The 55,371-nt window shown below is 35.7% G+C and carries 57 protein-coding genes, 3 pseudogenes, 1 CRISPR repeat array and 1 other annotated feature; of the genes and pseudogenes, 17 read left to right on the top strand and 43 right to left on the bottom strand.

Features of this window, described 5'->3' with window-relative positions:
- Positions 1-394: 394 nt before the first annotated feature.
- The 38 genes and pseudogenes from HMPREF9629_RS09285 to HMPREF9629_RS09465 form a co-directional block, all read right to left on the bottom strand.
- Positions 395-769, bottom strand: a complete 375-nt coding sequence (locus tag HMPREF9629_RS09285; protein WP_009526157.1) for a hypothetical protein — start codon at positions 767-769, stop codon at positions 395-397.
- Between the two features lie 87 nt (positions 770-856).
- On the bottom strand, positions 857-1,273 hold the full coding sequence (locus HMPREF9629_RS09290) for a sigma factor-like helix-turn-helix DNA-binding protein (protein ID WP_009526158.1): 417 nt from the start codon (positions 1,271-1,273) through the stop codon (positions 857-859).
- Positions 1,274-1,477: 204 nt separating this feature from the next.
- Positions 1,478-2,281: an ABC transporter ATP-binding protein gene (locus HMPREF9629_RS09295; RefSeq protein ID WP_242822046.1), complete on the bottom strand. Its 804-nt coding sequence runs from the start codon at positions 2,279-2,281 to the stop codon at positions 1,478-1,480.
- Positions 2,268-3,290 carry a FecCD family ABC transporter permease gene (locus tag HMPREF9629_RS09300; protein WP_009526160.1) on the bottom strand — a complete coding sequence of 341 codons (1,023 nt, stop codon included), beginning with the start codon at positions 3,288-3,290 and terminating at the stop codon, positions 2,268-2,270. The genes HMPREF9629_RS09295 and HMPREF9629_RS09300 overlap by 14 nt, the downstream gene beginning before the upstream one ends.
- A gap of 2 nt (positions 3,291-3,292) precedes the next feature.
- Complete coding sequence (locus HMPREF9629_RS09305) at positions 3,293-4,393, bottom strand: ABC transporter substrate-binding protein (protein ID WP_009526161.1); 1,101 nt, start codon at positions 4,391-4,393, stop codon at positions 3,293-3,295.
- A gap of 16 nt (positions 4,394-4,409) precedes the next feature.
- Positions 4,410-4,868, bottom strand: coding sequence for a MarR family winged helix-turn-helix transcriptional regulator (locus tag HMPREF9629_RS09310; RefSeq protein ID WP_005541984.1), 459 nt, complete (start codon positions 4,866-4,868; stop codon positions 4,410-4,412).
- Positions 4,865-5,845 (bottom strand): class I SAM-dependent methyltransferase, encoded by a 981-nt coding sequence (locus HMPREF9629_RS09315; RefSeq protein WP_009526162.1) that lies wholly within the window; start codon positions 5,843-5,845, stop codon positions 4,865-4,867. Before HMPREF9629_RS09315 ends, HMPREF9629_RS09310 begins: the two co-directional genes overlap by 4 nt.
- Positions 5,846-5,949: 104 nt before the next feature.
- Entirely contained in the window at positions 5,950-7,740 is a 1,791-nt protein-coding gene (locus tag HMPREF9629_RS09320; RefSeq protein WP_009526163.1) for a recombinase family protein, read from the bottom strand.
- 50 nt (positions 7,741-7,790) lie between these two features.
- A pseudogene (locus HMPREF9629_RS09325) lies at positions 7,791-9,158 on the bottom strand (DNA topoisomerase III); the annotation flags it as partial.
- Positions 9,159-9,248: 90 nt separating this feature from the next.
- Positions 9,249-10,109 (bottom strand): CD1107 family mobile element protein, encoded by an 861-nt coding sequence (locus HMPREF9629_RS09330; RefSeq protein WP_009526165.1) that lies wholly within the window; start codon positions 10,107-10,109, stop codon positions 9,249-9,251.
- Positions 10,087-10,323, bottom strand: coding sequence for a hypothetical protein (locus HMPREF9629_RS09335; RefSeq protein ID WP_007790404.1), 237 nt, complete (start codon positions 10,321-10,323; stop codon positions 10,087-10,089). Before HMPREF9629_RS09335 ends, HMPREF9629_RS09330 begins: the two co-directional genes overlap by 23 nt.
- 17 nt (positions 10,324-10,340) lie before the next feature.
- Complete coding sequence (locus HMPREF9629_RS09340; protein WP_009526166.1) at positions 10,341-12,497, bottom strand: C40 family peptidase; 2,157 nt, start codon at positions 12,495-12,497, stop codon at positions 10,341-10,343.
- Positions 12,498-12,501: 4 nt separating this feature from the next.
- Positions 12,502-14,952 (bottom strand): VirB4-like conjugal transfer ATPase, CD1110 family, encoded by a 2,451-nt coding sequence (locus tag HMPREF9629_RS09345; RefSeq protein WP_040012712.1) that lies wholly within the window; start codon positions 14,950-14,952, stop codon positions 12,502-12,504.
- The gene (locus HMPREF9629_RS09350; RefSeq protein WP_009526168.1) at positions 14,864-15,253 is read right to left on the bottom strand and encodes a PrgI family protein; all 390 of its coding nucleotides are present in this window, start codon (positions 15,251-15,253) and stop codon (positions 14,864-14,866) included. The genes HMPREF9629_RS09345 and HMPREF9629_RS09350 overlap by 89 nt, the downstream gene beginning before the upstream one ends.
- A 3-nt stretch (positions 15,254-15,256) precedes the next feature.
- A complete protein-coding gene (locus HMPREF9629_RS09355; RefSeq protein WP_009526169.1) occupies positions 15,257-15,529 on the bottom strand; it encodes a hypothetical protein in 273 nt (90 codons plus the stop codon).
- Positions 15,530-15,539: 10 nt separating this feature from the next.
- Positions 15,540-16,403: a VirB6/TrbL-like conjugal transfer protein, CD1112 family gene (locus tag HMPREF9629_RS09360; protein WP_004634419.1), complete on the bottom strand. Its 864-nt coding sequence runs from the start codon at positions 16,401-16,403 to the stop codon at positions 15,540-15,542.
- A 10-nt stretch (positions 16,404-16,413) separates the two neighbouring features.
- Positions 16,414-16,506, bottom strand: a pseudogene (locus HMPREF9629_RS12625) (Maff2 family mobile element protein); the annotation flags it as partial.
- A 90-nt stretch (positions 16,507-16,596) separates the two neighbouring features.
- Positions 16,597-18,207, bottom strand: a complete 1,611-nt coding sequence (locus HMPREF9629_RS09365) for a recombinase family protein (protein WP_002569232.1) — start codon at positions 18,205-18,207, stop codon at positions 16,597-16,599.
- A 111-nt stretch (positions 18,208-18,318) separates the two neighbouring features.
- Positions 18,319-18,507, bottom strand: coding sequence for a transposon-encoded TnpW family protein (locus HMPREF9629_RS09370; RefSeq protein WP_002569233.1), 189 nt, complete (start codon positions 18,505-18,507; stop codon positions 18,319-18,321).
- Positions 18,504-19,358: an ATP-binding protein gene (locus HMPREF9629_RS09375; RefSeq protein WP_002569234.1), complete on the bottom strand. Its 855-nt coding sequence runs from the start codon at positions 19,356-19,358 to the stop codon at positions 18,504-18,506. Before HMPREF9629_RS09375 ends, HMPREF9629_RS09370 begins: the two co-directional genes overlap by 4 nt.
- Positions 19,355-20,104: a phage replisome organizer N-terminal domain-containing protein gene (locus HMPREF9629_RS09380; RefSeq protein ID WP_002569235.1), complete on the bottom strand. Its 750-nt coding sequence runs from the start codon at positions 20,102-20,104 to the stop codon at positions 19,355-19,357. Before HMPREF9629_RS09380 ends, HMPREF9629_RS09375 begins: the two co-directional genes overlap by 4 nt.
- 387 nt (positions 20,105-20,491) lie before the next feature.
- Complete coding sequence (locus HMPREF9629_RS09390; protein ID WP_002578447.1) at positions 20,492-22,123, bottom strand: relaxase/mobilization nuclease domain-containing protein; 1,632 nt, start codon at positions 22,121-22,123, stop codon at positions 20,492-20,494.
- A complete protein-coding gene (locus tag HMPREF9629_RS09395) occupies positions 22,086-22,484 on the bottom strand; it encodes a plasmid mobilization protein (RefSeq protein ID WP_002569238.1) in 399 nt (132 codons plus the stop codon). Before HMPREF9629_RS09395 ends, HMPREF9629_RS09390 begins: the two co-directional genes overlap by 38 nt.
- Positions 22,485-22,850: 366 nt before the next feature.
- Entirely contained in the window at positions 22,851-22,991 is a 141-nt protein-coding gene (locus tag HMPREF9629_RS11820; protein WP_004604824.1) for a hypothetical protein, read from the bottom strand.
- 117 nt (positions 22,992-23,108) lie between these two features.
- Positions 23,109-23,312 carry a helix-turn-helix domain-containing protein gene (locus HMPREF9629_RS09400; RefSeq protein WP_003505336.1) on the bottom strand — a complete coding sequence of 68 codons (204 nt, stop codon included), beginning with the start codon at positions 23,310-23,312 and terminating at the stop codon, positions 23,109-23,111.
- The gene (locus tag HMPREF9629_RS11635) at positions 23,302-23,748 is read right to left on the bottom strand and encodes an RNA polymerase sigma factor (protein ID WP_003505338.1); all 447 of its coding nucleotides are present in this window, start codon (positions 23,746-23,748) and stop codon (positions 23,302-23,304) included. The genes HMPREF9629_RS09400 and HMPREF9629_RS11635 overlap by 11 nt, the downstream gene beginning before the upstream one ends.
- A 204-nt stretch (positions 23,749-23,952) precedes the next feature.
- Positions 23,953-24,720, bottom strand: a complete 768-nt coding sequence (locus HMPREF9629_RS09410; RefSeq protein WP_003505400.1) for a class I SAM-dependent methyltransferase — start codon at positions 24,718-24,720, stop codon at positions 23,953-23,955.
- Positions 24,721-24,933: 213 nt separating this feature from the next.
- The gene (locus HMPREF9629_RS09415) at positions 24,934-25,389 is read right to left on the bottom strand and encodes an XRE family transcriptional regulator (protein WP_003505401.1); all 456 of its coding nucleotides are present in this window, start codon (positions 25,387-25,389) and stop codon (positions 24,934-24,936) included.
- An 81-nt stretch (positions 25,390-25,470) separates the two neighbouring features.
- Positions 25,471-27,390: a tetracycline resistance ribosomal protection protein Tet(32) gene (gene tet(32), locus HMPREF9629_RS09420; protein ID WP_003505402.1), complete on the bottom strand. Its 1,920-nt coding sequence runs from the start codon at positions 27,388-27,390 to the stop codon at positions 25,471-25,473.
- Positions 27,391-27,751: 361 nt separating this feature from the next.
- Positions 27,752-28,273, bottom strand: coding sequence for an AAA family ATPase (locus HMPREF9629_RS09425; protein WP_003505403.1), 522 nt, complete (start codon positions 28,271-28,273; stop codon positions 27,752-27,754).
- 274 nt (positions 28,274-28,547) lie between these two features.
- A pseudogene (locus tag HMPREF9629_RS11645) lies at positions 28,548-28,676 on the bottom strand (Maff2 family mobile element protein); the annotation flags it as partial.
- A gap of 1 nt (position 28,677) precedes the next feature.
- Complete coding sequence (locus tag HMPREF9629_RS09435; protein WP_009526171.1) at positions 28,678-28,989, bottom strand: single-stranded DNA-binding protein; 312 nt, start codon at positions 28,987-28,989, stop codon at positions 28,678-28,680.
- Between the two features lie 175 nt (positions 28,990-29,164).
- On the bottom strand, positions 29,165-29,602 hold the full coding sequence (locus tag HMPREF9629_RS09440) for a hypothetical protein (RefSeq protein ID WP_006268878.1): 438 nt from the start codon (positions 29,600-29,602) through the stop codon (positions 29,165-29,167).
- A 63-nt stretch (positions 29,603-29,665) separates the two neighbouring features.
- Entirely contained in the window at positions 29,666-31,447 is a 1,782-nt protein-coding gene (locus HMPREF9629_RS09445; RefSeq protein ID WP_009526172.1) for a VirD4-like conjugal transfer protein, CD1115 family, read from the bottom strand.
- Positions 31,437-32,168, bottom strand: coding sequence for a phage antirepressor Ant (locus HMPREF9629_RS09450; protein WP_009526173.1), 732 nt, complete (start codon positions 32,166-32,168; stop codon positions 31,437-31,439). The genes HMPREF9629_RS09445 and HMPREF9629_RS09450 overlap by 11 nt, the downstream gene beginning before the upstream one ends.
- A complete protein-coding gene (locus HMPREF9629_RS09455; protein ID WP_009526174.1) occupies positions 32,165-32,650 on the bottom strand; it encodes a PcfB family protein in 486 nt (161 codons plus the stop codon). Before HMPREF9629_RS09455 ends, HMPREF9629_RS09450 begins: the two co-directional genes overlap by 4 nt.
- A gap of 2 nt (positions 32,651-32,652) precedes the next feature.
- Complete coding sequence (locus HMPREF9629_RS09460; RefSeq protein WP_009526175.1) at positions 32,653-33,681, bottom strand: DUF6017 domain-containing protein; 1,029 nt, start codon at positions 33,679-33,681, stop codon at positions 32,653-32,655.
- 89 nt (positions 33,682-33,770) lie between these two features.
- Entirely contained in the window at positions 33,771-34,055 is a 285-nt protein-coding gene (locus HMPREF9629_RS09465) for a CD1845 family protein (RefSeq protein ID WP_009526176.1), read from the bottom strand.
- A 165-nt stretch (positions 34,056-34,220) separates the two neighbouring features.
- Positions 34,221-34,655: direct repeats of the CRISPR family, unit length 30 nt; unit sequence ATTTACATTCCAGTATGGTTATTTTATAGT.
- A gap of 573 nt (positions 34,656-35,228) precedes the next feature.
- Here HMPREF9629_RS09465 and HMPREF9629_RS09470 point away from each other — a divergent pair.
- The 3 genes from HMPREF9629_RS09470 to glgA are packed head-to-tail and all read left to right on the top strand — an operon-like array spanning position 35,229 to position 38,899.
- Positions 35,229-36,380, top strand: coding sequence for a glucose-1-phosphate adenylyltransferase (locus HMPREF9629_RS09470; protein WP_009526177.1), 1,152 nt, complete (start codon positions 35,229-35,231; stop codon positions 36,378-36,380).
- Positions 36,367-37,488 carry a glucose-1-phosphate adenylyltransferase subunit GlgD gene (gene glgD, locus HMPREF9629_RS09475; protein ID WP_009526178.1) on the top strand — a complete coding sequence of 374 codons (1,122 nt, stop codon included), beginning with the start codon at positions 36,367-36,369 and terminating at the stop codon, positions 37,486-37,488. Before HMPREF9629_RS09470 ends, glgD begins: the two co-directional genes overlap by 14 nt.
- A gap of 1 nt (position 37,489) precedes the next feature.
- Entirely contained in the window at positions 37,490-38,899 is a 1,410-nt protein-coding gene (gene glgA / locus HMPREF9629_RS09480) for a glycogen synthase GlgA (RefSeq protein ID WP_009526179.1), read from the top strand.
- A 210-nt stretch (positions 38,900-39,109) separates the two neighbouring features.
- On the opposite strand, the gene HMPREF9629_RS09485 is transcribed toward glgA, so the two are convergent.
- The 5 genes from HMPREF9629_RS09485 to HMPREF9629_RS09505 form a co-directional block, all read right to left on the bottom strand.
- Positions 39,110-39,964: an AraC family transcriptional regulator gene (locus tag HMPREF9629_RS09485; protein ID WP_009526180.1), complete on the bottom strand. Its 855-nt coding sequence runs from the start codon at positions 39,962-39,964 to the stop codon at positions 39,110-39,112.
- Positions 39,965-40,338: 374 nt separating this feature from the next.
- The gene (locus HMPREF9629_RS09490; protein ID WP_009526181.1) at positions 40,339-40,851 is read right to left on the bottom strand and encodes a ferritin; all 513 of its coding nucleotides are present in this window, start codon (positions 40,849-40,851) and stop codon (positions 40,339-40,341) included.
- 291 nt (positions 40,852-41,142) lie between these two features.
- Positions 41,143-41,589, bottom strand: a complete 447-nt coding sequence (locus tag HMPREF9629_RS09495) for a type II secretion system protein (RefSeq protein WP_009526182.1) — start codon at positions 41,587-41,589, stop codon at positions 41,143-41,145.
- 147 nt (positions 41,590-41,736) lie between these two features.
- Complete coding sequence (locus HMPREF9629_RS09500) at positions 41,737-42,282, bottom strand: hypothetical protein (protein ID WP_009526183.1); 546 nt, start codon at positions 42,280-42,282, stop codon at positions 41,737-41,739.
- A gap of 242 nt (positions 42,283-42,524) precedes the next feature.
- Complete coding sequence (locus HMPREF9629_RS09505) at positions 42,525-43,031, bottom strand: tryptophan transporter (protein WP_009526184.1); 507 nt, start codon at positions 43,029-43,031, stop codon at positions 42,525-42,527.
- Positions 43,032-43,139: 108 nt separating this feature from the next.
- Positions 43,140-43,382: a binding site (T-box leader), on the bottom strand.
- A gap of 402 nt (positions 43,383-43,784) precedes the next feature.
- On the opposite strand from HMPREF9629_RS09505, the gene HMPREF9629_RS09510 reads away from it, so the two are divergent.
- From HMPREF9629_RS09510 to recA, 14 genes are all read left to right on the top strand, one after another.
- Positions 43,785-44,429, top strand: a complete 645-nt coding sequence (locus HMPREF9629_RS09510; protein WP_009526185.1) for a YczE/YyaS/YitT family protein — start codon at positions 43,785-43,787, stop codon at positions 44,427-44,429.
- Positions 44,430-44,458: 29 nt separating this feature from the next.
- Entirely contained in the window at positions 44,459-44,728 is a 270-nt protein-coding gene (locus HMPREF9629_RS09515; RefSeq protein ID WP_009526186.1) for an ACT domain-containing protein, read from the top strand.
- Between the two features lie 73 nt (positions 44,729-44,801).
- Positions 44,802-46,166: a PFL family protein gene (locus HMPREF9629_RS09520; RefSeq protein ID WP_009526187.1), complete on the top strand. Its 1,365-nt coding sequence runs from the start codon at positions 44,802-44,804 to the stop codon at positions 46,164-46,166.
- A gap of 14 nt (positions 46,167-46,180) precedes the next feature.
- Entirely contained in the window at positions 46,181-46,534 is a 354-nt protein-coding gene (locus HMPREF9629_RS09525; protein ID WP_009526188.1) for an arsenate reductase family protein, read from the top strand.
- Between the two features lie 35 nt (positions 46,535-46,569).
- Entirely contained in the window at positions 46,570-47,592 is a 1,023-nt protein-coding gene (gene plsX / locus HMPREF9629_RS09530) for a phosphate acyltransferase PlsX (RefSeq protein ID WP_009526189.1), read from the top strand.
- 50 nt (positions 47,593-47,642) lie between these two features.
- On the top strand, positions 47,643-48,200 hold the full coding sequence (locus HMPREF9629_RS09535) for a bifunctional adenosylcobinamide kinase/adenosylcobinamide-phosphate guanylyltransferase (RefSeq protein ID WP_009526190.1): 558 nt from the start codon (positions 47,643-47,645) through the stop codon (positions 48,198-48,200).
- A gap of 303 nt (positions 48,201-48,503) precedes the next feature.
- Complete coding sequence (locus HMPREF9629_RS09540) at positions 48,504-49,082, top strand: histidine phosphatase family protein (RefSeq protein WP_009526191.1); 579 nt, start codon at positions 48,504-48,506, stop codon at positions 49,080-49,082.
- Between the two features lie 15 nt (positions 49,083-49,097).
- Complete coding sequence (cobS, locus tag HMPREF9629_RS09545) at positions 49,098-49,874, top strand: adenosylcobinamide-GDP ribazoletransferase (RefSeq protein WP_009526192.1); 777 nt, start codon at positions 49,098-49,100, stop codon at positions 49,872-49,874.
- Between the two features lie 265 nt (positions 49,875-50,139).
- Positions 50,140-50,967: a Cof-type HAD-IIB family hydrolase gene (locus HMPREF9629_RS09550; protein WP_242822047.1), complete on the top strand. Its 828-nt coding sequence runs from the start codon at positions 50,140-50,142 to the stop codon at positions 50,965-50,967.
- Between the two features lie 95 nt (positions 50,968-51,062).
- Positions 51,063-51,482, top strand: coding sequence for a phosphoribosylanthranilate isomerase (locus HMPREF9629_RS09555; RefSeq protein ID WP_242822048.1), 420 nt, complete (start codon positions 51,063-51,065; stop codon positions 51,480-51,482).
- A gap of 120 nt (positions 51,483-51,602) precedes the next feature.
- Complete coding sequence (locus HMPREF9629_RS09560) at positions 51,603-52,073, top strand: tRNA (cytidine(34)-2'-O)-methyltransferase (protein WP_009526195.1); 471 nt, start codon at positions 51,603-51,605, stop codon at positions 52,071-52,073.
- A gap of 141 nt (positions 52,074-52,214) precedes the next feature.
- A complete protein-coding gene (gene rimO, locus HMPREF9629_RS09565; RefSeq protein WP_009526196.1) occupies positions 52,215-53,531 on the top strand; it encodes a 30S ribosomal protein S12 methylthiotransferase RimO in 1,317 nt (438 codons plus the stop codon).
- 2 nt (positions 53,532-53,533) lie between these two features.
- Positions 53,534-54,055 (top strand): CDP-diacylglycerol--glycerol-3-phosphate 3-phosphatidyltransferase, encoded by a 522-nt coding sequence (gene pgsA, locus HMPREF9629_RS09570; RefSeq protein WP_009526197.1) that lies wholly within the window; start codon positions 53,534-53,536, stop codon positions 54,053-54,055.
- A gap of 135 nt (positions 54,056-54,190) precedes the next feature.
- The gene (recA, locus tag HMPREF9629_RS09575) at positions 54,191-55,306 is read left to right on the top strand and encodes a recombinase RecA (RefSeq protein ID WP_009526198.1); all 1,116 of its coding nucleotides are present in this window, start codon (positions 54,191-54,193) and stop codon (positions 55,304-55,306) included.
- The last annotated feature ends 65 nt before the right edge of the window (positions 55,307-55,371 follow it).

Here is a 55,371-nt window from a genome sequence, read left to right on the forward strand (position 1 = left end):
TATGCAGCTTTTGCAATCACGCTATGCCCCTTTGACCTTGTAACGATATCTACATGGGTATGCAAACTTTTGATTTCCATTGTCTTTTTCTCCTTTATCTGTTTTTAGTTTTGGAATTTTACTATCCTAATGTTCAGGTGGTATCTTCGCTCCCTTTTTCAAAGGGCGCAAAGATACACCGTTTGACTACGGTGCTTTGCGTTCCTGCGGAAAGCTATTAGCTCCGCTAAGGAAACAAAAACGCTAAAGCATTTTTATTTGTTCAAGGGGGCTACTCCCCCTTAGACCCCTGTGAACTTTGCTTTTTGTAGATTTTCAAATCCACAAAAAAAGCAAAGTGTTAAAATGTTTCTCACTTTGCTCCATCTCAATCTCTAATACATTTCTGTTTTTCTTATTCTTCATCAGTCGGTTCTTCAAAATCATCATTTCCGTTTTCTTCTCCAAGATTTGAATTTTCTTCTAAGGAGATTTCTTTTTCTCTTAAATGAATTTCTGTAAGTTCTTTTAACTTTTCTCTATTTCGATTATCGGAAAGTACATAATCTAAAAAGGCATAGATTAAATCATTATCTGTATTTTCTTCTACTCCGGTTATCTGTTTTTCAAATTTCTCAAACACGCCTCCTTTTTCTACTTTTCGTTTCGTGTCCGCCTTTCTTTTTAGCTGTGATTTCTTTTGTCTTAGTTGCTTGATTTTGTTTTCCGCCTGTTCTTTTTTCTTAGTTTCTTTTTCCAACTGGCTCATTACATTTTCTAACTCTTTCATTTTTCATTCCTCCATTTCAATATTGTTGCGTTCCAAATAAAGAAAGGCTAAGCACCTTTTTTTAGATACTTAACCTTTCCCATCTCTTTAGAATTTATCTTCTAAAAGTTTTCTTAGTTTTTCTAAAATCTTGTCCCTCCTTTTTCCGATTGCTTGATAGCTTACTTTTTCTTTTTTACCAATCGACCTTAGACTTTCTTCTTTGTAGAAAATGGCTTCTATCAGCTCTCTTTCTTTTTTTGTGAGTGTAGCTAATGCCTTGTTTAATTCTTCAATCTGCATTTTGACCTCTACAATTTTTTCTAAGTCTACTCTTTCATCTATGATATTGTCTACAAAGTGTCCGTCATAATCCAGTGCTGAAAACGGTATTACATTGTTTTTCCAATCTTTCTTGATAAGGTATTTTTCATGCTCGGTTATCTTCCAATAGGCTTTGTAGACTTCCTCACTGACCTTAACTGCTTTCCCTTTGACATAAAGGTAGTAATCCTTTTTATCCATTGTGCTATCCTCCTTTTTCTGCTCTCTGTTTTTGCTTTTTGAGAATAAAAAAAGGAGGACTTCTACACTTTGGCGTAAAATGTCCTCTGAATACATAAATAAAAAAAATATCTATCGTATAAGATATATTTAATTGTTGTTTATCATCACTTAGAATGTTTTGAAATTATTTCTACTTTTCTAATCATATTTTTTCCTCAATAATCAAACAGTTAAATCAGATACTTCATCAATAAACACAAATGCAGTAAAATCTTTTTCTTTGTATGAAGCTACAATTTTTTTTGAAATGACCGAAAAATATTCTGAAATGCTTTTCTCATTTAGAATTTCAGTAATTTCACCCACTTGATAATCATCATCTCCTAAAAGTAAACACTTATCTGCAAAAAGAATTGCATAATTAGGATAATGTGTATTTATAATGCAAGATATTTTATATTCGCTTACATATTCTTTAATAATTTTCATAAGTCGTAATTGATTGCGAAAATCTAAATGTGATTCAGGTTCATCTAAAATTAAAAGTTTAGGAGAATTTACTAAAGCTCTTGCTATAAAAACGAGTTGTAATTGTCCTCCACTAAGTTCGTTACATGGTTTATCTCTTAATTCACTTATTCCCATACGAACAAGTACTTTTTCTACTTCTTCATAATCTTGAGTTTTTGGATTAGCGAAATAAGAATTATGTCCTATTTTCCCAAATAAAACCATTTCAAATACTGTATATGAAAAGGATGTTTTATGTGCTTGTGGAACATACCCCACTTGATTCAAAGATTTAAAATCTATTATTTTACCATTTATCGCAGAATACCCGTCCGTCCATTGAAGCAATCCAATGATACATTTTAGCAATGTAGTTTTTCCAATACCATTTTTCCCCATAACTGCCATAATTTCTCCCTCTCCAAGTTCAAAATTAATATGGTCAAAAATAAATTTTTCTTTGCTATAATAAAAACTTCCATCTTTGATTTCTAAAATAATATTACTCACCTCCACAAGACCTTCTGTATATTATTGCGAAGAAGGGAGCTCCTATAAGTGCTGTCAAAATACCAATTGGGATTTCAGAAGTTACAATGTTTCTTGCAATGGTATCAACCACAATCATAAAAGTTGCTCCTACTAAACAGGAAACAAGAAGTAACTTATCATGATTATTTCCTATAATTTTTCTACAAATATGAGGGATTACTAGTCCTACCCAACCAACAATGCCTGATACCGCTACACAAGCCGCTGTTATTAGGGTAGAGAATAAAATGATTAACCAACGAGTTTGTTTCGGATTTACCCCCAATGTATAAGCATCTTCATCGCCTAAAGAAAGCAAGTTGAGTTTCCATCTGAACATAAGCAAACCCAATAACCCTATAAATATAGGTAATGCAGAAATTAGTATTTCTCTATACGTTGTATTAGAAAAACTTCCCATTAACCAAAAAGTTATTGTTGGTAACTTGTCTTTAGTATCTGCAACATATTTCACCAATGAAGTTAAGGCATTAAAAATTGATGAAACAATAATTCCAGATAAAACCAAAGTCATATTATCACTTTTCTTTTTAGAACCAGATAAAAAAAACACTAAAATAATACTTAAAATTCCAAACAAGAATGGAAGCACTGTAATGACAACTATATTATTGTCAAAAAACAAAATTCCTAATGCCGCTCCGAGCCCAGCACCTGAACATACTCCTAGGATATCCGGACTTACAAGAGAGTTTTGAAAAGTTCCTTGCAAGGAAGAGCCGGAAATAGATAATCCAGCTCCAACAATTCCTGCAAGTATAACTCTTGGTAATCTTATGTTAATAATAATATGATCTACAACTTTTAGTTCTTCATTATAGCTATTGAATACTCTATTTTTTAATACAGTTAAGATATCTCCTAGTTGAATAGAGTATTTCCCCAACATCATTGAAAATATACAAACACACAACAGAAGTCCTATCAAACTTAAAATCACACTTTTCTCACTATGTTTTCCTGACTCCAACATAACTATTTATTCCCGCTTAAACCTAGTATTGCCTTAATATCTTGATCGGTCAATGAAATGCTATATACTCTCGTATAGTAGTCTTTAAATTCCTTAATAAAATCTTCATTAGTGAATTTCTCAGGGTATGCTTTCGATCCTAACCATAAAGGCATAAGTGGTGAATCCATACAAGGTGCTGCCCATGAATATGTTGTTTTTGGAATATCATAAATTTTCTTTTCTTGGAACGCCTTTATCATAGACCAATCTTGCCCCTCTATATTATTCTTCAAATATGCTCCAGCCGGTACTCCTTGAAAAACAAAAATCATATCTGGATTCCATGCCTGAATTTGTTCCATGTTTACTTCTGCTGTACCTTGAATTTCATTAGCAACATTAATTATTCCAGCTTTTTCGAAATAACTTTCAGCATAAGCATCAAAAGAACTTTTTCCTGCAACCATTAATTTTCCTTTAACATTTCTAAATATCCACAACGCCTTTACTTTTTCTGAATTTGATTGTGGTAGGATTTTTTTTGATAATTCCTCGGAATGTTGCCACTCATCAGACAGTAGACTTTTCTTTTCTATATCAAAAATTTCACACAATAGGTTATTCCATGCAATAGTTACATCTTTAGGGTCTGTTAATTTAGGAGAGAAAAAATTTATAATAGGGACACCTATGTTCTCAAGATTTTTCTTCTGCGCTTCTCCATAATATAAAATTATGTCAGGTTTAAGGGCTAAGAGCGATTCTTTATTAATAGAAAAATCTTCACCAACAAATTTAGTGTCAATATTTTTATATTTCGGAAACACTTTTTCCATAATACCATCATCAGATTGAATAAAGGCTTTCTCATTAAGTCCAACTATCATCTTTTGATCAGGTATTAACTTAATGACAACTGAGGTAATAGGAGGAGCGACAATTACCACTCTCTTTATATCTTTTGCTGGCGGAATCTTAACATCTGCTCCGCTTATATCCTGTATCACTCTTTCTTTAACTTCTTTATTGTTAACATCATTTTCAACAGATTGCTTACCGCAACCTGCAAAAACACATCCTAGTACTATAATTGCAAGCAAAATTATAATTTGTTTTTTCATTATCCTAACCTCCAATTTAAAAATGATTTTGAACTAATTGGTCTGCATAATTCAAAAATCTTAATATTGTGTTTAATTCTTCTTCTGAAAGATTTTTAATAAAATCAAATAAAGCCTTATCATGTTCATCATGATATTCTTCATGATATTTATAAGCTAGTTTCCCTTTTTGAGTTAAAAATAATTTTTGCCTTTTTTTATCCTCTGAATCCTGTTTTTTTTCAACTAAATTCCTTTTTTCTAGCTTCAATAAAGTTTTGTGAACTACTGCTCTAGTTATTCCAAAATTACGTGCGATTTCAGAACTGTATATTCCGGGATAATCGCCAATCATCTTTATAATATGAATTTCTCCTCTATAAAAAACCATATCATTACTTCCAAAATCTAAAATATTTGTCTTTCCATTAGAAATTTTCTCTGTAAGTTTAATAAATGAGTCTATAACTTCATTTTGTATAGATGTCAACTTCATATCTCACCATCCTTTCTACGTAATTCACCTGCAAACAATCCAACTTTTATTCGCTTTTCCAATGATAAATTCGCTTTTTGCATTGATTGCTCAATTTCAGATTTTTTTGGTGCTGGTTTCATCCCATTTATATATCCTTTAAGCCAATTTAATATATGCTCTTTATGATATTCTTCATTTTCAAAAAATGAACCAATTATCAATAAATATCCATTTAATACTAATGCATCAGATAGTTTGCAAATAAACTCCGTAATATCCATATTAACAAAATTGAAAATTCCTGAAGCAATAATTAAATCATAGCCATCACCTATAGCATCTACATTAAAATCACCTTCTAAAACAAAAATTTTGTCTTGCATATCATTTTTCTCAATTATCTTTTTACTTATGCAGGCAACCTCAGATGTTTCAAATACATAAGCTGTACTATTTGGAAAATTTCTAATAAACTCAATAGACAATACTCCACTACCACCTCCCAAATCTAAGACCTTATAATTTCTATATTTGTCAGAAAATAATTGTTTAATTTCCCTATTAAAGTCATCTACTCGACCGGTAACATACATTTCATCATGAACGATTTCAGCAAGTTCTGAAAAATCTAATTTATCATTTTGTCCTAACGAATTATCTTTTACCTTATCACCTATATTTGATATTGAACCCAACTTTTCTCTAAATAAAATTGCTTTTCCTATATACTTTGAGCTGTTTTTTGAAAGGTATAATTTGCTACATTTTGTATTGCAATATGTTAAATTATTTTTTTCTATATAACCGCACGATAATAATGCTGATAAAAAATATTTTGTATTTTCTTTGTCATAGTTTGTCGATTTTAGGAATTCTTCTAGTGTTGTTGGTTCATCTAAATAAGAAAAAATATCTAATTTAAGAGCTTCAAAAAGAAGTTCCGCTTCTCGATATTGCAAAATAGTTTTATAGTAAATATTTGGTTTTAACTCCATATTAAAACTCCTTATTCTTAAAAATTTTGTATACCTAGTATACTATAAATTTAATTGTATGTCAAGCATACAATTAAACCATTCTCTTTGTCTTATACCTATCCTTATATTCCCTCTGCTTCCATTCTATCCTTTACCTTTTTCATATACCTATAATTATACTCACGCTTCTTTTCTCTCTTTTTCCTTAGTTTTTCAAGTTCCTCAAGTTCTTCTTTTGTAGGCTCTTTTTTTGGCATTTCAAACTTACCAATAAAATTTAGGTATATTTCAATTTCCTGTGTCCTCTCACAATTTTTCCATTTCCCCTCGTGAACCACTATCTTATCTACAAATTCATTGATCATTTGAGTTGTAAGTTCACTAAAGTCAGTATATTTCTTTACAAGTGCAATAAACTTATCCGCTCTGATACTGTCTTCTTCAAAATCTCTTAATGTGTCTTTTGTTTGCTCTATTGATTTTTCTAATGCCGTTTGTTCTGTTTCAAAGTCTTTTAACATCATATCAAAATGCTTATTAGAGAGTTTTCCGCTTACATTATCTTCATATAGCTTTCGGATTAAACTATTTATTTCAGATATTCTTTTTTCTTCTTTTGCTAATCTTTTCTTTAATAGCTTTGAGGTTTTTTCCTGTTGCTCCTTTGATGCCCGATATACTTTTTTAATAAACTCTTCTTCATTCAATTTTACATATTCGCTTACTTCCCTTATGGTATCTAAAACTAATTTATTGATAACTTCACTTCGGATATAGTGTGATGAGCATTTTTCTTCAAAATTTCCCCTTGCCAAGTTATAGGTTGAGCAAATATATTCATCTTTTAGAGGACGCCTTTTATCTGTTTTTCTCCCTAACCAATCTCTCTTAAATCCTGCTTTTCCACGATGATTATACATTTTAGCTCCGCAATCTGCACAAAAAACAAGTCCGGTTAATGGATTTGCTATGCCTACGCTATCCGTTCTTCTAATTGTCTTTCTGAGTTTTTGAACTGTATTAAAGGTTTCTTCATCAATAATGGCTTCTTGTGTATTTTCAAAGATTACCCATTCGTCTTTGGACGTTTTCTTGCTTTTATGACTTTTATAGGACTCTTTGTAGGTGCGAAAGTTCACAGTATGTCCCATATACTCAGGTCTACTTAGAATATTGCTTATGGTTGTTCCTCTCCAAAGATATGGCTCTGTTGAGTTATAGTTAGATATATGGTTTCCCATTCCTCTTTGAGCAAGATAATACGATGGTCTTTCAACTTTTTCTTCTGTTAGAATCTTGGCTATTTGATACGGACCATTTCCCTCTAAACTCATCTGAAATATGCGTCTTACTACTTCAGCTGCTTCTTCATCAATAATCCATTTGCTTGGATTGTCTTTATCTTTACGATAGCCATATATAGCATGGTTTGATGTATGATGTCCTCCTTCCAATCCTCTTGACTTTAATACGCTCTTTATCTTTTTACTGGCATCTCTGATGTACCATTCATTCATAATATTTAGAAATGGTGCAAATTCGGCACTTTCTGTTTTATTGCTATCAACACTATTTGCGACAGCTATAAAGTGTACTCCCTTTTCTCTAAACATCACTTCGGTATAAAAGCCTACCTGAAGATAATCACGCCCGACACGACTCATATCCTTAACTATCACAGTATCTATGATGTTATTTTCTACTCCCTCAATGAGTTTCTTCCAAGCCGGTCTTTCAAATGAGCCTCCTGAATATCCGTCATCGGTAAAATGCAAGATATTGGTATAGCCATTTTTATTAGCATAATCTTCAAGCATTTTCTTTTGGTTTATAATCGAATTACTGTCCCCTACCATTTCATCATCACGAGAAAGTCTTTCGTAGAGGGCAGTTATCTTTTTGTTTGTAGCCATTGACTTTTCCCCCTTTTTATTTTTCTAATCTACACTTCATAGAATATAACCTCTGTAAAGTGTTTCGGAGGCTGAGTGTATTTTTCTTTAATCTCTTTATTTCCAATAGTAATAACATCTCCAATGCTTACATCAGGAAGCTCCAAGTCCTCATTCTTCTTAGATTTGTATTCTTTAAGGTATTTTGTAAAGCCCTCCTCTTTAATTACCTTTCCGGTACTTGTAAATTCAAAACCGTCAAATTCAGCTACAATTTTAGTAGTATTTTGGGTGAGTGGATAGCCTACACTTGCATGAAACTTATTGAAAATAAGTCGATATACTTTTGCTTCATTTTCAGGAAGTTTGGATATATCTTCACTGAGCGATGATACGGTCGGGATAATCGCATGATGATCCGTAACTTTTTTAGAGTTGAATACTACCTTGATACGCCCTGTATCAAAATCATTTTTTCCTAAGATATTGTTAACTGTGCTTGTAATCATATCTTCGGTTAAACATCTGCTGTCCGTTCTTGGATAAGTAATCAGCTTCTTTTCATACAGGCTTTGTGCATAGTCAAGTGTCTGTTTTGCACTATATCCGAAATACTTGTTGCACTCTCTTTGAAGTGTTGTCAAATCAAATGGCAAGTCAGGCTTAGTAACTTTTTCTTTCTGAATCACATCCGTAATTTCTATTCTGTTTTCGAGTAAATTTTTAAGCTGTTCTGCCACTTCCAAGCTGTCAATTCGTTCTGTCGAAAGAGTAAAGCCGTTAAGTTCAAGTTCTACCGTATAGTATTTTTCTTTCTTAAAGTTGGCTATTTCGTCATCTCTTTTAACAATCATGGAAAGGGTAGGTGTCTGAACTCTTCCAACACTGTAATTTTGCTTATACAGGCAGGAATAAAGCCTGCTGATATTCATTCCGACAAGCCAGTCTGCTACCATCCTTGCCTGTGCCGATTCAAAGAGATTGTCATAGTCTTTTCCGTCTTTTAGATTATCAAAGCCGTCTTTAATTGCAGAATCTTCCATTGATGAAATCCAAAGCCTTTTCATCTTCTTTTTGCAGTTTGCTTGAAGATATACAAGTCTGAAGATTGCTTCTCCCTCCCGTCCTGCATCACAGGCATTGATAACTGTATCAATCTCCTTATCATTCATCAGCTTTTTCAGGGTGTTAAACTGCTTTTTTGTCGCCTTTGCCACATCATACTGATATTCACTTGGAATAATCGGTAAATCCGCCATATTCCACTTGGTATACTTTTCATCATAAGAATCGGGATTTGCCATTTGAATTAAATGTCCCACGCACCAAGATACTTTATAGCCGTTTCCCTCATAGTATCCGTCCTTTTTATTCTTTGCCCCAATCACTTTGGTAATGGATAGTGCAACGCTCGGTTTTTCTGCTATCACTAACTTCATTTTTCGCTTTTCCTCCTTTTTCAATAAAGTAGGGCGAAAGATTTTACTCTCTCGCCCTGTGTTTTACAGCAAATAGTATCTTTTTTACTCCTAATCTTCTTCGCTGTCCTCTGTTTCATCTTCCATTTTCTGATTTTCAACTTCTTCATTTTCCATTTCTTCATTGACTTCCGCTTCCGAGAAAAAATCATCATCTTCCTCTAAGGCTTCCAGTTCCTTATCTTCTTTCTTCTTTGCTATCTTAAAATAATATCCTGCTCCCAATGCACCCAAAGTTACAAGAGCAAGCAGGATATATGTTCCGGTGCTGCTTTTTTCTTCCTTTTTTTCAGGCTTTACTTCTTCCGTTTTCTCTTGTTTTACAGGTTCTTCCTTGACTACTTCTTTCGGTTTTTCCTTTGCTTCAACCATATTGAGCAGATCATCTTCGGAAACTTCGGTAAGGAGCATTACATTTTCTCCCTGTTCATCGTGATTGATAATGAGGTGAAAGGTCTTACCGTTCTTCGTCTTAAAGGTAATAAACTGTCTGGCATCAGCGGAATATTTATCGGTTTCTTTATTGTCCTTATCGCTGTTATGATGAATCGGATAATCTTGGTTTGCATTATCCTTGTTTTCCGTAACGGAAGCCCTTGCTTTTGAGGGAGCGGAAGCCACTCCCTTATTTGTATTTGCCTTTTCACCATTTGAAGCTGCATTACTTTGCTTTAAGTTCTCCGGCTCTTTGGCATTTAACTTATTGGGATAGCGGACTTCTTTTTCTTCTTCCTTTTTAATAACTGTAATTTCCGGTTTTTTCGGTTCTTCTTTTAGTGTTTCCTGTGCTGCTTCTTTTTCATCAACCTGTGCATAGGCTACCGATGGGTAAGCTGCCATAATGACCATAACTGCAAGAAGCAAAACTGTCATTAGCCTTGTAAATACCTTATTTTTCATAACTGTTTTCATCTTTTTTCTCCTTTTTCGTTTCTGTTTGTTCCTTTTTAACCTTTGCCATTAAATCTGTAATTGTGATGTTGTTCTTCCTGCAAATGGCAACAATCTCCTCATTTTCAAGTTCTTCTTCACGAATCAATAAAGGCTCCAATTCTTCATCAATCAGAGCCTTCTTATCCCTTAACTTCTTTATCTTGTTTTTTACTGCTGTAAGTTCTTTTTTCACATTTTACCGTCCTTTCTTTATTTTACTCTGCCGAAGCCGTAGAAATGCTCTCTCCAGTAAGGTGTATTGATACTGACAAAGCGGATAGGATCACCGGCGTGTATCATCATACCGTTTCCTGCGTAAATGCCGACGTGAGATATTGGACTTCCACTGTTATAGGTGTTTTTGAAAAAGATTATATCTCCCGCCTTTGCTTCCGATGGAGATACAGGATTGCAGTAAGTTTTGTAAATTCCCCAAGCGGTCGTCCTTGGCATATTTTTTACTCCCGAATGGGTAAAGCTCCAACATACAAAGGACGAACAGTCGAAGTTATTCGGCCCGTTCGCCCCAAATACATATCTCTTTCCGATATGCTTTTCCGCTTCGTTAAACAATGCCTTCACCGTTACATCATCAAAGGCAATTCCCGGATTTGAAAAGTCGGGATTCTCTACAATCTCCGATAAATTTCCGTTTCCGCTTCCAAAGACAGTTTCCATATTTCCTTTAGATGCAAGCAGTGCTTCATAGTGAAGAACATTATCGGGATACTCTGCAAAGATTTCTCTTACAACACTGTCCATTTCTCTTTTCTTCAGCGTTACTATGAGCTTCTTATACTCATAGGCTTCTTCATGGCTTTCGGTATGCTCATTGCCATCTTCATCGGTATATGTTTCCGTAACTGTCCTGTATCTGATTTCAATTTCTTCCCGATAAGATAAATCATACATCTTTGTAAAAAGGTCATTGATGATGCTTTGAACTTCCTTTGAATCCTTAATTTCCCCACATCTTGAAGTGATGTAGGATAAAAGTTCATGGGTATTGTGTCCGATTTCTCCCTCTTTTTCTATGATGTATTCATCATAGCCGGGATAATTTTCTTCTACGGAACTGATTTCGTCTTGCAGCCCTTCCTCCAATCCTGAAAACTGCTGATTAACTTCCGTTAAGACATTTTGGTCGGAAAGATAGGTTGTAGTTAATACGCCGCTTGTAGAGTTCATCATTCCAGTCATAGATGTCCCTGCAAAGTTGGTAAAGAAAGTCAGTAAAATAATAAGACCTATGACAATCATCATAAGTCCCTTTGCTTTTCGTACGATCATTTCCTTTGAACTCTTTAAGGTGTTAATAACTCCTTCCTTAATCCTGTCCCTAAGCCTTGATTTATTCTGCTTTCTTATAGTATCTTTCATTTGCTTACGCTTTTGAAATCTCTTAAAGGTATCAGCTTTCTTGTACTCATCCGTTTTCTTTAATTCCTCTTTGGCTTCCCGAAACTCCAGCTTTGATTTACGCTTTCGTATCTTGTAATCTTTTTTGCTGAGATCATAGCTTTTCTTAGCCTTTTTCTTATTGGCATAATTTTTTATCCCATGAAGTAATTTTGAGTTTACATCTGCAATCTTTTCTCCTGTTTCCACGCCCTGATTTTCATCACTGCCATGGGAAAGATAATCCCTTACCGTTTCACTTCCTTTTGCAAGTCCTGATAGAGCAGACACCTTTGCGACCTTATTTTTCAGTGCCTTTTTTTGCTCTTTGGAAAGCCTGTTCTTTTTTTCTTTGTCATAGACAGTTTCTTTACCGGTATTTTTGCTTTCAGCCTTATCTTTAGCATTTTCTTCTTTTGAAGTATTATCCTTACTTCTTGTATAGAGCTTATCTGAATAGTTTTTCTTCTTATACTTTTCCTTTTGAGCCTTATGTTTTTTGGGAGAATTTCCTGTTATATCTTCCTTTATATGAAGATTATCTTCCACATCATAAGCTGATTCAAAATAATCGCTGTCCCTAAAATTATTGTCATACCTGTCAATGATCCCGTCATTATCAAGGTCTTTGCCTAAAGGATCGTAGATTCGTCCGTCTTTCACATCGGTATTATAGTCTGACTTTATTTCGGCATTTCCTTGACTGTTATTTATCTTAACAGATTTTCTATGCCTTGCATTTTTCTTGGAACTTCCCTGAGTAAGCTCATTCTTAGAAACTCTCTTGCTTATCTTTTCGTGTATCTTATGTTGAAACCTGTCTTTGTCATGGATAATCTTTCCTCTGTAATCATCACCATGTTTTAGCTTGCTGCTTTCATCAATACCGACACTTTCTTTCCCTAAAAGTCTTGCTTCCTCCTTTATTTTTTGTCTTTCGGCAAAATCTTTTTTCATCTTTTTACTCATAAGCCTACCTCACTTCTTCAGGTTTCGTTGTCATCTTCTTATATAAAATGGTGTCTTTTGGGAACTTGTCGATAAATGGAACTATGGTATTTCCAAAGAACAGCAGTCCCTCGCCCTCATTGGAGTTGGTAACATATTTAAGCTGAGGTTTTGAGATTTTAAGCTTTCTTGCAAGTATTTCTCTATCGCCGGATGCCTGATTAAGCATTAGTACAAAGTCCGTATTATCAAAGATATTTTCTATCTCCTTACTCATGAGTAGGTCTTTGACATTCTGCGTGATACCTGTCGGAATTCCTCCCCATTTTCTGAAACGCTTCCATATCTCTACTGAGTAGGAGGCGGTCTGCTCATCTTTTAAAAGCAGGTGGAACTCGTCTATATAGTATCTTGTTGCCTTATTTCCTCTGTTTAAAGATACCTTATTCCACACCTGATCCTGTATCACAAGCATGCCTATTTTCTTTAACTGACTTCCAAGCTCTTTAATGTCAAAACAAAGAAGTTTCTTATTCAAATCCACATTTGACCGATGGTTAAATACATTAAGAGAGCCTGTTACATAAATCTCCATCTCTGTTGCAAGTTTCTTACCGACCTTTTCTTCCTGATTTTTAAGCATATCGTATAAATCCTGAAGTATCGGCATATTTTCTTTTATAGGGTTGTCAAAATACTTCTCATAAATCTTAGGCAAGCACCTGTCTATTACCGACTTTTCTTCCGCTGTAAGTCCGCTACCGCCAACTACAAGTTCAAGCATACTCATTATGAAGTTTGCTTTATCTTTAAGCGGTGCATCTCCATCCCCATAGTTCATATTGATGTCAAGAGGATTGAGGTAATCCTTTGACTTACTGCTGACTTTAATGACTTCCCCGTCAAACTGTCTTACAAGATTTCCGTACTCTCCTTCGGGATCGCAGATAATGACATCATCATCAGTTACTATAATAGCATTAGCCATTTCTCTTTTCGCTGAAAATGACTTACCGCTACCCGGTGTACCAAGTATCAAACCGTTCGGATTTTTGAGCCTTTTCCTGTCTGCCATAATCAGGTTATGACTGAGGGCATTTAATCCGTAATACAAACTGTTGCTTGAGTTGATGAAAAGTTCTTCCGTTGTAAAGGGCATAAAGACTGCCGTAGATGAGGAAGTAAGTCCTCTGTTAATCTCAAGCTTATTTACTCCAAGAGGAAGTACGCTGACAAGTCCTTGCTCCTGTGCATGATCAAGTCTTTTTAATTTGCAGTTATGCTTATTGGCAATGGAGCTTATCTGTGCAATAGAGTTTTCAAGTTTTTGTATTGTCCTTGCAAAATTCATAAAGACAATGGTTACAACAAACATTCTCTCATCTCTTGTCTGCAAGTCTTTTAACAGGCTTTTTACATCTTCCCCATAGGTGATTAAGTCTGACGGTAAGATGTCCATATCATAACCCGATCTTACCGCCTTTTTATTTTCCTCAATTCGCATCTTATCAATATCGGTATTTTTCCTTTTTACCATCTTAATGGCTTCGCTCTGTTCTATCGCCCTGATATGAAACGAGATATTGATGTTATCATCAATGTCTAAAAACTCTGAAAGCATACGGTCTGAAAGCTCACTTGCAAGGATTTGAAAATGGCTTGTTGCTCCGATGAATTTGCCGAACTTAAAATATCTGCTTGGTGTAAAGTTAAATTCATCAGGTGTAATATATGTCTTTGTACTTTCTTTTCTTTGCAAGTCATTATATGAAAAGTAAAATGTCTTACTTGGATTTAATATATCGTGAAGAATCTTTAACCTTTCTTCGCCGGTAAGACTTTCTGCCCTTACTCCCATATTTTTAAGATTGGATAAGATGTCTATCTCCAGTCTTTCAAGTTTTGAGATTGCCTGCTCCATATTGTCTGCATCTACTGTAAATGTTACATACTTTGATTTTTTCAGTCCGTTATTTCCCTTTACTATCTGGCTTTTTAGCATTTCTCTAAACTCTAATCGTATATCGTCAAAGCCGTCCTTTTTATCCGGTATTTGTATTGCCGATTGCATTTCTTCATTCCTTCCAAGCTGATTGATATATGAAAGCTCTATACTTACACTCGGATCAAAGGAGTTTAGAAAGTTTGCAAACTGGTTAAAAATCAAGTCCCTATCTTCATCTAAGGCAAGCTGGTAGTTAATGTCCTCAAAGACGATACTTTTATTAAAGTACCTTTCATCTGTTTGGCATATACCGCTTTTTAACATTCTGAGATAGGGAATGGTATCTTCTACGGTATAGCGTTTTTGCTCTTTTTTTAAGATTATGTCAAAGACTGATGTTTTCTTATTACCATTATTTGTCTTGTCTTTTTTCATCTTTACTTTATCTTGCTTTAGTTCCTGTTTCCCCCTTTTTAGTGCCTTTTTGTTTCTTTCTAACTTTATCTGCTGAATTTTTCTTTTGCTGTTCAAGGTAAACCTCCTTTCTCACACGCTTCATAGGCTGGTAAAACTTGTGCAAATAGATATGCTTAAAATACTTTTCAAAGGGCAGTCCGTCCTTTTCAAAAAGAGTTGCGAAAAATATAGGAAGCGTTGATACAATAAGAAGTATGACCGCTATATCATTTGGTACAAATTTCCTTGTAAAGATATATACGGGGATTCCTATCAGTCCTGCAACGCTGAATCCTATGAGCTGTCTTTTGGTAAGATTAAAAGCAACTTTTGTTTTAACTTTATTTAAATCTTTTGGAATGGGTACATACGCCATAAGCTACCTCCCATCTTCCTTTATTCTCAAAAGTTCCTCTATATGTCCATATACACTTGAAACTTCATCCCTTACTTCTTCGATTTCTCTTTCCATCTCATTATTTTTCTCACTTTGAAACATCAAAATGGAATTGCTGTCTCTTTTGACAGTATCAATCTTTTTCTCCAGTCTGCTTAGTTTTCTCCTGTTTAGTGCAGTAAAAGCTACTGCAAATCCTGCAAGGAAAACTTCCACAAATAAAAAGAGTCTTTCTTTATTTTCTGTTGTTTTCATCTTATCCTCCTTAATGCGAGTTCATCACGCTTTTTGCAAGTGTTCCGCTCTTTAACATCATCAGTCCCAGTAATACGGCATATCCGAGTACCATAAATATGCTCGTGTGTATGTCCGTAAAGTTTATCGTTTTAACCAATACTGCATAAATTCCAAGACAAACCATTAGAATCAATCCCTGAAGCCCTAAAGCAAACAGTCCTTTGATGTAGTTTGTTCCTATCTGCCCCCATTCTTTGTTTCCCATCGTCGCAAAAGGAATGGCTGAAACAGATGAGTACACATAGATTTCAAACATTCTTCCATAAACTACAAGCATAATCACGATGGATATTGCCTGTATTGCAACTTTTACAAGTGAGATTTCAAACAGAATCATTAAAAGCTCACCCAGTCCTTTATCCTTTAGGGCATCCACCATCTGAACAATCTGATCTCCGGAAACGGTGGCAGAGGTGTTGATTACCCCTGCCGCCTTGTTTACCATACTTTGTGCCACATCAAAGACCGCCATTGAAAACTCAAAGGCATGAGATACTAACCATACAGCAATCCACATCTTGATGATGTATTTGAAAAACTCAAAGGTATCCGTATCGTGCATATTGTTCTTTTGCATGACCATATTGATAAGCTCGATACAAAGGACTGCCGTTATTATTAGCCCTGCTATGGGAATAATAACGGAGTCATTAATATTTTTAATAAAGCTGAATACTTCTCCGTTCCACCCCATAGGTGTCTTTCCTACATCTGCTGCAACACTGTTTACCTGATTGTTTATGTCAAGAAACATGGACTCTAAGTTTGCCTTGATACCTCCGAGCAGAAGTTCTCTGAAAAATTCTTCTATCTTATCGAAAATACCAAACATAGATTTCTCCTTACTTCAAAAGATTTGCAAGTAGCGGAATAAGCTTTAAGCCGATAAGGACAATACCTCCTCCAGCCATAAGCTGCTTTATACCCTGTGATTTTACTGATGTGCGATAAAGAAGTAATAGAAGTGTAAAAAATTTTGCCGTTCCTATCCGGCACTTGCGCATTGTGTCGGATAGGTCGGGCGGTTATTCGGGCAAGTCCACCTTGCCAACAAAAGAATAATAAATCTCAATGTCCTGTCTGCGGGTCTTGTTCTCGTCATAGCTGCACTCATGCACAACGATTTTCTCTACAAACTCCCGCAGCAGAGTAGGGGTAAGTTCTTCAAAGCTGGTATGCCGCCGGACAACATTCATAAACTTTTCTGCGTTCACGGTGGCTTCCTGTGCTTTGGAAAGCTCCGCTTGAATAGCAGCGGCTCTTTCTTTCAGCTCCCGTTGCTCTGCTTCATAGTCTGCCGACAGCTCTGTGAAACGCTCGTCTGATATGCGCCCGGTCACGCTGTCCTCATACAGCCGCTTGAAGATAGCGGATAACTCGGCTATGCGTTTCTCGGAGGCTTCCAGTTCCTTTTTCTTGGCGGCGTTCCTGCGTTTGCCCCCGTCCTCGTTCTGCTCAATCAAGAGTTTCATAAACCGGGCTTCATGCTTTGCCGCATAGCTGGTCACTTTCCGCAGATTGGAGAGTACACCAGCGGTCAAGAGGTCGGTGCGGATAAAGTGCGCCGTACAGTCATGGGTGCGTTTCTTGTAGTTGCCGCAGATATAACAGTCCTGCTTGCGCTTGTCCGTCTGGTATCGCTGCTGATACATCACGCTGCCGCAGTCCGCACAGAACAGTATGCCGGAGAACAAACCCACTTCATCATAGCGGTTTGGGCGTTTGCGCTGTTTGCGAAGCTCCTGCACCCGTTCCCATGTTTGGGTGTCTATGATAGGCTCGTGGTGGTTCTCGAAAATCACTTGCTTTTCCGGGGGATTTTCTACACTGTGCTTGACTTTGTAAGAAAGTTTTTCTGTCTTGAAATTTACCAGACAGCCTGTGTATTCCCGGTTTTCAAGGATATGCACTACGGTATTGGTCGCCCACTTGCACTCATAGCCGGGGTGGTAGCGGCGGGTGCTGCCCGTCCTGCGGTATTCAAGCGTTCCCGGCGTGGGGATTTGCTGCTCTGTGAGCATACGGGCTATCTTGGTCGGACCATTCCCGGCAAGACAGAGGTTGTATATCTGCTTGACTACGGGTGCAGCTTCCTCGTCAATAATGAAATTTTCATCCTCGTCCATGAGGTAGCCATACACAGGCTTGCTTGTGATGGGCTTGCCATTCATGCCTTTTGAGCGTTTTACTGCTTTGATTTTCTTGCTCGTATCTCTCACCAGCCATTCGTTAAAGATATTCCGCAGCGGGGCAAAGTCATTGTCGCCCTGTGCGCTGTCCACTCCGTCATTGATAGCGATGAAGCGGACACCTTTCTGTGGGAAAATCATTTCCGTGTACATTCCCACTTGCAGGTAGTTTCGCCCTAACCTCGACATATCCTTTACGATAACTGTCCCGACTTTTCCGGCTTCAATGTCCGCAAGCATGGCTTGAAAACCGGGTCTTTGAAAGTTCGCACCAGAATAACCGTCGTCCGTGTACCAGCGCAGATTGGAAAAGCCGTTCTGCTTTGCATAGGTTTCAAGGATACGCTTCTGATTGGAAATGGAATTGCTTTCGCCTTGCAGCTCGTCCTCATGGGATAGTCTTGGGTAAAGGGCGGTAATTGGTTGTTGGTTGGTCTGTCTTAACATAAAATCCTCCGTTTCCGACAGCCAGCCCCACTATTCCGTACCTTGATTGTACCACATGGGGCGGCTGTCTGTATAGCGGCAAAAGCGTCAAATCTGCTTCTTTATGGTCGGTCAAATCGCCGTTTTTTGTGTAGCAGCTTCCGCTTCCAGCACTTTCATCATCTTGTCGGCTGCGGTGTCGGTTGCGCCCTGCTTGAAGAAGCCGGAAACGGTAAGGACGGAGTTGCCCATGCGGATTTCCGTCACACAGTCCGGGCGGCGGTCTGTTTTGGTGGTGCTTGTCTGTTTCGTTTCTGTCATAGGCTCTCCTTTCGCTGCTTCATCAGTTGCTTTAAGCGTTCCAGCTTTTCCTGTGCGGTTTCCTTTCGGAAGTTGCTGCCCGTGAAGCGGACGGGGGCGCACATGGAAGTCAGCCTGTCATAGATACGGGCGTGGGGCGTGTCCTGCGGGTGCTGCAATTCCTCCAGCGTGAGGTTGGTCGTGGCGATCAGCGGCTTGCCGCTTCGGTAACGGCTGTCAATCACGCTGTAAACCTGTTCCAGCCCGTATTCTGTTCCTCGCTCCATACCGAAATCATCAAGTATCAGCAGAGGGTAGCTGCAAAGGCGGGAAATATATTCGTTCCTGCCCTCAAAGCTGGCGGCAAGGTCACCCAGTATCGTTGCAAAGTTTGTCATGCAGACGGCAACCTCTTTTTCCATAAGGGCGTTGGCGATACAGGCGGCAAGGTAGCTTTTTCCCGTCCCCACGCCGCCCCAAAACAGGTAGCCGATATTTTCAGCCTGCATGGTTTCCCAGCTCTCCACATAAAAGCGGGCGGTTTCGGTCTGCGGGTTTCTGCCGTTGTCATGCTCAAATGTCCAGTTCCGCATAGCAGGGTCGGTAAAGCCCCGGCGTTTCAAGTCCTCCACTTTTTCAAGGTGCTTCTGTCGGCTTTCGGCGGCTTGCTGCTTTTCACGGGCTGCCCGCTGGCAGTCGCACTCTGCCGGGTGGCGGTCACGCCCGAAACAAGTCTTTCCCTCTGCAAAATAGGCTTCTTTGGGCGTATGGCACTTACCGCAGTATAAAAGCCCGTCCTCGCCTGTGTAGTCCTCCGCTTCGGCGGTAGTGGCTGTAATGTCCGTAATCATAGCTTCAATTCCGTTTTTCATAAGCTCTCGCCCTCCTTGCATGAATAATCGGGTATGCCCTGTTTCGGGGCAGCCTTGCCTTTGGCAGCGTCCTCCTGCGCCCACTTGTAAATGGTGGCTGCATGGCTGTGGTACTGTTTCCCGGTGGAAGCGATATGGCAGGAAAGCCGGTCAATATAATACTCCCACTTGTCGGGCAACTCTGTTTTTAGCCCGGAAAGCTCTGTATCGGTCAGTATCACATTGTTGTATCTGCCATAAGCGGCGGGGGCGGGGTGTCCCGTTTCTCCCTCTCTCTCTTTTTCTATCTCTATCTCTTTCTCTAACTCTATCTCTATCTCTGGTGGACGAATGTCGGACAAATGTCCGCCTTTTGTCCGGGGCGGTAAAAGTGCCTTGTTTTCCAGTCTTGCAGCCCGTTTCCGCTCGGCTTCGGTAGAGGACTGTCCTATCATCAGCTCAATGTCGGTCATATAGAAAGCCCCGCTGTCAAGCTGCTCCACAAGCCCCAACTGCCGGAAAATCTCTAAAGCCCTCTCAACCGTCCCTATCTGGTGGCGGGTCAGTGTCGCTATCATCTGCGCTGTGTAGGGGATATGCTCGTCAAGCTGCAATTTCCCGCCGTTTTTCAGCGATTTTAAGTACAGCTTCAAGAGGATATTGGAGTATAAAATCCCGTCTTTCATATCTTCCAGCAGCACAATGGAGTCGCTGTCAAAAAAGTTCTCTTTCAGCTTGAGGTAGTAATACTTGCGGTTATCTGCCATTGTCCCTGTCCTCCTTTTTCCGGCGTTTGGAGTAGTAGTGGGGGCAGAGTATGATAACCGCCCGGAAGCTCTGCTTGCAGCTATGGGTACAGCCCCGGCAGAGGTCATTGTATGTGATACGATCGCAGGTGGAATTCCCGACTTTCACTTGCCGCAGGAAAAAAGACCATTCCAGCCGCCGTTTCTTGCTCATTCTTGGCATGGGTGCGCTCCTTTCTGCCGTTTCCGCTGGTGTGGCGGTATCGGCGGTAATTCTGTATCATCTCGGTATCATTTTCGGGTTTTTTCTGCCCTATAAGCCCGTTAAAAAATCCTTTGGTATTTGCGGATAGGGTACGGGGCAGCCCCCTTGTTCTGTATAGGTTCGGGTACATTTTGGGGCGGTTTTTATCGTTCCTGTTCCTGCCTTTTCACAGGCTTGCGCTCCCGGTGTAAAATCTGGTCGATATTGCCCTTGACAGTCTGTAAGCGGCGGTATTCCTCCCGTTTTGCCCGGTAATCGTTGTAGCCGCTGTTTTTCTCTTGGATAAGGGTTTCAATCTCTGCTTGCAGGGCTTTATAGCTCGGCAGCTTGGAAATGCCGTTTTCCCTGAAATAGCGGGCGGCTGCGTCTGCTATGATAAAGTCGCTTTCGTACTTCTGACGGTAGGCTGCTTTTGCTTTGGCGTTTTTCTGCTGTTTCAGCCCGTCCCGGACAGGGCGGGTCTTGGAATAGGCAAGCACCTGCCGTTGCAGCTCCTTTTTCCCGTTCAGCGTCTTTTCCATCTGCTTCAGCTCTGTAAGGCTTTCCCGCATGGCGGTATAGGCGGCAGAACAGGCTTCGTCCAGTTCCTCCGGGGAAGAAAAGCCGTACTGCTGATAGGCGGTAACGGTAGCTGCCATTTGCTTTAGGTTGTGCTTTGCCGCCCAGCGGTCATAGCCCACGCCCTTGCCCTCGGCTCGCTTGGCTTCCCGGTCAACCATGCGCTGCAAGGTGTTGTCTGCCGGGGTGGTTTTTGTGGTTTTTTCCCCTTGTGACAGCTTTTTAACCGCGGCAGGGTATTCGAGTATGGCTTTGCTCTGTTCGGCGGCTCTGTGGGCGTTCTGCGTAAGCAGGACAAGGACAGCAGCCTTGTCAAAATCGTCCCCCAGCTTCCGGGCTGTGATAGGCTTTGTCCTGTCCGGCGTGAGGTAGGAAAGCCGCCCCCGGCTCTCCTTGACGGTCACACCCTCCCGCAGCAAAAGGGAAGAAAATTCGTCAAAGCTGCCAGCTTGGGAAAGTGCCTGCCGTATCGTCCGGCGCAGCTTCGCCTTGTCCGTTTCAAACTTGGTGGGCTTGGTCGGCTGTCCTGCGGCTTCTCTGACAGCGTTCTCTTTATCAAGGGCAAGCTGTCCTTTCTTTGCCGCCCAGTATTCCCGTTCGGTTATCCGTTCCTTGCTGCCGCTTAGGAGGTCGATTTGGTAAAGCCCCTCCCGGTGGCACATCTCCATGACTTCACTCTTGAAATATTCCATAGCGGCGTTGGTGCAGCGGTGCTTGCAGCCCTCCCGTGTGTCGGCTGGTCTGTCCATGTAGGGCAGAAGCGGGACTTCATAAATCCGCAGGGAGTTGATGACGATATGCACATGGATATTGCCGCTGTGGTTATGCCCGTCCGGGTGGGTGCAGACTAAGGCTTGGTGTCCGGGGAAATGCTCTTTACAGAACTGCTCGCCCAGCTCCTGCGCCCGGTCTACGGTCAAGCCGTTGTCTGTCCCGTCCCGTGGGTCAAAGCTGATGATATAGTGGTGGCTTTTCACATCTTCCCGTTTTTGGTTTTTCTCATAGCGGAGATTAGCCCGCATACAGGCAACAGCGAAATCCTCGCCCCCACAGTTGAGGGAAGAAATGCGGTAATCCTCCCTCGGTATCAGCCGCCCGTTTTCATCAAGGGTGGGCTTCATGGTAAACTCGTCATGCTCAAATGTGAGATAGGCTTCCGCTGCGCCATAGTCCGCATTTTTAGAGCTGATATGTTTGAATGTTGCCAACAGCGTCACCCACTTTCTGCAAGACTTCAAACTTTAGGGCAGCAAGGTCGGAAACCGCCGCCCGTACCTCCCCGGCAAGCTGCGGGTAGGGGCTGTGCCACTCGTTCAGCGTCCGGGCTATCTGGTTTAAGTTGCCGCCGATCCTGCCGTATTCGGCGGTCAGCTTCCCGACAGCGGCAAGCAACTCGTCATTGACGGGGGAAACGGTTATGATGGGGCGTATGGCTGCCCCGGTTATGGCTTGCCGGATAAACTCGGCTTGGCTCATGTTGTAAGCAGAAAGCCTTTCCGCAAACTCGGCGTATTCTTCCTCGGTCATGCGTGTCTTGACTACCCGGCTGCGGTGCGGCGTGTTATATCGTTTTCGCATGGTAAAACCTCCTTCGGCTGTGCGTGGTGTCCTCTCACTAATAGGAGAAAAACAGGGTGTAAAGCGGAACTGTTTTTGAAAAATCCGAAAAATTATTTTGAGGGATTTTCCAGCGGCGTAAGCCGCATAAGCAGGGTTTGGGGAAGGCACTCCCCAACAAGATTCCCGCAGGGGCAAAATGAGCGATAAGCGAATTTTGGTACTGCGGTAGAATCTTGCTCTGAAAAACTCCGGCGTTCCCCGGCTTCCGTACTTTCCGCTAACAAGACGTTTCAAAAGGGCTTTGCTACCCGCTATTCCGGCATATCTTGAAAATTTTCCTTTCACTACCTACAACACCACGCAAAGCAAAATGGACGGAGATTTTTAGAATTTCCCCTTATTCCCTACAACACCACGCAAGCCGAAAAAGGCGGACAATGGCAGTATTTTTTTCTTTGATACCCTCCACGGATAAGTAAGGGATTTTGCCAACTGCGGCGGCAATTTTCCCTTTTGTTTTTTCATACTGGGGATTTTCAAAAATGCCAAACAGGAACGAAAAAAAGCAGCAAATCTGTTGAATAGATTTACTGCTTTCTGGTTGCCGGCGAAGCGGCGGTTATTCAGTTGTAGGCGGTAGGGCTATCTCCCAAAGCGGAACTTGAAAATAGCTGTGAGAAGCGTCTGGGTGATGTAGTCCTCTGTATCTTGGTCTACCCGTCCATTCACACGGGCGGCACATTGTATGCGGCGGCGGTAATACTGCAATACAGTTCCCACCGCTTCCGGCTCCCCGCTGGTGGCTTGGACGATTGTTTCATAGGGGAGAAGCCTATTATTTCTCATATGCCATTCCCTCCATTTCCGCTTGGAGCTGCCGTAGGACTTTTCGGATATGGTAGCCCGCTGTGCTGCGGCTGCGCCCGTACTGTCTGCCAATTTCGTGCTGTGGAATACGCTTGAAAAAGGACAGGTAAATCATTTCCCGCTCCCGTTCGTCCAGCCGTGACAGGGCTTCCGCAAGTAAGCCGCTGCTGAAAATGACCGTATCGCCGCAAAGGGTAAGTATGTATTCCTCGTCCGGCTCCGGGGCTTGGAAATATTCATCTGTCGTGCCTAAAGGGTAGTGCTTTTCGTCTGTGAGGTATTCAAGGGATATTTCTCTTTTGTGCTTCCTGCTCCGTGTCCTCGCTGCGTTGATCGTTGCATTTCGGATAACGACTTTGCAAAAGGCATGGAAAGTGTACTCGATATGTTCCCGATATTCTTCTGTACAGGTCATGGAAAATCCCCCTTTCCTCCCAAAAGGGCTGTGGCTGGTTAGTAGTTGCTTTTTATGATAGTAAGGGGCGGCAGCACTTTAGGCTGTCGCTCCTTGACTGCCTAACTGCAAAACCGGGCGGGGCTGTCAACGGCGGGCGAAGCCCGTTCATCTTGACCGTTGACTGGCTCGGCCAGGTTTGCTATTTATCCGGCAAACTTGAATTTATTTTAAGCTATCACGTTTTACCTTTTTAAGCCTTACTATCATTACCATAGGAATTTCTTTGTTGTTTTTGAAACATTCTTCATAAAATCCATCAATGACAAATCCAGCTCTAAAACAAAGGTTAAAAATATCTTGTATGGAACGATGATAATAAATCTGCTCCTCCGGTTGCCCTTCAATCGCTATACCATAGTAACTGTGCGGTGTCATATATTTTTCAGTCAACGTGATAAAACAAGGGTGTTGCGTTGCAAAGACAAAAATTCCGCTTTCCTCCAACAGTTCATAAACAGCCATAAGAAGTGGTTCAATATCCGTAATATCCATAATTGCCATATTAGAAACTGCTTTCGTAAAGGCTCGATTTCTTTTTAATTCTAATATACTTTCTCTATTGGTCGCATCCGCTACACAAAATTCAATTTGTTTTGCATATTGTGATTGCCGTCTTTTAGCCAATTCTATCATTTTTTTGCTGTAATCAAAAGCGACAATCGAAGCGCCTCTTTGTGCAAGATACGAAGAATAATTTCCATTGCCACACGCAATATCCAAAATGTAATCCGCAGGATTAGGAGATAGAAGTTCCGTTACTTTGGGACGCACTACCTCTCTGTGAAATTCATTAGATTTGTCACCCATTGCATTATCCCAAAATTGTGCGTTTTTCTCCCAGATTTTTTTACTTTCCTCTGTTCCCATGTTCTCTCCCACTCCCAAAATTTGCCTTTTTGCTTCCATTAAATCTTCCTTACTATATTCCATTGTTACCCTCCATAACTTCTGATTGTTGCCGTCTTGACTATTATGTATCTTTTCTTTCCAAAATGGTATAGGCTTTTATTTTTATAATGCTGCAAAACTTTTCTTCTGTAAGGTATTCAAAGGATATTTCCCTTTGCCGCCGCTATTGGAAAGCCAAAAGCAGCGGCTTTTTTACGCGATATGACCGAAAAGTCTAGAAAGCAGGATATGTCATCATTTGTCATTTCTTCTCAATGTAATAACTGCATGGCATATCAAGCCAAATACAAGAGAAAAACAGCCACCGCCAAATAGTGATGCTCCCCACCCTGCACCCGACATTGTCATAAAACCGCCAACAAAGAAAATACCAATGCCAAGAAATATCCCGACACCATAAAAAAGTCCAATTGCCATATCATACTTATTAAATTGTCGTTTCTCTTTTTTTTCACATGTTTCCATTTTTGTTATTACCTCCTTCGCAAAATCGTCCATGTGGACTCCAAAAAGAAAACAAATTTTTTTCAACGTATTTAAATCGGGTTCATTAACATCTCTCTCCCAATTCGATAGCGCCTGCCGGGTAACATTCAATTCCCCAGCCAGTTCTTCCTGTGTCATTCCCGATTGTGTTCGCAGATGACGTATTTGCTTTCCTGTTGTAATATCCGTCTGTTTCTGGTTCAAAATGGTTCCTCCTCTCTGATGCTGATTTTATCAATGATATTTCGGAATAGCCAGCAATGAACGCTTGCATTGCGCAAGACGTTACATTATCTTCTGAAACATATGCCGGATCTTGTCTAAACGGCTGTTCGGGCGGCGTGGCTGAAATACAGGCTCGCCGGAAGTTTCCTGATACCCTTTTAATTCTGTAATGCAGACACTTCTTCCATTTGTATAAAAATTCAGATCATTCCTATATTCACCGATACAACGGGCAGGGATTTCACCCTTAAAAATAACTTCATCTTTTTCAAGTCTGGTTGATTCAATGATTGCGCAATACTTTGGTGCATCATTATAAGCCCGTGAAAGATATTCCTGCGGTGCAAAAAGGGTAAAGGAAAGGTATGGTTCCAACAGTTGTGTCCCTGCTTTTTTCAATGCCTGCTCCAACACGACAGGCGCAAGAAAACGAAAATCAGCGGGGGTGCTGACCGGGCTGTAATAAACTCCATAATCAAAACAAATTTGGCAGTCTGTCACTCCCCAGCCATATAAGCCCTGCTCCATTCCATAACGCACACCCTCCATGACGGCATTTTGAAAACTTTGGTTTAAATAGCCGAGAGATACCTCGCTTTTATATTGTGTTCCGCTTCCAACAGGAAGCGGTGTTACAGTCAAACCAATAGATGCCCAAAACGGATTCGGCGGCACTTCAATATGAATCGTGCAGCTCGCTTTTTTTTGCGGTCTTTCCAGATAAATAACCGAAGGCTCTTTCATAGCCACGCCCACATGATATTTTTCTTCTAATAGCGAACAAATAACTTCTAACTGTACTTTTCCCAAAAAAGATAACATAATCTCATGGGTAACAGTATCAATGTCAAAATGCAAAAGAGGGTCTGTATCAGCAATCTCTGCGAGGGCATTTAACAGGGCTTCCCTTTGCTCCGGCTTTTGCGGCTCTACCGTTGTCCGAAGTAATGGCATGGGATTATCAATCCGTGTTTTGTGAGGCAGGAGTTTTTCATTTCCCAGGATATCGTTCAGTTTCAAAGTATCATCAGCTAAAATAACAATTTCTCCCGGACAGGCATGGTCAGCCGGGACGATTTCACCATTTGACGGAATACACATTTCTGTAATCTTTATTTTTTCCTTTTTTGACAGCAGCAGGGTATCCCGTAAATGGAGCGTCCCATGATACAGGCGTAAATAAGAAAGCCGTTTTTTCCGCTCTGTATACTCAACCTTAAAAACATATCCACATAATTCAGACTGAATATCGTCCGTTTCTGTAATGAAAGTTTCTATAATCGCTTCAATCAGTTTTTCTGTTCCTAAATTGTCTTTTGCACTCCCATGATAAACAGGAAACAAAGAGCAGCATCTGGTTCTTTTGCACTTTTCATATTGTAATTCCTGTATATCCAAAGAATCCTCTGCAACATATCGTTCTAATAGTTCATCGCTTCCGGAAATAATCATATCCCATTTGTCTAAATCAGAAATATCGGTCATGGTTATCTTTGGCGACAGGGAAACCTCCTGCATGACAATCATATCACTGGTAAGTTTATCTTTAATGCTTTGGTAAACACACTGCAGGTCGATCCCATTTTGGTCTATCTTATTTATAAAGATAATTGTCGGAATGTCCATTTTCTGAAGCGCATGGAATAATATACGGGTTTGTGCCTGTACGCCGTCTTTTGCTGAAATGACTAAAACAGCTCCGTCAAGGACAGATAAAGAGCGGTATGCTTCGGTTAAAAAATCCATATGACCGGGAGTGTCCACGATATTGATTTTATAATCATTCCAATAAAAAGAAGTAACCGCTGTCTGAATGGTAATTCCCCGTTGCCGTTCCAAAATCATAGTGTCTGTTCTTGTGGTCCCTTTATCCACGTTTCCCTGTTCCGCAATCGCTCCACTGGTGTATAGCAGACTTTCTGTCAATGTAGTTTTTCCTGCGTCTACATGGGCCAGAATGCCGATATTGATTATTTTCATGTGATTGTCCTCCCTTTACAGCCCCAAAGGGCATAAAAATCCCCAGCAGTAAAATACTTTTACCACTGGGGATTCTAATTTGCGGACATACACATATACAGCATACACCTATTTGTGATTGCTGTTTTTTGAATATGTCAAAATTGATAAGGCAAAAGTATTCTTAAATTGGGTACAAAAAACCAAGCCCCCACAAAAGGAGCTATCATAATTCTTTGTTCCCACTATTTGATTATAGTTTTATTTAAGAATACCTTGCCGCATATTTTTTACTCCTTTTCTGGAATGAAGCTATTATATCACATCAGTTTTAGGAAAGAAAGTACTTAAAAGAAATTTTTCTTCCCCTTATATGTAACAATCATACCGGCTTCCTGGTGTTCAGAATGGTTTCTGCTGTCTGCTGTGGTGTTTGATTGGAATTGTCCAGCCAAAAGCCGATCCGTGGTGTTGTCTGCATAAATGTATCGTATAAGGTTTCAACCGTAAAGCCGGAATAGCCTGTTTTCTCCCTGTATCGTTCCCTTTCTTTTATTGTTTCCACATCTGGACAAAGAACGACAACCTCAACAGGGTATTTATGCAGATAATTTATCATTCGGTTTAATTCATCACCGTAGTAGTTATCTTGGATCACTACAGAAAAGCCGTTGTCAAAGTATGACCTTGCCGCATCAGCAGTCAATTTGTATCGAAGGTACAGCTGGCGGACTGCTTCCGCTGATGGGGTAGCTGACATATTTTCTCTGCCTGAAATAATCATTTTTCGGAACACATCACCACGAAGATGGACGCATTTTTCTATTGATTTTGCCAGTAAATCGGAAACTGTAGATTTTCCAGAAGCCATTAAGCCTGTAATGAGATAAATTTTTTGTTTCATTTCACTTCCTCCGGCACAAAAAATATGTACATGTAACTAATTCAACACATTTATAATTTGAATAGGGACATTATAGCATTTACTAAATACAAATTCAATGTATACGGAAAGAAAGATATAAGGAGTGGGAGGGATTCCGCCGTAGTCGGCATTGTAGGAAAATCCAAAAGTTTAGATTTTCCCACAATGCTTATCTTTTGGTCTTTGGTTCGGAATAGTGTAGTGCTGGCGGTCTATCTCTTGTTTTCGGTTGCTTGCTTCCTTACCGTACATGAGCATTTGCTCCGGGATTATCTGAACCATATCCTTCCATCAGGTTGATAACTCCCCACGCTCCAAGTCCTGCCCCTACTGCTGTTACCAAGATTTTTAATACATTTACCGCCTGTGTAAAAAATTCCATTTTATTCTTCCTCCCTATTTTCTTTCTTCTCAATTTTGTTGTATGACTTTACTACAAAGTTTTTGTAAGTCTTACCGTCTTTTTCACGCTCTTTGAAATATCCAAAGATATGAATGAGATCGCCTTTTTCAAAGTCTTTTGCTGTTTCTGCCTTCTCGCCATAGGCTGCACAGTTGATATATTCCTTGCCTTTCCCGTACTTTTTTACAAGAGTAAAGTTTGTAACTTCTACTGTTTCCTCATCTTTTTCAAAACTTGAGAACGTAGGCTCTGCAACCAAGTTGGCATTGATGTTAATCATTTCCTGCTTCATGTTTTTTATTTCTCCTTTTTCTTTTCAATAAAAAAAGCGACTGAAAGTTTTATTTTCCAATCGCTTCATAACGCTACTGTTAAGTTTTCTTATGTTTTATTAAGTGGGATTTCTTATCCTTATCATCTTTCCTCCTGCTTTTTACATGAAAAAAGCAGCAAATCTATTTTTAGACTTACTGCTTATCATCACTGTTATTTACTTGTTTTTCTTCTTTTATCTTTTCTATCTTCTTCGTGTCTACAAAGTGAGTAGCATACCATTTTTCAATATCTTCAGAACCACTTTTGCTAAACCGTAGTTTAATAACCGGCTTTTTCCCTTGCCCGTTCTTTTTCTTAACCGCCCATTTCTTATATACACAAAACGACGGCTTTAGATTTCCTTTCTTTGCATATACCCTCATTTCATGCAGTATTGTAGACAATTTTTTAAGATTGACCTTGCATACTTTTTCCAAATACAAAACTTTTCCATTTCTCCAAAGTTCATAGTCGGTCTTTGAAAGTATTTCCAAATCCATAAGCACATCTACTGCTGTTGCATATCCTTTTCTTTTTAATTGGTGATACATAGATGAATGAACTTTTCCTATCAGTTCTTTATCGTTCAATAAGGTTTCCTCCTTGTGTATTTCTCTTTGATTATTATACCAAATGCAAATAATATCTAACAGCTATAACTTCATAATAACCGTATTCTTATTTAGTTTAGCCTTGCCCCTTCTTTTCATATAGCTTTCTATATCAAACAGGTTCTTTTTATCATAATCCTCAAGTAGCTTATAGTTCTTGTGCTTTGTAATATCAAATTTATCCGATAGGAAAGGGCGAACACCACGAAGTTGAAAGATACATTTACTGCCGTCCATTACTGTTATTTCATCTTGGCTCATCAGTTCCTTACCGGTCTTTTGGTAATTCAGTCCAAAACTCTTTTGATTGCTCCTTGTTTCAGAAGTGTTATATAGGTCTATGGTTTCTTTACCAAGTGTTTCAGATAGCTCTTTAAGTGTTGTTTTCTCTTTGCCACCTAAGAATAGGGTACTATCACAGTTACCTACAATCGTGTCGGCGTTATCCTTGTAGATTGCCTTTAACTGAGATTGTGCCTGTAAAATGATACTTGCGGATATTTCTCTGGAACGAATGGTTGCAATGAGCTTTTCAAACTTTGGAATTAAGCCGATATTTGCAAACTCATCCAAAAGACACCTTACATGAACAGGTAATCTTCCGCCGTAAACATCATCCGCCTTATCACAGAGCAGATTAAATAATTGCGAGTACATAATGGACACTACAAAGTTAAAAGTATCATCGGTATCGGAGATAATAACAAAGAGGGCAGTCTTTCTATCACCAAGAGTATCCAGTTCCAATTCATCTTCTTGCATCAAGTCCCTAAGTTCCTGAATGTCAAATGGAGCAAGCCTTGCACCGCAAGAAATTAAAATAGATTTCGCTGTTTTTCCGGCTGCCAATTTGTACTTCTTATATTGCTTGACTGCAAAATGTGTAGGCTCTTTCTTCTCAAGTGCTTCAAAGAGTCTGTCAATGGGATTCATATAGGTTTCATCATCTTCCCTTACTTCCGAAGCGTCTATCATATCAAGGAGAGTTGCAAAGTTCTTTTCTTCTCTTGGTGCTTCATAGAAGATATATCCTATAAGGGCTGTATAGTAGAGTTTCTCGGCTTTTACCCAAAAATCCTCACCTGCCTTTTCTCCCTCACCTTTGGTATTTGCAATGATAGTCTGAACAAGTTTTAATATATCTTTCTCAGAACGAATATAGGCAAATGGATTGTATTTCATGCTCTTTTTGAAGTTGATGGTATTTAAAATTTTTATCTCATATCCGTTATCTTCAAGCATTTTGCCACACTCAAGGACTATCGTTCCTTTCGGATCGGTTACGCAATATGACGAGTGCATTTGCATAAGGTTCGGTTTGACATAAAACCTCGTCTTACCACTTCCACTACCTCCTATGACAAGTACATTTTTATTTCTTGCATACTTTGGATTAGCAGGTCTGCCATTCATTGTCAGTCGTTCTGTTTGTGTTAGCAAGATGTTGTTTTGAAACTTCTCGTCCATATATGGCTCGATGTCTTTTTTATTTCCCCATCTTGCAGAGCCGTACTCTTTTCCTTGTCTAAACTTCTTGGCGTTTTTACCTTTGGTATAGACAATAAATTTAATTAAGGCTGCTACTCCAACTCCTACCAGTATATCAATAAGATGTATGCTTGGGATAAAACTCATCGTATTAAGCTCAAGTATTCCTTGAAATATCCTGTCTATCACATCTCCTCCAACATAGCTTCTTACATGATTTGAAAAGATGTTTCCTAAATAGAAAAATGCAAGATATGGAATATTCTGCTTTAGAAACTTTACCTTATCCTGCACCTTAAATACGTCTTTAATGTCTTTTAATATTTTATCTATCACGAGTCTTTTCACCTCCAATCAAGAGTAAAAGAAAGTGTCTTCCTTTAGGTGTTACAAAGGTTTGAATGCCCACTGCATCATTATCGTTTCTACACCATTCCTTTACTTCAAAATATCCCTTATTGTTCTTAGCATAGGGTAGAAGTCTATTTTTCTTATCCCGATAAATAAGTTCCTTCTCTATGAGGAATTGAATAAATACCTTTTGTGGAATATGAAGCTCTTTTGCTGTATTTCTGAAATTAGTAAGCAGATGGTTATTCACCAGTTCATCAAAATACTTAGCTTTCGGCTCTAAATCCTCTATGATTTTTTCTTTTTCAGCAATCAGGTTGTTGGCAAGGAGTACCGCATTTGCCAATATTTCTTTATTGCTCATATTTTCTTGATTTTTGATATATCTGCCATTCTTACGAATACTCGGCAATACCTCTGTGGTTACCCATCTCTTAAATTCTTTTGCCTGTGGTAGCTTGGAAGATAGGATCAGAGAGTATAATCCTGACTCGTTGATAGATACCATACTTCTTCTTTGCCTGCCGTCGTGAAACACGACATCAGCTTTATCATCTATATCCACATGTCTTACCAAAGCATCTCTCGTGTTTGAATAGCCCAGTTTTTCGGCTACTTCTTTTCCGATAAAAAAAAACTCACCGTCTTTTTCCATTACAGTGAGTTTCCCAAATTCCATATTTTCAAATGTTATCAAGCTGCTCATAGGCTCTGCTCCTTTTGCTTATTCTTAACTTTATCCTTAGAAACAGTATTTTTTGCCATCTCCTTAAACTTCTCAATATTTTTGTGAATGGACTCTTTCCTCTCAGCCTTTCTTTCTGATGTTGCAAGAGCATTTTTAAAGGCTTTCTCCATCATTTTCATATCTTTGGCTTGGAAAAATACGGAGTATTTGCCTGTTTCCTTATCTTTCATCACTGAAAACTTAACACCATATTTGTTAAGCTCTTTTTTCAGTTCCTTAAGCTCCGCTTCTTCTACCGGTATTTCTTCAAGCTGTCCTTTTTTCGCCATATCTTTGAGCTTGACTTCATTTCCGTTTACTTTAACGAGTTTTTCAAGTCCTCCCAGTTTCTCTGCTTCTTTCATCAGTTTTTTCAATAGCGTTAAAAGAAGTTTTCCGGTTACTTTGGCAGCCTTAATCTCAAGGCTTAGTGTCTTTCTTGCAATTTCTTCGTTAATCACATTCAATATCCTCCTCTCATATCATAGCTTACAAGGGCAGAGTAATGTGCATCTATCCCACTTGGTGCATTATATGCTGCTGTTAGGACAAATGCTCTGATATTCCTAATCTTGTATTCATTTTCCTTAATAACATCTGACAGATACTCCAAATGCTCTGATTTAAGTTTTCTAAATCTTTCTTTTACTATATGTGCAGGAAGCTTCGTTTGATTGATTGTAACAAACTCTCTATCATCAAGTATCATAATATCTGCCAGTATCTTTAATATCTCATCAAAGTCTTTAACTATAAATTTATTGCCCAACTCAAGATGTTCATAATAGCCTGTCTGTGTTCTTAACTCATCTAAGCAGTTCTGATATATATTTTTGTTTTCTATTTCCGCCTCTCCGTCCATCCTTTTTCTTGGTTCTGAATACTCGGCATCTATGACGGAATGATGGGTGGAATTATATGATGAAATATCTGTAGTAATCTTTGATGAATTATTTGTAGTAATCTCTGGTAATGGTTGGGGCATATTGCCATTTTGCAACAGTGGATTTTGCTCTGTTGCACTGGTGCAATCTGCACTTGTGCATTGGTAGATTTTGCACTTTTCCATTGGTGCATTTTGCCCTAATGCATTAGGCATAGCTTTTTCTAAAGCTTGTAATTCTTCTTTTTTCTTTTTGTTCTCAATTTCAGCATAAAGTTCCTCCAGCTTTTCAGTATTTATGGTGTACCATTTTGTTTTATCTCTTGGATCTTTATTGTAGTTTCCTACGAGTAGAAAACCTGCCTTTTCCAACTTCGCAAAGGTTCTTTTTACAGTATCGAAACTCATATAGTCAAAATCTTTTTCCTGCCATGCTCTTATTGAGTTATATGTCCAATATCTTCCGTCATAGAAGTTATTGCCGGATTTCTTATTTATTTCTATCCAATAGTTTATTTGCTGTAAGATAAGAGCTTCATTTAAACCTATCTCTCTTGCCAATGTCTTATTTGCAACGATAGGTTGTTCATCAAATAAATACATACTCATCTAAAAGCTCTCCTTTCCATGATATTTTTCCACTAAAAAAGACGATAGTTTTTATCTATCGCTCTTGGTAACCATTTTTATGAAATTTTTTATATTGATTTTATGGCTTCATTGATTCCTTGTATAAAAGCTATAATTACAGCTCCTATCATCGGTATTCCGTAAGGACTTAACAAAAATCCAATGATAAGTGCTTCTATTGCTGCTCTTGTGTTGTGTAGCATAAAGAACGAGCCTATGGCAACAAATACACACATCAGCATTAGCAAATACAATATCGCTGTTCCTATACTAAGCAAGAATGTTAGAAATGCGGTCAAAATGCTTAACAGCAGGCTGATTGGGAACAAGATTATTTTTATTATCCATCTCATTGATTCACCACCGCCTTTGCTAATGGAATAACTGACACAATGGCTTGAAATATTTTTCTACATATCATAAAAGCCTCCTTTTCGATATTTTGTTTGATTTTAAAAATAGGGATACAGTGCTGAAAGCTCCTATTTATCAAGCTTTTTCCTCTGTATCCCTATTATATCTCAAGCCCAGTATGGTTATTTTATAGTTGGTTCTCTTGAAATGCACTACAATACATCTATAATAAATTTACATTCCAGTATGGTTATTTTATAGTTCATAGATTCATACCAAGCCTTGTAGTCCATATTTGCATTTACATTCCAGTATGGTTATTTTATAGTTTAAGCTTAAAGCAGGATTTATAGCAATACAAGGTATATTTACATTCCAGTATGGTTATTTTATAGTATTTCCCTTTTTTCAATCATAATTTTTAATAAGGTATATTTACATTCCAGTATGGTTATTTTATAGTAACCATTCTCAGATACTTCATATGTTTTTGTAACATAACATTTACATTCCAGTATGGTTATTTTATAGTATAATGTTCCTGGTAGCGTAACTGGATTAAATTATAGATTTACATTCCAGTATGGTTATTTTATAGTGATTATATAGTGTTTATTTTTATAAAATTATAAGATTTAAATTTTATATGTATTATTATATCAATATTATTTTATTCTGTCTATCTCCTATTTATTTTTATTTATTACACATCGATAAAGATAATTGATTATTATATAAACATGAATTTATTGGGATAATAGTAACAAACTTATAAAATTTCTAATTGAAAAAGAAATTAAAATTTTATTTGAAATGAGATTTAGGAAACTTATGGTGAATGAGGAATTAAAAAATAAACTAATTATTTTTTTATCTAAGTTTTGTAAATTATATTGTTAGACTGAAATTATAGAATTTATGCAAGATATCATAGGTTATAATAATTTTTTATTAAAATAATGCTTTAATAAAAATGTTTTTTTTGGTACAATTATACATAATATAAAAATAAAATAATTTTATTTTTCAATTTCTTGATTATTTGTATTTTTATACTGAAAAACTAATCTGTTCCCACATTTTTATTACGTCACAATTATTATTTCACCATTAAATCAAAAGAATAAAAGGTAAATTTAAAAGACATTATAAAATTTTTTAGGGAGGTTCTTATGAATAAAAAAGAAATTATAGCAATGATTTTGGCAGGCGGTCAAGGCAGCAGGCTGAAAATGTTTACTGAAAATCTTGCAAAACCGGCCGTTCCCTTCGGTGGAAAATATAGGGTGATAGACTTTGTCATATCCAACTGTGCTAATTCAAACATTGATGCTGTGGGCATACTTACACAATATAAGCCTTTTGAGTTACATAATCATATAGGGATAGGGACATCTTGGGGACTTAACAGACGTGATGGCGGTGCATATATATTACCTCCTTATATGAGTGAAAAGGAACAGAACTTTTATAAAGGTACTGCTCATGCAATTGAGCAGAATATTGAATTTATAAATTCTTTTAATCCTGAGTATCTTCTTGTTTTATCAGGAGACCATATATATAAGATGAATTATCAAAAAATGCTCAACTTCCACAAAGAACATGATGCAGATGTTACTATTGCAGTAATAGAAGTACCTTGGGAAGAAGCACCTCGATTCGGTATAATGAATACAAATCCTGATGGAAGTATCTATGAGTTTGAAGAAAAACCGGAAAACCCTAAGAGCAATTTGGCATCAATGGGAATTTATATATTTAATTGGAAGCTTTTAAAAGAAGAGTTTGAAAAAGCATCTATTGAAAACAGAAATAAAACCGATTTCGGACAAGACATCATCCCATCCCTGTTAGCAGAGGGAAAGAAATTGTTTTCCTATAAATTTAAAGGATACTGGAAAGATGTAGGAACATTATCATCATATTGGGAATCAAATATGGACTTATTGGATAAGGATAATGAATTGAAATTGTTTGACAGCGACTGGCAAATACGCTCTCACAATCATTCATTACCTCCGATGTTTATAGCAAAAGATGCCATAGTAAAAAATTCTATGATAGCTGACGGAGCAAAGATAAAAGGAACAGTTAAAAACTCCATAATATTTTCTGAAGTTGAAGTTGAAGAGGGAGCTGTTGTGGAGGACAGTGTTATAATGAGTTCTACAGTTATAAAAAAAGGTGCTGTTGTAAAAAAAGCGATAATAGGAGAAAATGTTATTATACACGAAAATGCGAAAGCTTTGAATGAAAATGGTGAATTATATTCTTTAGGAAACAATATAGAAGTAAGAGGTGAGAATAATGCTGAAAAATAATGTAATGGCAATAATAGACCTGAATGAAGACCATATAAGAATGAGAGAACTCACAAAAAACAGACCTATCGCATCTCTTCCAATAGCAGGAAGATATAGAATGATAGACTTCATATTGTCAAATATAACCAATTCACATATATTCAATGTCGGAATATTCGCACAAAGAAAAACAAGATCCTTAAATGACCATTTAGGGGACGGCTTTCCTTGGGATTTGGACAGAATACAAGATGGTCTATATATTTTTTCAAATCAATATGAGCTTAATGAAAAGCAAGTTGCCGGAAATATACACAGCATATATGATAATATAGATTTTTTTAAACGTTCAAGACAAGAGTATATATTGATAACAAACCCTTTTATGATATATACAATCGACTTTAATGATGTATTTGAATCTCATTTGAACTCAGGAGCGGACATAACATCTTTATATAAAGATGTGAATAACGCACATGTAAGCTTTTATGATAACTATGTTTATAGCATAAACAACTTAAAAATAAGCAGTATCGGAAAAAATATGTGCTCCAAAAAAGAGCAAAATATATCTATGGATACATTTTTGATGAAAAAAGATTATTTCATAGACATGATTTATGAGAGCATTGAAACAGGCGAACATATGTATTTAATAGATGCTATAAACAAACATATTTTGCAAGATAATACAAATCTTTATAAATTTAACGGTTATTTGAAGTGTGTAAGAGACATCAGAAGTTATAGAGAGTTTAATGCAGATATTTTAAACGAAGACATATCTAATGAAATATTTAAAAGTCCAAACGGTTCAATATATACAAAAATAAAAGATGAAGCACCGACTTATTTTTCAGAGGAGTCAAAAGTGGAAAACAGCATAATAGCATCAGGTTGTATAATAGACGGAACAGTTAAAAATTCTATAATATTCAGAAAAGTAAACGTGGCAAAAGGTGCTGTTGTAGAAAACAGTATAATTATGCAAAATTGCACAATACAAGAAGATACCTATATAAACAATGTAATAAGTGATAAAAATACAACAATCACAAATGGTAAAAAATTAATAGGCGATTTCAATATGCCGATAATTGTAAAAAAAGGAGAGATAATCTAAGATGAAAGTGCTTTTTTGTGCATCTGAATGCTATCCATTTATGAAAGTGGGCGGTCTTGGTGATGTTATATATTCATTGCCTAAATCTCTTGTTAGAGAAGGAGTGGAATGTTCCGTAATAATTCCTTTATATAAAAAAATAAGACAAGAACATCCAGACTTGGAAGTAGTGGACGAATTTTATATATCTCTCGGTTATAGACATCAATATGTTGGACTTCTCAGAAAAAGATTGGATGATATAGATTATTATTTTATAGATAATGAGCAATATTTTGGAAGAGATACAGCTTATGGACATTTTGATGATGGTGAAAGATTTACGTTTTTCTCAAAAGCAATAATTGAAACTATAGCAAGACATTTCAGACATTATGATATTTTACATGCGCATGATTGGCAAACAGCGATGACGGCTCCTCTGCTTAGAGAATATCAGATGCCTCTTAAATCTGTATTTACTATACATAATTTAAGATTTCAAGGGATATTCCAATTCAATATGGTGTTTGATATGCTTGGCTTACCGCCATATTATGCCTCAGAAGATAAAATGGCATTTTACGGTAATGCCAACTATTTAAAAGCTGGAATAGTGTTTGCAGACAAAGTTACAACAGTAAGTCCGACATATTTGGAAGAAATTAAAAACGAATATTATGGTGAAGGCTTGGACGGACTTATAAGACAATATGAATGGAAAATGCAAGGAATATTAAACGGTATAGATTACGAAACATATAATCCTATGAAAGATAAATATCTGTCATTTGATTATAATGCAAAAAATGTTTCAGGAAAATACAACAATAAAATAGCGTTCCAAAAAGAAATGCAACTTCCACAAAACAATAATATTCCAATAGTCGGTATGGTATCAAGACTTACAGACCAAAAAGGTCTTGATCTTATCAATAACGTGCTTGATGAAATATTGCAAATGGATTTACAATTAATAATACTCGGTACAGGCTCTGCTATGTATGAAGATAATTTCAGAGCGCACGAATATTCTCATCATGACAAGATGAGAGCTATAATAAAATATGATGATTCTTTTGCATCCAAAATATATGCAGCAAGTGATATATATCTTATGCCTTCTCAATTTGAACCTTGCGGTTTATCGCAGATGATAGCTATGCGTTACGGTTCATTACCATTAGTTAGAGAAACGGGCGGACTTAATGACAGTGTAAGACCTTACAACCAATTTACAGGAGAAGGAACAGGGTTTACATTCAGCACATATAATGCACATGATATGCTGTTTACTCTACAAAAAGCTGTAGGCTTGTATTATGATAATAAAGATGCCTTCAACAAATTGATAGAACAGGCTATGGCGGAAGATTTCAGCTGGACATCATCAAGCAAACAATATATACAAATGTATGAGTCTATTTTATAATAGCTATTAAAATGTTGATAAAATTTGTTTAATATGAATATTTAGCGGAATTATTGATATTTTACTAAGTTTATAAATACTATTTTTCTATAGTTATATTGATTTTTAGTATAAAATTAAAATCAGCTTATTGCCGATTGCTACGATACTTGTAATTTTCAAATATGTAGAGCAATCAGTGATAAGCTGATTTGTTATTGATTTATAAATTTATATTTTTTCTATAGGTACCCACAATTCCATTTCATAATTTTCGCTACCCATATTTTCCTTAGGATATACTTCAAAATCCGGTGTACCCGCATGGCGATAGCCTTGCATAGGAAAAAAATCTTGAAGTATGTACTTCCAAGCGTCATGAATAATTTCAGGCATTTTACCTTTCATAGATACTATTGCGTATTCTGCAGGAGGAACATCTAAAATTTCCAATCCCAAAGACTTTTCCTTTTCTGTATCGTTTACGTAAAATCCTGCCATATACTTGAAATTTATATCCATTTTAAAGCTTTCGTGCTCATAGCAAGCACCGTAGCACATTCTGTTTCCAAGTGATATCAAAGTATTTATATCTGTCTTCTTGAACAAGTCTTCCCATATTTCGTTAAACATGGTAGTTTTGCTTGCCGATTTTGAAACTCCTGCCACTTTAAAGCCTTCTTTTCTTTCGATTCTTGTTTTCATACTTTCTCCTCCTTTTATTGTTAACGACAATCTTATAGGAGAAAAAATTTTAAAAGGCTTACCGCATCTTACATCGCTTGGTGTATAGCCGTGAAATTTTTTGAATGCAAATGTGAAAGAATCTGATGATTCGTATCCGTATTCAAGTGCTATATCTATGATTTTATCTGATGTATCTCTAAGTTTGACAGCGGATTTTGTCAATTTTCTGTACCGGATATACTCACTTAGCGTATAACCTGTAAGCATAGAAAATATCCTTGCAAACATAGAATACGAATAGCCTGATAAGGTAGATATTTTTTTGTCGTCAATTATTTTTTCATTTAATGTGCTTTCTATATAGTCTACAGTGTCATTAAACAGATGTATGGTGTCCATATTTCTCCTCCTATTGACATTATTATACAAAAAAAAAGAAGGTTGTACTCTATATTTTGCATACAGCTTTTATAGGATTTTATCCTTTTGTTTATATTGATGTTTTTTATGTTTATACTTAGAATCTTATAGAATAATTGAAAAACATAATAATTAATTTTTCTAATTAACTATTTATATTAATCTTATATAATTATATAAGTTATCTATAATTTTATTAAAAATAGTATTATATATGATTATTGCCTGATGAAACAGGCGTATAATAACAAATGTACTTGATTAGGGGATGTTTACTTTGATATCAGCAAGTTCCCTTAACCAAGCACATTCGAATATATTTTTTATATTTTAGTGTTTAATAGGTTTTAGTATTAATTTATAACAGGTGCTACAAATACTCTTGTAGCTAATTGTTGGTCAAAAAGCATAGTGGCATGAGGATCGGAGTTTATAAATTTCAATGTGTCAATATGTTTTACAAAAGTTTCTTCTTCCTCAACCTGCTCATTTACAAAAAATCTTAGGAATGCTTGGCTTGCAAAGTCTTTTTCATCACTTGCAACAGACATTATCTCGTTTATCCAGTTAGTTACTTTTCTCTCATGTGCCAACGCTGTTTCAAAAACTTCAAGTATTGATTTAAAATCTGCCTTAGGTTTTGGTATTTCTTTTAAATTTACTTTTTCACCGAGCCTGTGAAGATAATCTATCATAAGATAAGCATGAGCTGTTTCTTCTTGCACTTGTATATGGAAAAAATTTTCTATACCTGCGAAGTTGTACTCATTGCCGATATACATCTCCATAGCTTGATATATATAGGCAGACTCAAACTCTTTGTTTATTTGCTCGTTAATCATATCTACAACTTTTTTTGAAATCATAATATACTCCTCCTATTTTTTTATATTGTTGAATACAGATATCCTTTAAAAAAATGACTATATATACACAATCAATATTACCTGCTAATTAAATAAGATACATAGTAAAAAATACTATAACTAAGATAAGTATTTGTATCATTTTAAATAGTTTTTCATGTAAAATTTTTATTTGTATATAAGTGTTTGTTGTTTAATAGGATAATAGTATTCATAAATAAATTACAGTTTAATTATACATGTTTCTGCTAAAAATGGCAAATAAGTTTACAATAAAAAGTATATGTATATCTACTTGTTTTCTTCTGTCAATTTTACTCTTCCGCTTATAGCTGCGACTGTCAGTTTGTAATATTTTTTGCCTGTATTCGTGCTACTTGACAAGTCTATTGTTATACCTTTATCACTTTCAGCTCCTTGGAAAATAATTTTTCCTTCATTGGTAGGAAATGTTTCTATTTTAATTTTATCGGAAAATTTCACAGTTTTTTTGTCTTTATCTATATTTATAGTATAAGAATTGTCTTCTTTATTTATCTGTATAAAAATTTTATTATTGCTATTTCCTTTTTGCAGGCTGAGTTGTTTTATATATCTTATATCACTCACAAGCCTATGTAGTTGTTGCTCCTGCTGACTTGTAATAAATACATTTCCATACACGAAAAAACCGGAAACTATGAGCACGAGTGTCAAAGATATGATGATTTCAAAGAGTGTAAAGCCTTTATTTTTCATATTTCTCCTGATATAGTAATCAATATATTTTTAGATGATTATTTATTTCATATTATATGTGGCTTTTTAAAAGTCTTTTAGTATTAATAGTGATGTAACACTAAAGCATAAAAAGTGAGTTTTAAAATAAGTATAAAATATTGCATTTTAATTAATTATTTTCTCATCTATAATGCTTTGCTTGTATTCGTTATATATGGCATCAATTTGTCCTGATTTTAGCTTTTCAACATCTTCTTCTTTTGAAAAATCAGGAAGTTTAAGTACATAGTTGTAATAGATTTCTTTATTGTCTTCTTTTTTATATGATAATCTAAACTCTATTATACTGTTGTTTAATTCTATTTCACTTGTCGTCAAACCTTGTAATTCTTTTTTTAATTCGTAATCTATATCACGACTTAAATTTCTGATTTTTATGCCGGTAAATGTAGAGAGATTATCTCCAATTTGCTCGGTATTTCCTTTATCATAATGTTTTTTCAAATCATATAAGGCTTCTTTAAATATATCGTATATCAAAAAATCGACTATCTGTTCCTTGGAATTTGAATATATATCATTTGCCTTATCAGTTATAGCCATATATCTTGAATTTACCACGTTTTTATTCATTATAAACACGCTAAGTACGAGTATATTGAGCATTACCATAATGATTATAACATTTATAAGTACCGTAGCTTTTCTCATAATATTCCTCATCAATTACAAAAAACACCTACCATCTTCAGATAGGTGTAATATTAATATTCAATAGAATAATAGATATTTTATTAATTCAAAAGTCCATAAACAGTTTAAAATTACTTAGGCTATTTTTCTATCATAATATTGAATTTTAGTGTGATTTAGTATTGTATTAATATCTATACTTAAAATAAATTTAATTAATATAAAAACTCTTTGATAAAAATAAGCGTGTTAAATAATTTTTAATGAGTTATTGCACGCTTAGTTGCAATAGTTATAGCCTTATATACAAATAGTCCCATAAATATGTTGGCTATGCAAGTAGGTATAACCACGCTCATCATCAATATGGAAAAGCCGACAGGTAAGCCTACCAAAAAATATGCTGTACTCAGAAATACGCTTCCACTTACAAATGTACCTAAACCTACCAATATAGCTGATTTTATCGTATCATTTTTGAAATTCTTCATAATTTCTATAAGTGCATATACAAACAATGCTGTTATAATTTTATCTATAAAATTAGGTATTTGACCACCTGGAAATGTAGTAGTAAGAGCAGTTATTATTCCGCCTCCCAAACCTGAAACTATCACGTTTTGTATATCAGGATTTAGGATAATTGCCATTATCATAAATATAAGCAGTAAATCAAATTTCATACCGGCTATACCCGGAATAGTTGCGTGAAATATAAATCCCATAGCCAACATCAATGCAGTTATTATATAATTTTTAATCTTCATTTTTTATTCTCCTTTAACTTATAAAATATCTTTTAATTACACCTTGTTATAAATCCTTATCGGAATTGAGATATTTACGGAATAAAAAAACTCGCTACTTCACATATGTGAAAGAGCGAGTGTTAATCACGGTGCCATCTTCCTTAGGATAATAAAAAATCCCATCTCAATCAGATACAGGTTCAAAAACCGATATCCTTACCCTGTAACGTGAGTACACGTCTAAAGCTACTTTTATTCGCCTCAGCATCTTATGAGTCCATTCATTTAAATTATTCTTACCCATTCACACCAAGTAGGGCTCTCTGTAAAGAAATCATATAAACTACTACTCTCAATCAATGATTTTATAATATGATAAATTATTAAATAAAAAAAGTCAAGTATATTTTTAGAAAATAAAAATATATTTTATGATATTTTTTCATATAAAGTCTATTTAAAAAATATCTGTGTTTAATTTAGATAATATTATAGAGCTATTTATCGTTCATTTTATCTATAATTTATATCGATTTGAAGAATTTGGTGTTTATTATAAATCTATGATGTGGTACAATAATATGAATTTAAAAAATTTTATGCAGTATTATATTTTTATAAAAAAGATAATATTAATTTTTTTGTACTGAAGTTTGTAGAGTTTGAAAAATTATGAATATAAGTAATTTATTCTATGTAAATACACGATTTTATGGCAAATTTTGAAAAATTAAAGTTTATTTTTAACGATTTATAAAATTTGAGGAATTTATGCAGATTTTTAAGATAAAGTTTTTTTATTTAAGGTTTATTATGTTAATTACAGGTTGCTTGCTGATAGGCTACGGCATATCTGTTTTTAAATTTGTAAACTGGGGAGTGGATTCTTATGGAACTATGGTTATAGCTTTGAGCGATATATTTAAAGCTTCATACGGAAATACACTTTTGACATGCAATATAATCTTGTTTGCAATATCTGTTTTGATGTGCAGACCATGTATTAAGATGATTGGCATAGGAACTCTGATAAATATGAGTATGATAGGTTATGTAATAGATTTTTTGGATTTTTTATATTTGAGATTTTTTCCTTTGCAGTTGTCTATTTATGTTAAGTTTATTTGGTCGGTAAGTGCATTTTTTATATTTTCAATAGGTGTAGCCTTATATATCAAAGCAAATTTGGGAATAGCACCATATGAACTTATGAATATGTCAATAATAAAACATTTCAATGAAAAATTCAGCTTTCACCAAGTAAGAGTTTTTCAAGATTTACTCATGCTTGCAGGAGGCTTTGCCTTAGGCTCTGTAATAGGTATAAATACTGTTATACTAAGTTTTTTTACAGGTGTTGTTGTACATTTTTTTAGCAAAATATGCGAGAAACATATTATAAAAGATAGATGGTAGTTTTTTTATTAGTTGAAAGGAGAAATTTTATGAACGCTGTAGTAACTGTTGTAGGTAAAGATATGGTAGGTATAATTCATAAAGTATCAGGAAAATTATTGGAGCATAATCTTAACATATTAGATATAAATCAAAGTGTAGTTGGAGATTATTTTACGATGATAATGCTTATAGATATTACCAATATAGGAGAAAACTTTGAAAAATTATGCAGTGAGTTTGATGAAATAGGTAAAGAAATCGGTCAAAAGATAATAATTCAACACGAAAATCTGTTTAACGCAATGCATACTATATAATTTTTTCTAATATTCATATTATTTAAGAAAATCGTTGATACAGCTATAAGTTTTTTGTAGAAAGGAATTTAATATGCAGTTTTTAAATAGAGATAATATATTGGAAACCATAAATATGCTCAGTGATGAAAAGCTTGATATAAGAACTGTTACAATGGGCATATCACTACTTGATTGCATAGATGAGGACTCAAAAAAATCAAGACAGAAAATCTATGATAAAATATCATTTAAAGCGGAAAAATTGGTGTCAGAGTCAGAAAAAATAGGAAAAAAATATCGTGTACCTATAATAAATAAAAGAATATCAGTTACTCCTATATCTATAATAGCCGGCGCTACAAGAGATACCGATTATACAGATTTTGCGGTTATACTTGATAAAGCTGCAAAAAATGTAGGTGTAAATTTTGTTGGAGGTTTTTCGGCTCTTGTGCAAAAAGGTATGACAAGAGCTGACGAAATACTTATAAAATCAATACCGAATGCTCTTTCATCAACTGATATAGTATGTTCGAGTGTAAATGTAGCCAGCACAAAAGCAGGCATAAACATGGATGCCATAAAAATGTTGGGAGAAGTTATAAAAGAGCTTTCATTTAGGACTAAGGATAAAGGAAGTATAGGCTGTGCAAAGCTTGTTGTCTTTGCAAATTCGGTTGATGACAATCCTTTTATGGCAGGTGCTTTTCATGGTATAAGCATGGGAGATACTGTAATAAATGTAGGTATAAGTGGACCTGGTGTAGTAAAATCGGCATTGGAAAAAATAAAAGGCAAGAGTATACAAGCAGTATGCGAAGAAATTAAAAAGACTTCATTTAAGATGACGAGAATGGGCGAGCTTATAGGAAGAGAAGTTGCCGAAAACTTAGGTTATCCTTTTTCAAGCGTAGATTTATCGCTTGCGCCTACTGCGGACATTGGCGACAGTGTTGCAAGAATATTGGAAGAAATAGGAATAGATGAGGCAGGTGGACATGGGACAACATTTGCACTTGCACTTTTAAACGATTCGGTTAAAAAAGGAGGTATAATGGCATCATCAAACGTAGGCGGATTAAGTGGTGCATTTATCCCTGTGAGCGAAGATGAGGGTATGATTAATGCTGTTGCAAACGGAAGTATGTCGTTTGATAAACTGGAAGCTATGACATCAGTATGCTCTGTAGGGCTTGATATGATAGCTATAGACGGAGATACTCCTGCAAGTACAATATCAGCTATAATGGCTGATGAATGTGCAATAGGAGTTATAAACGGAAAGACTACAGCCACAAGGTTAGTGCCGGTATATGGTAAACATGTAGGGGAGACGGTAGAATTTGGAGATTTATTAGGCTATGCACCTATAATAGATATAGGTAAAACATCAAGTGAAAGATTGATAAATCGTGCAGGATTTATGCCTGCGCCTGTTCACAGCTTTAAGAATTAAACAGGAGAAAAAACATGCTATTATTTATACAATATCCGAAATGCACAACTTGTCAAAAAGCAAAAAAATTTTTAGATGATAATAAAATAAAATATATAGATAGAAACATAGTTACAGACAATCCTACAAAAGAAGATTTGGAAAAATTTATAAAAATCGGAAATTTGGATATAAAAAAATTGTTCAATACAAGCGGTATGAAATACAGAGAGTTAGGCTTGAAAGATAAGCTGAAAACTATGAGTGATGATGAAAAATTGGAAATATTGGCAACAGATGGTATGCTTGTAAAAAGACCGCTTTTAGTTGGAGATGATTTTGTTCTTACGGGATTTAAGCAAGAGCAGTGGACTGACACATTAAATTAAAATTATAGGTATAAATAAAAGGATTGGTACAAAATATGAGAATAGCCATAGATACTATGGGAGGAGATTTTGCTCCGCAAGCTCAAATTAACGGAGCATTGGAATCTATAAAAGAGCTTGGCGTGGATGTAGTGCTGCTTGGAGATGAAAATATAATAAACGACTTTTTAAAAACAAAGACATATGATAAAACAAAAGTTTCAGTGGTGCATTGTAGCGAAAATATAACTAATGATGACAAACCTGTAATCTCTATAAAAAAGAAAAAGAATTCACCTATGGTGCTTGGCTGTAATATGCTTGTTGAAGGTAAGGCGGATGCGTTGGTATCATCAGGTAGTACAGGTGCATTACTTACAAGCGGTATGCTCATCACAGGAAGAATAGAAGGAATACAACGCCCTGCACTTACAACTGTTTACCCAAAAGCAAATGGTGCCACTGTTTTGCTTGACGTAGGAGCAAATGCACAATGCAAACCGGAACATATAAATCAATTTGCATTTATGGGATACGCATATGCAAAAGCTGTACTGAATTTAGAAAATCCGAGAGTGGGTTTAATAAACATAGGAACTGAAGAAAAAAAGGGTTCACAAACATATATCGACGCATATCAGATGCTTAAAGACAACAAATTTATAAATTTCATAGGAAATGTTGAGGCAAGAGATATACCGAGTACAGAGGCAGATGTGCTTGTGTGTGACGGTTTTACAGGAAATATAGTGTTAAAACTTTCAGAAGGTCTTGTCATTCATATGATGAAGCTCATAAAAAACAGCTTTATGTCATCTTTGAAGTCAAAAATAGGTGCTTTACTCGTAAAATCATCTTTGAAAAATATGAAAAAATCACTTGACTATGAAGAATATGGAGGAGCTATACTGCTTGGAACAAACGGAACAGTTATAAAAGCACATGGCTCATCAAATGAAAAAGCTTTTAAAAATGCAATAAAACAGGCAAAAAAAATCTATGATGCCGACTTGGTAAAGTCAATAAAACAATTCGCTGCAGAAAATAAAGCTAAAAACGAAGACAAAACGGAAGAATAAATTAGTGCATAGATTTATTTTAAAATATTATATTGTTAAATGAGGGCTATATGTCAAGAATTATAACCGTACTTGGTGGAATTTCAAGCGGTAAGTCAAATTTTGCACAAAATTTAGCCTATGATATGGGTAAAAAAAGAGCATATATAGCGACTGCTGAAATAACAGATGACGATATGAATTTGAAAGTACAAAAGCACATAGCAAGCAGAGGCAATGATTGGCTTACATTTGAAAATTTTGCAGACATAGACAATTTGATAATAAATCAATTTGACAATTATGATACAGCTTTGCTTGACTGTGTTACAAATATGATTAACAATCTTATGTATCATAGCAAAATAGATTTTGAAACTTGCGACAATGATATATTTGAAAAATTTTGTGCAGATGCAAAAAACTATGTGCAAAGAATACTGAATTCTATGAAAAGTTCAAAATGCAAATTCGTTATAATAACTAACGAAATTGGACTTTGTGTAATACCTGCAAACAGATACACAAGGCGATTTGTACAATTACACGGAGAAATCAATCAGATATTTACTCAAATATCTGATGAAGTGTATTTTGTAGTATCAGGTACTTGTATGAAAATAAAATAACTATACTAAAACCTAATAGAATTATGCCTATATTTAATAATGCACAATATACTCATACTAAAAGTTAATAAAATAATGGATATTTTATTTTTAAGAATTTGTTGGCTAACTAAAATTAAGTGTATTTAAAATAAATAAAGTATATAAATATATCTATTAATCAAAAGAATATCAGTATCAATATATGGTAAAAATATAAAAGTATAATATCATAGCACTTATATAAAATTAGTGCTTTAAATAGGTTTTGGTATTATTTTAAACAATTCGAAAAATTGAATTTTTTTTTGAAAGGGCTGAAATATGAAAGAAATATATCTTATAAGACACGCTGAAACGGTTATGAATAAAGAGATGAGATTTTCCGGCATACTTGATTGCGAGCTAAGCGAGCAAGGCTACGAGCAACTCAAACAGTTAAAACAAAAGATGCAAGAGTATGATATACAGCAATGTTACTGCTCACCTCTTAAAAGAGCCTACCTTACAGCCAAGTCTTTTTTTGATAATCCGGTAAAAGTTGAAAATTTGCATGAGATGAATTTTGGCGATATAGACGGTATGAAGTTTAAGGATGTGGAAAAAAATTTTCCCTCTTTGGCAAGAGATATGCTCAGTGAAAAGCGTGAATTTGAATTTCCCAATGGAGAAAGCAGAGAACAACTAAGAAAGAGAGCTACGCAGGCATTTAATGATATACTTGCAAAAGATACAAATGATTCTATAGCTATAGTATCACATTCTTGCGTTATAAGAGCGATTATATCTCAAGAGATGGTCGGAGACTATTCTTTTTCTTGGAAAATACAAATAGGAAATTGCAGTATAACGAAACTTCAAAAATATTCAAACAACACTATATTAAATTTTTTAAACAGATAAAAAAGAGAAAACATTATGGAAAGATTAAAAGGCGCTATAAGTTTTTTGACAATATTACCCATTCGAAGCAACATTGAGGACGAAAAAGAATTTTCTAAGATTATGGCTTTTTTTCCCATAGTTGCTTTAATTTTGGGTATCATTTATTGCAGTATATCCAATTTGGTCTATAATTTTGCAGACAGTCTATTTTTTTCGTCTGTAATTTATGTGCTTAGCAGTATAATTTTTACAGGAGGACTTCATTATGACGGTCTTGCTGATGCTTGTGACGGGCTGTTTTCCGGCAGAGAAAAAGATAAGATTTTAGAAATTATGCAAGATTCTCGGATAGGAACTTTTGGAGTTTTGGGGATAATAGTAAATGTGCTTTTAAAATTAGGCATAGTGTATATTTTTATTCAATATGATATTTTAAATTTTGCCATATTTTCTGTTATTTTTTCAAGAACTATGCAGATAATATATGCTTATTTCGGGAATTATCCGAAAAAAAACGGCATGGGGAATTTTTTTGTAGGCAAGATTGGAAGAGGCACTTTAAGGCTGGCTGTTACCTTGGATATAATAATAGTTTTAATATTGTCTTTATTTATTAGCGGATATGGATTCAGTTTTGTGCTGATTACCTTTATTATAAGCTTTATCATATCTTTTGCGATAATGCTTGGAATAAAACATATGATATATAAAAAAATAGGTGGTATAACAGGCGATATATTGGGATTTATAGCCGAAATATCGGAAAATATATTTATGCTTGTTTTTTTTGTAGTTTATAATATTATTTAACAAACGTAGATATTATTTAATACAGTGCTGAATATATTTTGTTTAAGGTAGTGTTTAATCAATATCTATAAAGCATATATTCATATTAAAGCCTATTTAATTAGGTGATAATATAATAAAAGTGTTGGTAATTTTATTTGCAAAACAATTTCAGCATTATTAATTTAAAGCTTTAGTATAAGTGCAGTTTAAGATAGCGTAAATGAGAAATATTTGAAGATTATAATAATTTGTACAGAATTTGCAGTATTTAAACGGTAAGGGGATGTTTGAGATAAAGAAAAAAATAGTGATAAGCGATATGGACGGAACACTTCTTAGAAGTGACAAGACAATATCACAAAAAACGATTGAAACTGTAAATGAATTAAGGAAGAATAATATTGATTTTACAATAGCTACAGGCAGAATTTATCCTGTGGTTTTGGAAACTGTAAAAACAATGAATATAAAAAAGCCTCTCATATTATGTAATGGGGCACTTTTGCAAGATCCTATAACGGAAGAAGTGTATTTTTCAAAACTGTTGGAAGATGATATAGTGCATAAAATATTGAAAACCGCTGATGAGTCAGGCTGCTATTTTTATTATTATACAAAGGATTCGATATGTGCAAAGGAGCTTAAATATACAGCAAAATATTACTATGAGATGAACAAAACCATAAAACAAGAAAAGAAAATAAATATATATTTGTCTCCCAACTTGGTAAATGAACGAAAATCGAATATATACAAAGTTGTAGTATTGGAAGAAAATGTAGAAAAATTGAAACAAGTAAAGCAAGAGATGAAAAAATATGACGAATATATAGATATTGTATCATCCTACTGGAATAATATTGAAATAGTAGCAAAAGATGTATCAAAAGGTGCAGGCGTAAAGTTTTTTGCGGAAAAATTCGACTATGAGATAGAAAATATAATGTGTATAGGCGATGAAGAAAATGATGAATCTATGCTAAAAGTGGCAGGATTTCCGGTTGCTATGGGAAACGCATCGGAAAATATGAAAAAAATAGCCCAATATATCACATCAAGCAATGATAATGAGGGTATGAGTGAGGCTATATTAAAGTTTGCAGAGCTTTAAAAATTAGAATTGGAGGAGACTGAATGAGTATTTTATTTGATGAATTTAGCAGCATTTGCTTATATTTAAATAAAATTGGAATCGTGCCTACACTAATGGGTTCTTTAGGATTGGAATTTATATCAAAAGAAGATTGGAATCCATCAGATATTGATATTCATGTTCAAGGACATCCAAGAGGATGGGAAGCTCCTGATGAACTTAGAATTTATGATTGGGACAAAATAATGATGGTTATGGGAAAATTGGGATATGATTTAGTGGACATTCATGAGCACGAATTTCAAAAAAATGGAGTTAGTGTAGAATACGGTTCAATCGATTCCTTATATGATTTTGCGGGTATTGCTGAATCGGATATAGAACTTATTCAACTAAACGAAATAAAGTTTCGTGTACCAAGTCTAAAACAGTTTTTACAGATTTATAAAGCATCATCAAAAGATTCATATAGAAATGATAATAATAACAATAAAGACTTTAAAAAGATAGATTGGTTGAATAGTCATATATAAATCCCAGTTTGCCGGACTAAAATAATTGAGTTAAAATTTTTATTTTTTATTTTATAGTTTTATAGAATTTTACTATGACTTATGCTTTAGTAAAATATATAATTAAAAGGAGCTATACATATGTCACTTAACATAGTGTTATTTGAACCGGAAATACCTGCAAATACGGGGAATATCATAAGAACTTGTGTTTGCACAAATACTACCTTACACATGATAAGACCGTTCGGCTTTTCTATGAGCGAAAAGATGATAAAACGCTCAGGAATGGACTATATACAATATGCTGACATAAGATATTATGACAGTTTTGAAGAATATTATGAAAAATATGACAAGGAGAAAATGTACTTTTTTACCACAAAAGCAAGACATAAGCACAGTGATGTAGTATATAAAGACGGTGACCATCTGGTATTCGGACCTGAGAGCAGAGGATTGCCGGAAAAAATAAGAAGCATAAATGAGCAAAACAATGTGAGGATACCTATGCTTTTTAATGAATATGTACGCTCTCTTAATTTGTCAAATTCTGTAGCGATAGGTTTATTTGAAGCATTAAGACAGATAGACTACAAAGAGTTTTTATGATAAAAAATTTACTTAAATTTTTAAAATTATGATATAATCGTATAAAAATATAAATTATAAGTGTTTACTTATAATTGAGTAAAATTTGTAAAACAAAAAAATATAACTCACATGAGTTGTTTTTTAGCAAGGAGAAAAATATTGCAAGAAAAGTTCATTTTAGAATCATTAGGCTGTTCCAAAAACTTGGTGGATGCTGAGGAAATGGTCTACATTCTCAATAAAAACGGGTATGAAATGACAGGAGATATAAACGAGGCTACAATAGCCATAGTAAATACCTGCGGTTTTATAGAATCAGCCAAAGAAGAATCAATAGACACTATATTCGAAATTGCAAGATATAAACAGAAAAATCTAAAATATCTCATCGTTACAGGCTGTCTTGCACAACGATATTATAAAGAGCTGAAAGATAAAATACCGGAAGTTGACGCATTTTTAGGTACTACATCTTATGATACCATATACAATGTAATAAAGGGTTTGGAAATAGGACAGGATAACTCTCTTATATTAAATGCCGACAGAAAACTTGAACACACCAAGAAAAAGATACTCACAGACAATTATTACGCTTATGTAAAAATAGCGGAGGGCTGTGACAACAGTTGTACTTATTGTATAATACCGAGACTTAGAGGAAGATATAAAAGTAGAGGTATGGAGGAAATAATAACGGAAGTGCAAGATTTGGCAAGTCAAGGAGTAAAAGAGATAATTTTGATAGCACAAGATACTTCAAAATACGGCTTGGATATATATAAAGAGAAAAAACTGCCTGAGCTTTTAAGAAAATTGTCAGAAATAGACGGTATAAAATGGATAAGATTTTTATACACATATCCGGAAGATATAACTGAAGAATTGGTGCAAGAAGTTAAAAATAATGACAAAGTCTGTTCATATTTTGACATACCTATCCAACACGCAAATGACAGGATTTTAAAGCTTATGAATAGAAGTACGGACAAGGATGAAATAATATCAAAAATAAAATTGATAAGAGACAATATAGAAGATGCCATAATAAGAACAACTTTAATTACAGGTTTTCCAAGCGAAAGTGAAGACGATATAGATGAGCTTGAAGATTTTATAAGAGATATAAAATTCAATAAATTGGGAGTGTTTGCATACTCTCAGGAGGAAGGCACAAAAGCCGGAAAAATGAAAGAGCAGATAGATGAAGATGTGAAAAAACAAAGACAAGACAGAATTATGAATGTGCAATATGAAATAGCAAACAGATTAAATAAAACTTATATAGGTAAAACATTTACAGCAATAGTAGATGAAGTGTATGAAGACTATGTTGTAGCACGTTCATATATGGATGTTATTGAAGTGGATACTGTAATATATGTGACTACAGATAAAAAACATAAAAAAGGTGATTTTATAAAAGTGATTATAACAGATACCTTGGAATATGATTTAAAAGCTGAGGAGGTGTAAAATTGAATACCCCTAATAAACTTACAATTCTAAGAATGATTTTAGTACCATTTTTCTTAGTATCGTTTTATATAGAGATAAAAAATTCAGACAGTTCTCTGATAATATCTACAATAATATTTGCAGTTGCATCAATAACGGACTTTTTTGACGGTTATTTGGCAAGAAAATATAATCTTGTAACAGATTTCGGAAAGTTTATGGATCCCCTTGCCGATAAGATATTGGTTGCAGCAGCTATGATATGCTTGGTAGGAGCGTCAAGAATGTCTGCATGGATGGCTGTACTCATAATATCAAGAGAATATGCAATAAGTATATTAAGAGCAATAGCGGCGTCGTCAGGCAAAGTAATCGCTGCATCCTCAGGCGGAAAAATTAAGACAGTCACACAGATAGCAGCTATAATTATGTTACTTCTCAACATTCCGTTTGCTATGTATGTGATGATTGTAGCGGTAGTTGCCACATTTTACTCAGGAGTAGAATATATATATAAAAACAGACATTTGCTCACATATTGATATTTTTTTAAGTAGTTGTTTATATGGCTTTATAATTAAATTGATAAAAAATATGAAATTTGATATAATCATTTTTGATATGAATATAAAGTTTTTGAAAAATAATATAATTTTATAATAAATTCGGGAGGAATAATGGCTGATAAAAAGAAACAGTTAAAAAGAGAAGAAGTAGTTGATAAGAAAAAAGCTCTTGAAGATGTGCTTGCCAGAATAGAAAAAGACTTCGGAAAAGGCGCTATAATGTTGCTTGGAGAAAATACCAAGATGAATGTGGAAACTATATCCACAGGTTCGGTAGGTCTTGATAAAGCAATAGGTGTAGGTGGACTGCCAAAGGGAAGAATAATAGAAATATACGGACCTGAATCATCAGGTAAAACTACAGTGGCACTTCATTGTGTCGCAGAGGCACAAAAAGTAGGAGGATCTGCGGCGTTTATAGATGCGGAGCATGCACTTGATCCTGTATATGCAAAAGCACTTGGTGTTGATATAGATTCATTGCTTATTTCGCAACCGGATACTGGAGAACAGGCACTTGAAATAACAGATGTACTTGTTAGAAGCGGCGGTGTAGATATAGTGGTAGTTGACTCTGTAGCTGCATTAGTTCCTAAAAGTGAAATAGAAGGAGATATGGGAGATACTTTCATAGGGCTTCAAGCAAGACTTATGTCGCAGGCGCTTAGAAAGTTGGCAGGGCATATAAATAGATCAAAGACGATAGTTATATTTATAAATCAACTTAGAGCAAATATAAATTCAGTAGGCTTTGGAGGTCCTAATGAAACGACAACAGGAGGTAGAGCACTCAAATTTTACTCGTCTATAAGATTGGACGTAAGAAGAATAGGTTCAGTAAAACAAGGCGAAGAAATTATAGGAAGCAGAGTAAAAGTAAAAGTGGCAAAAAACAAAGTTGCACCTCCTTTTAAGTTATGTGAATTTGATATAATGTACGGCAAAGGAATATCACAGGCCGGAGAAATACTTGACATTGCAATAGCTACCAAAATAGTAAAAAAAGCAGGAGCATGGTTCAGCTATGGAGAAAGAAAATTGGGACAAGGTAGAGAAAATGTAAAAAAATTGCTCGAAGAAGATATAGATTTGCTTGAAGAATTAAAAGAAAAAATAAACGAATTTGAAGTATTACCTGATTTAAAACAAGAAGAAAAATTAGGCAAAGATATAGAAAATGATGAATTGGATATAGAGCTTGAGGAAGAAGCAATAGACGAAGAATAAAACAAAAAAACTAAATAAATAATAATAATTTAAGTTTTAATTTTAATTTATTTATTATTATTATT

This window comes from Peptoanaerobacter stomatis, from assembly GCF_000238115.1.
GTDB classification, from domain to species: Bacteria; Bacillota; Clostridia; order Peptostreptococcales; family Filifactoraceae; genus Peptoanaerobacter; species Peptoanaerobacter stomatis.

Excerpts from the sequence above, each read along its gene's own strand:
- HMPREF9629_RS09285 (WP_009526157.1), bottom strand. The coding sequence starts at position 769 with ATGAAAGAGTTAGAAAATGTAATGAGCCAGTTGGAAAAAGAAACTAAG.
- HMPREF9629_RS09290 (WP_009526158.1), bottom strand. The coding sequence starts at position 1,273 with ATGGATAAAAAGGATTACTACCTTTATGTCAAAGGGAAAGCAGTTAAG.
- HMPREF9629_RS09300 (WP_009526160.1), bottom strand. The coding sequence starts at position 3,290 with ATGTTGGAGTCAGGAAAACATAGTGAGAAAAGTGTGATTTTAAGTTTG.
- HMPREF9629_RS09305 (WP_009526161.1), bottom strand. The coding sequence starts at position 4,393 with ATGAAAAAACAAATTATAATTTTGCTTGCAATTATAGTACTAGGATGT.
- HMPREF9629_RS09310 (WP_005541984.1), bottom strand. The coding sequence starts at position 4,868 with ATGAAGTTGACATCTATACAAAATGAAGTTATAGACTCATTTATTAAA.
- HMPREF9629_RS09315 (WP_009526162.1), bottom strand. The coding sequence starts at position 5,845 with ATGGAGTTAAAACCAAATATTTACTATAAAACTATTTTGCAATATCGA.
- HMPREF9629_RS09320 (WP_009526163.1), bottom strand. The coding sequence starts at position 7,740 with ATGGCTACAAACAAAAAGATAACTGCCCTCTACGAAAGACTTTCTCGT.
- HMPREF9629_RS09330 (WP_009526165.1), bottom strand. The coding sequence starts at position 10,109 with ATGAAAACAGTTATGAAAAATAAGGTATTTACAAGGCTAATGACAGTT.
- HMPREF9629_RS09340 (WP_009526166.1), bottom strand. The coding sequence starts at position 12,497 with ATGAGTAAAAAGATGAAAAAAGATTTTGCCGAAAGACAAAAAATAAAG.
- HMPREF9629_RS09350 (WP_009526168.1), bottom strand. The coding sequence starts at position 15,253 with ATGGCGTATGTACCCATTCCAAAAGATTTAAATAAAGTTAAAACAAAA.
- HMPREF9629_RS09355 (WP_009526169.1), bottom strand. The coding sequence starts at position 15,529 with ATGAAAACAACAGAAAATAAAGAAAGACTCTTTTTATTTGTGGAAGTT.
- HMPREF9629_RS09360 (WP_004634419.1), bottom strand. The coding sequence starts at position 16,403 with ATGTTTGGTATTTTCGATAAGATAGAAGAATTTTTCAGAGAACTTCTG.
- HMPREF9629_RS09365 (WP_002569232.1), bottom strand. The coding sequence starts at position 18,207 with ATGTTAAGACAGACCAACCAACAACCAATTACCGCCCTTTACCCAAGA.
- HMPREF9629_RS09370 (WP_002569233.1), bottom strand. The coding sequence starts at position 18,507 with ATGACAGAAACGAAACAGACAAGCACCACCAAAACAGACCGCCGCCCG.
- HMPREF9629_RS09375 (WP_002569234.1), bottom strand. The coding sequence starts at position 19,358 with ATGAAAAACGGAATTGAAGCTATGATTACGGACATTACAGCCACTACC.
- HMPREF9629_RS09380 (WP_002569235.1), bottom strand. The coding sequence starts at position 20,104 with ATGGCAGATAACCGCAAGTATTACTACCTCAAGCTGAAAGAGAACTTT.
- HMPREF9629_RS09395 (WP_002569238.1), bottom strand. The coding sequence starts at position 22,484 with ATGCGAAAACGATATAACACGCCGCACCGCAGCCGGGTAGTCAAGACA.
- HMPREF9629_RS11820 (WP_004604824.1), bottom strand. The coding sequence starts at position 22,991 with ATGAAAAAACAAAAGGGAAAATTGCCGCCGCAGTTGGCAAAATCCCTT.
- HMPREF9629_RS09400 (WP_003505336.1), bottom strand. The coding sequence starts at position 23,312 with ATGAGAAATAATAGGCTTCTCCCCTATGAAACAATCGTCCAAGCCACC.
- HMPREF9629_RS11635 (WP_003505338.1), bottom strand. The coding sequence starts at position 23,748 with ATGACCTGTACAGAAGAATATCGGGAACATATCGAGTACACTTTCCAT.
- HMPREF9629_RS09410 (WP_003505400.1), bottom strand. The coding sequence starts at position 24,720 with ATGGAATATAGTAAGGAAGATTTAATGGAAGCAAAAAGGCAAATTTTG.
- HMPREF9629_RS09425 (WP_003505403.1), bottom strand. The coding sequence starts at position 28,273 with ATGAAACAAAAAATTTATCTCATTACAGGCTTAATGGCTTCTGGAAAA.
- HMPREF9629_RS09435 (WP_009526171.1), bottom strand. The coding sequence starts at position 28,989 with ATGAAGCAGGAAATGATTAACATCAATGCCAACTTGGTTGCAGAGCCT.
- HMPREF9629_RS09450 (WP_009526173.1), bottom strand. The coding sequence starts at position 32,168 with ATGAGCAGCTTGATAACATTTGAAAATATGGAATTTGGGAAACTCACT.
- HMPREF9629_RS09460 (WP_009526175.1), bottom strand. The coding sequence starts at position 33,681 with ATGAGTATGTATTTATTTGATGAACAACCTATCGTTGCAAATAAGACA.
- HMPREF9629_RS09465 (WP_009526176.1), bottom strand. The coding sequence starts at position 34,055 with ATGAGATGGATAATAAAAATAATCTTGTTCCCAATCAGCCTGCTGTTA.
- HMPREF9629_RS09470 (WP_009526177.1), top strand. The coding sequence starts at position 35,229 with ATGAATAAAAAAGAAATTATAGCAATGATTTTGGCAGGCGGTCAAGGC.
- glgD (WP_009526178.1), top strand. The coding sequence starts at position 36,367 with ATGCTGAAAAATAATGTAATGGCAATAATAGACCTGAATGAAGACCAT.
- glgA (WP_009526179.1), top strand. The coding sequence starts at position 37,490 with ATGAAAGTGCTTTTTTGTGCATCTGAATGCTATCCATTTATGAAAGTG.
- HMPREF9629_RS09485 (WP_009526180.1), bottom strand. The coding sequence starts at position 39,964 with ATGGACACCATACATCTGTTTAATGACACTGTAGACTATATAGAAAGC.
- HMPREF9629_RS09490 (WP_009526181.1), bottom strand. The coding sequence starts at position 40,851 with ATGATTTCAAAAAAAGTTGTAGATATGATTAACGAGCAAATAAACAAA.
- HMPREF9629_RS09495 (WP_009526182.1), bottom strand. The coding sequence starts at position 41,589 with ATGAAAAATAAAGGCTTTACACTCTTTGAAATCATCATATCTTTGACA.
- HMPREF9629_RS09500 (WP_009526183.1), bottom strand. The coding sequence starts at position 42,282 with ATGAGAAAAGCTACGGTACTTATAAATGTTATAATCATTATGGTAATG.
- HMPREF9629_RS09505 (WP_009526184.1), bottom strand. The coding sequence starts at position 43,031 with ATGAAGATTAAAAATTATATAATAACTGCATTGATGTTGGCTATGGGA.
- HMPREF9629_RS09510 (WP_009526185.1), top strand. The coding sequence starts at position 43,785 with ATGCAGATTTTTAAGATAAAGTTTTTTTATTTAAGGTTTATTATGTTA.
- HMPREF9629_RS09515 (WP_009526186.1), top strand. The coding sequence starts at position 44,459 with ATGAACGCTGTAGTAACTGTTGTAGGTAAAGATATGGTAGGTATAATT.
- HMPREF9629_RS09520 (WP_009526187.1), top strand. The coding sequence starts at position 44,802 with ATGCAGTTTTTAAATAGAGATAATATATTGGAAACCATAAATATGCTC.
- HMPREF9629_RS09525 (WP_009526188.1), top strand. The coding sequence starts at position 46,181 with ATGCTATTATTTATACAATATCCGAAATGCACAACTTGTCAAAAAGCA.
- plsX (WP_009526189.1), top strand. The coding sequence starts at position 46,570 with ATGAGAATAGCCATAGATACTATGGGAGGAGATTTTGCTCCGCAAGCT.
- HMPREF9629_RS09535 (WP_009526190.1), top strand. The coding sequence starts at position 47,643 with ATGTCAAGAATTATAACCGTACTTGGTGGAATTTCAAGCGGTAAGTCA.
- HMPREF9629_RS09540 (WP_009526191.1), top strand. The coding sequence starts at position 48,504 with ATGAAAGAAATATATCTTATAAGACACGCTGAAACGGTTATGAATAAA.
- cobS (WP_009526192.1), top strand. The coding sequence starts at position 49,098 with ATGGAAAGATTAAAAGGCGCTATAAGTTTTTTGACAATATTACCCATT.
- HMPREF9629_RS09550 (WP_242822047.1), top strand. The coding sequence starts at position 50,140 with ATGTTTGAGATAAAGAAAAAAATAGTGATAAGCGATATGGACGGAACA.
- HMPREF9629_RS09555 (WP_242822048.1), top strand. The coding sequence starts at position 51,063 with ATGGGTTCTTTAGGATTGGAATTTATATCAAAAGAAGATTGGAATCCA.
- HMPREF9629_RS09560 (WP_009526195.1), top strand. The coding sequence starts at position 51,603 with ATGTCACTTAACATAGTGTTATTTGAACCGGAAATACCTGCAAATACG.
- recA (WP_009526198.1), top strand. The coding sequence starts at position 54,191 with ATGGCTGATAAAAAGAAACAGTTAAAAAGAGAAGAAGTAGTTGATAAG.